This window comes from Nocardioides mangrovi (assembly GCF_020073815.1).
Lineage (GTDB): Bacteria > Actinomycetota > Actinomycetes > Propionibacteriales > Nocardioidaceae > Nocardioides > Nocardioides mangrovi.
In genome coordinates this window covers 55226-111702 of sequence record NZ_JAIQZJ010000013.1, presented here as the reverse complement: position 1 = coordinate 111702, position 56477 = coordinate 55226, and the positions used below count along the sequence as shown (strand labels likewise).

Genomic DNA, 56477 nt, shown 5'->3' with positions numbered 1-56477 from the left:
TGGCGAGCACGGCACACGAACCGGCCACGGTCCTCGCTCGTAAGCGGCCAGCCCTGCACGTCCGTGAAGACGTCGACCCGCGACGAGCTCCACACAACCTGACCCAAGAGCATCTCGAGCGTGCCCATGAACCAGTTGAGCGCTGATTCGACGCCAGCGGCGTGAATGAACGCGGCCGACGGCTGCACGTTCACCGTCGGCAGGTGGGCACTAGCCGTCAGACCGACGACGCCGTTCTCATGATCCAGCCGGTATGGGTATCGATTCAGGGATCGAGCAGCGACCTGGAAGGTCTCCCCTCCGGCGTCGAAGTCCTGCGGCGTGCGCGTCTCCCGGGCGGCGTCGCGCGAACGATCGAGGTCAGCGAGCAGCGCCTCGTTCAGCCGGCCCCGGCCGGACAGGTAGAACGAGTCGACACCGGAGGCCAGCTCCACCAGGTCACCGCTCGTTCGTAGTTGCACATGTCAGACTTCACCACAAATCTTCGATGTTGTCCAACATATCCAACTATTCGTCATCGCTCTCCTGAGCTGTCCGCTGCTCGGTCCACACGCGCTGGATGTCGACGGAGACCCCTTCAAGTTCGAACTCGTCAGGATGGACACCGAAGAACTGTCGGAAGAGCCCGACCTTCCGAAAGATCGACGAGCGAGTCATGCCGATGCTCTGCAGGCCCTCGAAGCCTCCGTAGAGCTTCCACATCACCCAGAAGCCAAGCGCATCCCCCACCCGGTTCGCCGAGTAGCTGCGGATGGCGTCACCCAACGGGGTCTTATCGACGACCGGGTCCACATACTTGCGCGTCGCCGCCTTGTAGGCGTCCCATGCGGCGCGCGCACGCCCGCGACCCTCGACGCTGGGCATCCGCTCCGACCGGTAGTCACTCACGAGCGACACGCTAGCGACTGGCGTCGACACCTCTGGTCACCGCGCCCGATGCAGTTTGAGGGTGCTGTGTTACAGAGCACGCACCCACCCGCGGCAGCCGATAGCATCGCCGCGATCACAAGGAGAGGTTCATGCCGCTAGCGCACATCACAAGGACCACGTTCCGCGTTGCTGACTTTCTGTCTTGGCAGCGCAGTGGTCAGCTACTCCTGAGCCCCGCCTTCCAGCGCCGGTCAGTCTGGAACGCGAGCCAAAAGTCGTACCTGCTCGACACGGTCGTGCGCGGACTCCCCGTGCCGATCGTGTTCATCCGCGACTCCATCGACCTCGACACGCGTTCCAGCGTGCGCGAAATGGTCGACGGACAGCAGCGACTGCGGACCCTTATCTCGTTCATCGATCCGGATGCGCTTCCGGACTTCGATCCCGAGCGCGACGAGTTCACTGTGCGGAGCATCCATAACTCGGAGATCGCTGGCAGGCCGTTCGGACGGCTATCGAAAGACGTGCAAACCACGATCCTCGGATACGAGATCAGCACTCACGTCCTTCCCCTGACATTTGAGGACAGAGACGTCCTTCAGGTCTTTGCGCGCATGAACTCGACCGGTCTCAAGCTCAATCCTCAGGAGCTCCGGAACGCGGCATTTGCCGGCGCCTTCAAGACGTACGCCTACGAACTCGCGACCGAACAACTCGACCGTTGGCGAGACTGGAACCTCTTCTCGGAGGACCAGATCGCCCGCATGCGCGAGGTCGACCTTGTTAGCGATCTCCTCATCAACATGGCCCTTGGCTTGACCGGAAAGTCTCAACCCAAGATCGATTCGTACTACGAGGAGAACGATCTGGAGTGGCCGGGCGGCGAGCAGTACGCGAACCGCTTCCGACACACCCTGGACACGATCGACAAGCTGGCTGGCTCGACCTTCAAGACGAGCGCGTGGCGCAGCGAGGTCAACTTCTTCACCCTATTTGCTGTGATCTACGACCTCGAGTGGGGTCTGGGCTCACCTGGATCAGCCGGCAAGGCGCGAAAGTTGCCAACTGGAGCAACGACTCGGGTCCATGAAGCGAGCGAGGCACTGAAGTCCGAGAACGTGCCGAAGGAAGTGCTCGATGCGATGCAGCGCGCGTCGGCAGACCTCGGCCGCAGGCGGACCCGCTACGAGTACCTGCGCAATGCCATCCAAGCCAGCTAGCGCCGTAGCGGACGCCTGCGCCCGACGCGCGAACTACCTGGTTCACTACACGACGAGGATGTCGGGTCGATGTAACTCCGACGCCGACAGGAACCAGGTCTACGCTGGCGCCTACGTCGCCTACCTCGCCTTCTTCGAGCAGCAACTGGAAGACCTCTTTATCGGCCTGCTCACGCATAAATACGTACACCCGAACACGGGGGTAAAGCCCGTCGTTGCGATGCCGAACGCCAAGGCTGCTAAGTCCCTGATCACCGGTGGCCGGAGCTACGTCGACTGGTTGCCTTACGACCAACACACACGCAAGCGGGCGACGGCCTTCTTGCTCGAAGGCCAGCCCTTCCTAGGTCTTGGCAAGCCGGATCGAGCCGCGCTTGAGCGAGCGTCCGTGCTTCGAAACGCGCTAGCGCATCAGAGTGATCACTCTCAACGCAGGTTCAAGGAAGAGTTCACAGACGGCAAGTCGCTCCGAACTGGCGAATTGAAGCCGGGTGGCTACCTTCGAGGGTCTCACTCCCGCCTGAAGACGCGATTTGAGGTCCAGCTCCAAGAGCTCGTTCGCGTTATCCGCGAGCTCACGAGTTAGGGCGGGTGGGGAGAGCGCCCCTCCACACGCCGCTCCGCGTCGCGCGGAGCCTCTGCGCACCCGAGAACCCCACCCGCCCTGCTTACGGCAGCAGGTGGGCCACGCCGGCCGCGCCGCAGCCGACACACTGCCAGGCGATGCCGCCCGGGCGCGCCGCGGCGTCGGCGACGTGGGGTCCTGACCCCCAAGAGACGTCGGCCGCGCAGTGAGGGCAGCGTCCGTCTGTTGACGGACCAGCCCCCTGCCGCCGGTCATCTCGTCGCTGAGCTCTTGATCGACGTGGTGAAGCCACTCGAGAGCGTTGCGGGGCCTTAGTTCTACGTCTGGCTCCCCGATCCAAAGCAACTGTCCGGCCGCCTCGAGCTCGTCCTCGAAGTCCCGCCGGACGGCCTCGCGATGCTCGACGCAGTAACCACGGACAACGGGCCGAAGCTGAGTAGCCCCGCTGGGGAGTTCAACAAGACCAGCCATCCCCAGTAGTCGGCTGACGGATTTCCCGCAGACCTCGCATGACCAAACACCTGACTCGAACCCCATCGCGGAGCCTTCCCAGACACGCAGAGAACGGCTCGTGTGCGCCCCCGGTGCGCCCGCATCCATGCGGGAGCTGCGTTTCCGCAGGTCAACGCCAGGAGCGACTCGAGCCGACGCTCTACTACGACATCTGAGCCACCCGCTCACGTCGTACCCACGAAGGCCCCCGGAGCGATCCGGGGGCCTTCGCCGTCGATTCGGGAGTTTCGTCGCTCGAGTCCGGACTTCTGGTCGGCCTGGATGCACGGAACTCCCGACTCGACGGTCAGAACTCCCGACTCAACGCGCGGCGTCGCTGATGGAGGTGATCCAGGACTGATGGGTGGTGCTGCTCTTGGTGATCGCGAGCAGCTCGTCCATGTGCGGCTCGAGTCCGGTCACCTTGTCGAGCGGGACGCCGACGATGAGCTGGAAGCCCAGGCCGCGCCACGCCTGGACGGCGCGGCCGGCGAACTCCGAGTCGGCCTTCACGAAGCCCTCGTCGAGGAAGACCGGGGCGAAGCGGGGCCGGGACCGCATCTCGTCGCCGAGGCGGAAGCGGAGCGCGGAACCGACGATGAAGGCGACCAGCTCCTGGCTCTCACCGCCGCTCTTCTCCCCCAGGGTCCGGTACGTCGCGCGCAGCTCGCCGGTGAGGTGGTCGTAGCGCTCGGCGCTGATCTCCACGTGGCGGCGTACGTCGAGCAGGCGGTCGCGATCGGTGAGGGCGACGGCGGCGTCGCCCACCTGGCTCGGCTTGCGGAGCTGCTGCATGAAGCGGCTCAGCTCGGCGAACCGCTTCTCCAGCGCCTCCTCCCCCAGGTCGGTGGACGAGCCAGCAGAGAGGGCGCGCAGGTCCTTCATGAAGGTCTGCACGTGCGCCGGCGAGGGCCGGCGCAGCCGGATCCGGAGCCGGTCACCCGAGGCGCCGAACTCCAGGCGCCGCAGGATCGCGTTGATCGGCTCGAGGCGGTCCTCGATCTCCTCGATCGAGGCGGCCATTGCGCCGACGAGCGGCACCAGGTCCTGGCCGCTCCACTCGGTCAGCCGGCGCCGCCACTCCGCCCGTCGGTCGGCGAGGCCCTTGCCGCGGATGTCGTCGAGGATCCGGGCGTAGTCGGGGTAGGAGTCGGGCGTGAGGCCGAGGTTGGGCGAGTCCCAGTGGAACTTGTAGACCCGGAAGACCTGGACGAGATCCTCGTCGACCCGCTTGATCTCGGCCTCGGCGTCGGCGACCGCGACCCGCAGCCGCTCCGAGAGCCGCTGCGATGACTCGGTGAAGCGGTCGAGGTCGTCGGGGTCGGCCGGGGCGGCGGCCGCGGCGAAGTCGGCCGCGAGGGCGGCGTCCTGCTCGTCGGTCAGCGTCACCCGGCCGCTGGTCTCCATCTCCTGGAGCCGGTCGTTGACGAGGTCCTCGGAGTCGACCAGCTCGGCGTGCGCCGCGTTGAGGTCGCGCTGGCGCTGCTCGGTGCCGTAGCGCGCCCGGCGGGACTCCTCGAGCCGCGCCGTCAGGTCCTCGATCTGCGCCTCGAGCGCCTGGAGCTGGTCGTCGGAGCCGAGGATCTCGGAGCGGCGACGCTCGAGATCGGCGATGCGTCGGTCGCTGCCATCGACGTCGAGGTCGTCGAAACGCGCCGTCGCGACCGCGTCGTATGACGCCTTCTGCCGCTCGAGCACGCGGGAGCGCCGGTCGGCCTCGGTCACCTCGGCGGCGACAGCCTCGAGCTGCTCCTCGAGTCGGGCGAGCTCGGCGTCGATCTCGGCGATCGCGTCGGCGTTGGAGAAGCCGATGATGCTGCGCGCCTCGTTGCGGCCGTGGGCGCCGCGACGGCCGTTGCGGGTCTGGCCGGCCATGGTGACCCGGAGGCCCGGGCCGGCCAGGTCGTCCGCGGAGCCGACGCAGAGCGCGTTGCGGGTCGGCTCGTCGACGTGGGCCTGGACCCAGCCGGCGAAGGGCGAGTCCTGGAAGACCAGCTTGCCGGCGACCCGCTCGGGGTCACCGGGGGCGAGGTCGGGCAGGCCGAGCTCGACACCCTCGAAGGTGAGGCGGCCGCGCAGGCGCAGCCCGTCGATCGCCGCGGAGAAGTCCTCGAGCCGGTCGAGCGGCACCAGCATCAGCCGGGCGCTGGCGCCGAGGACCGTCTCGATCGCGGTCCGCCACGGCGCCTCGTCGGGCGCCACGTCGATCAGCTCGGCCACGAAGGGCAGCTCGTCGACACCGAGTCCGCTGGCGGCGGCGACCTCGGCCCGCAGGTCGTGCATGCGGGCCGGGACGCGGCCGGCGTGCTGCTCCAGGGACGCGCGCTCGCGACGCAGCTCGGCCTGGCGCTCGCTGAGCGGGAACTGGCGGCGCAGCGTCGCGTCGCGGTCGGCCCGGATCCGCTCCTGGTCGCGCTGCCAGCCGGCGAGCCAGTGGCGCGCGTGCAGCTGGAGCACCGCGAAGGACTCGGCCGAGAGCAGGGCGGCCTCGACGTCGGGCGCCTGGGCGTCCGTCGCCTCGATCAGCGGCAGCATCCGCTCCTCGAGGACCGACCGCCGTCCGAGCCGGTCCTCGCGGACGACCTGCTCCTGCTCGAGCGAGAGCGCGAGGGTCTGCAGCGTGGAGCCGCCGGCGGCGCGGTGGGACTCCTTGGCCGCCTCGAGGTCGGTGAGGAGCGCGCGCTCCTCACCGGCCGTCGCGGTGAGCTCGTCGGCGGTCGCCGCCCGGTCGTGGCGGTTGGTCGCGACCGCGGCCTCGATCAGGCGCAGGTGGGTGCGCAGCAGCCACAGCCGGATCGGGGTGTCGCCACCGAGCGTGACGCCGTAGGAGTCGAGCTCGGCGAGCCGCCGGGAGGCCGACTCGCGGCGGTCGTGGAGCCCGCCGATCGGCTCGAGCAGCTCGAGCTTCTGCTCCTCGGTGCGCATCGCCGAGTGGGCGGTGTCGAGGTCGTCGAAGTGCTCGATCGCGCGATCGGCCGCGGCGTACGTCGCCGGCCGCTCCAGGACCATGTCCTTGTAGAGCTCGTCGACGCTGCGGACCTGGTTGCCGGCCTGGATCCGGGCCAGCAGCCGCAGCGCCTTGGCCCCGTCGCCGTTGGCGCCGATGCCGAGGCGGGCGTGCAGGACGGCGGTGAACTCGGCGTACGTGCGGTGGACCCGGATCCCCGGGAAGAGCTTCTTCAGCGTGGTGGCGTGGAACCGCTCGGGCACCGCCACCTCGAGCGCGTCGAGGGCGAGCGCGCCCTCGTGGGTGGCCAGCTGCATCTGGACGTCGCCCGAGCGGGCGGCGCGACGCGGCACGTAGTAGGTGCGGAGGGCGGTGAACCGGCCGCCCTGGTCGTTGACGAAGGTCATCGCGATCGCGCCCCAGGTGTCGGAGCCCTTGCCGCGCAGCAGCTTCTCGACCGGCCGGCCGGTGCGCGGGTCGTCGACCACGTCGACCGCACCGCGAAGGTAGGAGAGCAGGTTGCGCTGGCCGGCCCCGCGGGCCCGGCCGGCGACCGCGTCGTTGGAGGCGCCGTTGAACTTGGTGTCCGACGGCATCATCAGCGCGGTGTAGGCGTCGAGGATGGTGCTCTTGCCGACGCCGGAGGCGCCCGAGATCATCGTCGCGTCGCCCCGCAGCGGCACGGTGGTGAGGCCACCGAAGCCGCCCCAGTTGACCAGCTGCAGCAGCGCGGCGCGCCACTGGACCGTGTCGTCGGTCGGCGTCGCGACGTCCTTGCGCTCGAAGAGCCCGTCGCCGGGCTCGGAGTCCACCTGCTCGATCTCGTCGATCGACATGCTCACTGCTCCCCTGCTGCGTCGTCGCTCGCCGGCTGGTCCTCGTCGAAGAGGTCGGCCGCGTCGTCCGGGACCGGTACGTCGCTGCTGGTGGCTGCCTGCAGCGCCGCGAGGAGCTCCTGGAGCAGCTCGAGCGGGATCAGCGGCTCGACGGCATCGCTGATCTCGAAGCGCTCGTCGGAGCCGACGTCGATGAGCAGCCCGGCCTTGGCGACGCTCGCGACGGCGTTTCGGGCGCGCTTCTCGTCGCCGGCCACGTCGGTGGCGTGCAGCGGGCGGAAGCTGGCGACGTAGGCGACCAGGTCCTCACGGTCGATGAAGACCCGCGCGTCGCCGCCGGCGAGGCCGGCGCGGAGCCGGTCGCGCAGGTGCACGAGCACCAGCGTCTCCTCGCGCGACCACGCGGCGTCGTAGAGGATCGTCGGGAAGCGGCCGCCGGTCTCGGAGCTCGCCTGGCGCTTCCACGCGACCTCACGCACGCGGTCGACCTGGAGGTCGAGGAAGAGGTCGTTGAGCCGGGACCGCAGCACCCGCTCGTGCTCGACCAGCACCCGCCAGTCGCGCGGGTGGGTGCGGGCGCTGATGAAGCGCTGCTTGAGCAGGGTGACGAGGGCGTGCCGCTGGGCGAACGCCAGGCCGCCCTCGTCGCCCTCGAAGAGCGAGACGGACTCCTCGTCGACCCCGACCTCGACCTCGTCGACGTCGGTGGTGCCGGGCTCGGTCTCGACGGTCATGCGCGGGTCTCCCTGGGGCTCAGGTCGGGATCGGGCAACGGGGTGCGGGGCACCGCGAAGGTGCGCCGGCTGCCGTCGGGGCGTACGGCGGCGTAGGACTCGACCTCGTCCTCCGACCGCCAGTCGCGGTCGGCGGCGAGGTGCAGGAGGCCGAAGATCTCGACCGGGCGGCGCAGGGACGGCTCGAGCTCGTCGAAGAGCGCCCCGAGCGAACCGGCCGGGTTGGTCGAGGCGAGGGCGGCGTCGATGCGCTGGCGCAGCGAGGCCAGCTTGGGTCCGCCCTGCGCGACGAGGTCGGCGAGCGAGACGGGCGGCGCCTCGCTCGGGTCGGCGGTGCTGATGCGCTCGGGCAGCACGTCGTCCGCGGGGTCGTAGAAGCGCTCCCGCAGGTGGTCGACGCTCGCCCGCGCCGGCAGCAGCGGCACGTCGTGGGTGGCTCGAGGGCCGGTGGTCGCCATCCAGGTCATCAGCTCGGACTCGACCTGCCGCAGGGTCTGCTCCAGCTCGCGGTCACGCGCGGCGTCGTGGGAGACGATGTACTCCTTGAGCGTCGCAGTCACCCGCGACCGCTGCACCAGGACGCGTTCGAGGCCGTCGCGCACGAGCGACACCGTGCCCCGCAGCTCGCCGCGGTCGGCATCGCTGAGGATGCCGTCGGAGAGGGGGTGCTCGAGCAGCGCCGTCAGGTCGTCACGCAGCTGGGTGACCAGGGCGTCGTCGCGCAGCAGCGCGAAGGCGCCCTCGAAGGCACGGCCCTCGTGGGTCGCGGTCATCAGCGCGTCCGCACGGGCGAGGTAGTCGTCGATGACCTCGCCGGCCGGCCGGTCCTCCGCGCGGAAGGCCGCCAGGATCTCGGTGCGGATCGTGGCGAAGCGCTCCTCCACCCGGGCGAAGTCGCTCGGCAGGGCCGAGATCAGCGAGAGCAGCTCGGTGAAGCCCTCGAGCATGTAGTCCTCGGTCGCGCTCACCATGTCGGCGCCGTCGACCAGCCGATCGCGCTCGACCTCGAGCCGGGCGATCTCCTCGTTGAGGAGCGTCACTCGCGTCGACCGGTCCGGGTTGGCCTCGGAGTTGAAGCGGCGGACCGTGCCGAGGATGGTCGCGATGCGGTGCTCGCTCAGGGCCGCCCGGTCGCGAGCGAGGTTCTTGACCAGCTCCAGCGCCTGCTGGGCGTGCGAGGTGAGCGCGTAGACCTCGTGTCCGCCCTCGTCGAGCGAGCGCACCAGCCACTGCCCGCGCATCCAGCGCTGACAGATCTCCCGGCCGCTGCCGGCCGGGAGGTCGGTCTCCCCGGCGCGCCGGATCTCCGCGAGGTGCTCCTCGACCTGGGTGTGCAGGCGGGCCGTCGGGATCGGCTTGTTGTTGCGACCGAACGCGGCACGGAAGATCGTGATGACGACCGGCGCCTGGCGCTGGTGGAGCAGGGTCAGCGTGGGCTGGCCGAAGGCACCCTTGACCCGGGCGAGCTCGCCCCCGATCCCACTCACTGACATCCCCTCGTCCGCGTCCCCGCCACCTGCCGGTGGGCAAGCATCGCAAAGGCCCCCGACATCTCGACAATCGGACTCGCGGGCACGTGACCTCCGAGGGGTGGAACTCGTTCTATCCACGTGCTGGCTCAACGGTCCCGTGTCCCTGCCGCCCTCGTCGCGGTGCTCTCGCTCGTGCTGCTCGGCCTCGCGGTCGTGGCCGGTCCGCCGTCGGCGGTGGCGGCCGACGACGGGTTCACCGCGCACGGCAGCGCCAAGCAGGTGTACGCCGTCGGACTTCCCGCGGGCGCGACGGCCACGCTGGTCGACGCCCGGGGCGACACCGTCGCACGGGAGAAGGCAACGTCGCTCGGCGGCGTGCTCTTCCGGGACGTGAAGCCCGGCGGCGGCTACCGGGTGCGGTCGGGCGGTGACACCGAGGGGCCAGTGACGGTCCACGGCGGCAACCCGAAGCAGTGGAACACGGACATCTACGACCAGACGATGCCCGAGGACGGCTACGGCTACCTCACCACGCGCGACGGCACCCAGCTCGCCTACACCGTGCACGCGCCGACCAACCCGGCCGGCATCGGCGGCGCGGCGATCCCGATCCCCGCGGGGGTCAGCTACACGCCGCCGTACCCGACGCTCATCGAGTACTCCGGCTACGGCTACGCCGATCCGGACGGGCCGACCAACGGCATCGCGGCGATCGCGAACATCATGGGCTTCGCGGTCGTCGACATCCAGATGCGCGGCACCGGCTGCTCGGGCGGCGCGTTCGACTTCTTCGAGCCGCTGCAGTCGCTCGACGGCTACGACATCGTCGAGACCGTCGCCCGGCAGTCCTGGGTCAAGGGCGGCAAGGTCGGGATGATGGGCATCTCGTACGGCGGCATCAGCCAGCTCTTCACGGCCCAGACCCGGCCGCCGCACCTCGCCGCGATCTCGCCGCTGTCGACCATCGACGCGACCGCGACGACCCTCTACCCCGGCGGCACCCTCAACACCGGCTTCGCGGTCGAGTGGGCCAAGGAGCGCCAGCAGGAGGCCCAGCCGGCCGGCACCGGAGCCACCGGCACCCAGCCGTACGCCGAGCAGCGGGTCGCCGACGGCGACGAGACCTGCGCCGCCAACCAGGCGCTGCACGGGGAGGCCGCGTCGCTGATGGACAAGATCCGCGACAACGCCCACTACAACCCGAAGGTCGCCGACCCGCTCGACCCGGTGTCCTTCGTGCACAAGATCGACGTGCCGACGTTCCTGGCCTGCCAGTTCGAGGACGAGCAGACCGGTGGCCACTGCCCGGCGCTGGTGCGCCACTTCACCGGCACGACGAAGAAGTGGTTCACCTTCACCAACGGCGCCCACATCGACTCGCTCGACCCCGAGACCCTCAACCGCTGGTACGACTTCCTCTCGCTCTACGTCGCCGACCAGCCGCCGGCGCTCAACGCGGCCGTCGTCCGGGCCGCGGCGCCGCTCATCTACCAGGAGGCGATGGGCACCCCGGCCCAGGACCCCCTCACCCTGCCGAACGACCCGGTGCAGCTGGAGCCGACGTACGACGGTGCGCTGGCCGCGTTCGAGGCCGAGAAGCCGGTCCGGGTGCTCTTCGACAACGGCGCCGGGAGCGGCCCCCTCGGCACCAACCAGGCCGGCGACCCCTACCCGGGCTACGAGCACTCCTTCGACACGCTGCCCGCGCCGGGCACCAGGGCCGAGTCGTGGTACCTCGGCGCCGGCAGCGCGCTGCACGCGAAGGCGCCGCGGAAGGAGAACGTCGACCGCTACGTCTCCGACCCCAGCCTGATGTCCGGCACCGACTACACCGAGGACACCGGGACCGGCACCGCGACCGGCGGCCTGTGGGGCAACGCCTCCCAGTGGAGCTGGGACTGGAAGCAAGGAAGGCCGGGAGCGCGGTCTCCTACGTCTCGGCGCCGCTGACGAAGGACACGACCACCGTGGGCGCCGGTGCCGTGCAGGTGTGGGTGCGCTCCTCGGCCCGGGACGTCGACCTCCAGGCCACGGTCAGTGAGGTCCGCGACGGCACGGAGACCTTCGTCCAGAGCGGCTGGATGCGCGGCAGCGAGCGGAGGCTGGCGACCTCGAGCGACAACATCATGAAGCAGCCGTCGACCCTGCTCGAGCCGATCCCGACCCTGCGCGCCGACGACGCGCGCCCGATGCCGAGCGGCCGCTACACGAAGGTCGTCATCCCGCTCTACTTCCAGGGCCACGCCTACCGAGCGGGCTCTCGGATCCGGGTGACGATCTCGGCCCCGGGCGGCGAGCAGCCGATCTGGGCGTTCGCGCACGCCAAGCCCGTGCAGGGGACCTCGACGATCCACGTCGCCTCGTCCCGGCAGCACCCGTCGCGCCTGGTGCTCCCCGTCGTGCCCGGCCTGAGCATCGACTCGGACGCGCCCGCCTGCCCGAGCCTGCGCAACGAGCCCTGCCGCGACTACGTGCCCTACCGCAACCGCTGAGCCCTACTTCACCTGCTTCTTGATCCGCCGCGGCATCGACACCTGGAGGACCTGGGAGTACTGCCCCTCCGAGCTGAGGTAGACGCGCCCCCTCTCGTCGATGGCCAGGCCCTCTCCCTGGGTCTGGCGGGGCAGCCGGAAGGTGCCGAGCAGCTCCATGCTCGGGAAGCGGTAGACCGCCGCCCGGCGGTAGTCGCGGATGATCAGGAAGTGCCCGTCCGGGAAGAACGAGCCGTCCGTGGCGACCGGAATCACCGCCGCCACCCGCTTCAGCGGATTCGGCGACGAGGCCGACAGCGTCTTGGGCGCGCGGTAGAGGGAACCGTTCTCCGTGCGCTCCTTGGTCGCCACGAAGAGGCGGCCCGTGCGCGGGTTGACCATCAGGGTCTCCGCGTCGTGGGCCCCGTCGGGGTAGGCGAGGTCGTACGACGCGGCCGACACCGTCTGCTCCGTGCGCCCCACCGGCACGTCGATCACCTGCACCGTCGAGCGGGCCCGGAGGTTCCCCCCGATGTCCCCGACCCAGACGGAGCCGTCGCCGGCGGGTGCGAGCGCCTCCGGGTCGACGGGGGTGGTGCTCCAGTCCGTCGTACCGACCGTGTCGCCGGTGGCCGGGTCGACGACGAAGACCCGACCCGGGTTGCCCGCGTCGTTGAGGGTGAGGAAGAGCCCTTCGCGGACGACGAGCGCGCTCGACTCGACGACGTCGGGATCGGTGAACGCGAAGACGACGGTGTCGGTCACCTGCGCGTCGGCCGGAGCCGCGCCCAGGACGCCCGCCGCGCTGACGCCCGCCAACAGGCCGACGACTGCCACGACTCCCCGCATCGCGACCGCCTTCTGGAGGTGGAGGTGCTCTCAGCCGGAAGGTAGGGCAGCAGGCACGCGCTCGGCAAGCACCGAGATCACTGCCAGTAGTTCTCGACCACCGATCCGGTCCGGGTCGTGGCGCCGTCCGGGTCCTCCCCCGCTGCCCGCCTGGCCCGGCGCTGTCGGAGCAGGTCCCAGCACTGGTCCAGCTGCACCTCGAGCGCGGCGAGCTCCTGACGCTCCCCCGGTCGCGCTGGTTGCCCCGGCGGTCCGTCCTCGTGCGACTGCCGCAACCGGTGCTCGCGGTCGACCATCTCCGAGATGCTGTGCAGCAGGTCCTGGTCATCCATGGTGCCTCCTGGCGATCGTGCGATGGGTGCGCCCGACGTACCGCTCGCCTCGGCAGGCCGCCGGACGCACGGGCCTGCCGACGGTCTGCTCGAGCACGCGGCGCTGCGCCGCGCGGAGCGCCGGGCCGGGGTCGATCCCGAGGTCGCCGTCGAGCCGGTCGCGGACCCGGGTGTAGACGGCGAGCGCGTCCGCGTGCCGGCCGGCGGCGGCCAGGGCCACCATCAGGCTCGCGTGCACGGGCTCGTGGAAGGGCGCCATCGACGTGGCCAGGTGCAGGGGCGGCAGGACGCGCGCCGCCATCCCGTGCGCGACCGCGAGATCGGCGGCGGAGACGCAGGTGTCGAGGAAGGAGTCGTTGAGGCGTGCGAAGACCGGCGCCATCGCCGGCTCCTGGGACAGACCCGCACCCGCGGGGCCGGCCCAGAGCCCGAGCGCCTCGACCTGGCGGTCCAGGGCGGCCCGCGGCTCGTCCCGGGCGAGGGCCGCGGCGGCGTCCCGCGTCAGCTCGTCGAACCGGGCGACGTCGAGGACCGCACCACCGGCGCGGAACAGGTAGCCGTTGCCGCACGGGCAGAGGTAGGAGCCGGTACGGCGAGGCGGCAGCGAGGGCTCGAGCAGCCGCCGCAGCGACCCGACGTACTTGTGCAGCACGTTGCGGGCGCTCGCGGGTGCGTGCTCCCCCCAGAGCAGGTCGACCAGCTCGTCGACCCCGGTCGGCTGTCCCTGCCGCGCCGCCAGGAGGGTGAGCAGGTGGGCCTGCTGGCGCGGCCCGGCACCGATCTCGTCGTGGCCCCGCCACACCCGCAGCGGGCCGAGGATCTGCAGCCGCAGGGACGGGTCGGAGCGGGTCGGCATGGGTGACTACTCCTCAGGACGAGGTACGGCGGGGCCGAGCACCCGCGACACTAGGAGCGGGAGCTGGAGGAACGCATCAGTCGCGTGACTCGGATGCGGCCGGAGGGACGATGGCACGACAGGACCGGAGCGGTGGCTCCTCGGCGCCGTGGAGCGCCGCGGCCTGCGGTCTCCTCGGCCGCGGCGAGGTGCTCCAGGAGGTCCGGCACCGGCTCGTCGAGGGCAGCCGCGTCATCACGGTGCTCGGTGGTCCCGGCGCGGGCAAGACCGCGGTGGTCACGGCGGCGGCCGACGCGGCGCGGGCCGATGGCTGGCTCGTCCTGCACGCCCACGGACGCACCACGGAGGCGATGCTGGGCTTCTCCGCCCTCCTCGACCTCCTCGACGCGCCCGGGGCCGAGGACCACGGGACCGTCGACCTGGTCGCGTCGATCCGCCGTCGTGTCCTCGGCAGCGAGGGGACCGGACCCACGGATGCCCTCCGTCTGCGCCGCGACGTCCACCAGTGGCTGGTCACGCTCGCCGCCGACCGCGATCTCCTCGTCCTCCTCGACGACGTGCACTGGCTGGACCCCGCCTCGTGGCAGGTGCTCGCCTTCGTCGCCAACCGGCTCGCCCAGTCGGAGGTGTCCTTCCTCCTCGCGTCCCGCGCCGACGCGGCCCCGGCGGGCCTCGAGGACCATCCCGTCCTGCACCTGCCGCCGCTGACCGGGGCCGAGTCTCTCGAGCTCCTCGACGCGACGTGTCCGGGCCTGGATCCGGTGACCCGGGTGTCGATCCTCGAGCGCGCTGCCGGCAACCCGCTGGCGCTGCTCGAGCTGGGCCGCGTCGGCGCCCACGACGCCCTGCCGGCGACCGTCGAGGCGGCGTTCGCGGCCGACCTGCCCGCCCTTCCGGCGGAGACCCGGCGACTCCTGCTGCTGGTCGCCGCGGGCGCCGACGACCTCGCCGTGCTGTCCCGGGCCACCTCCGCGGGCTCGGTCCCCCACCAGCTCGAGCCGGCGGAGCACGCCGGCCTGGTGCGGGTGCACGGCACCCGCGTCGTCTTCCGCCACCCGCTCGTGGAGTCGACCGTCTACGGCCTGGCCAGCGCGGCCGAGCGCCGCGCGGCGCACGGCACCCTGGCGGACGCGTACGCCGCGGACGGCGATCGGAGGATCTGGCACCGCGCCGCCGCTGCCGTGGCCCCGGACGAGGACGTCGCGGCGGAGCTGATGGCCAGCGCCGACCGGATGTGGATGCGCGGCGCTCAGCAGGAGGCGGCCGATGCGGTGGTCCGCGCTGCGGAGCTCACCGTCGACCCGGACCTGCGCGACGAGCGGATCCTGATCGGCGTCGACATGTCGCCCGCCATCGGGCACGTGCACAAGATGGCCTCCGTCGCCGACCGCTTCCGCCGGCACTCCACCCACCCCGCCGTCCGTGCCCGATCGGCCCAGGTGCAGGCCTACGCGCTGACCCAGACGATGCAGCAGGCGGCGGCGCGGGACATGCTGCAGCGGTCGCTGGAGGAGATGATCGGCCTCGACGACCTGGCGGGCTGGGCGTCGCTCACGAGCCTGGCCACGCTGACCTACCGGACCGGCCAGGGCACGGGCGTCCTCGCCCGCTGGTTGCAGCGCTACGAGGAGACCACCCTCCACGACCCCGAGGGCCATCCGCTCCAGGCGGCGGCCTGGGCGTGGATCCGCGCGGCGCTGGACCCCCTCGACCCACCGAGCGAGCTGCTCGAGCTGTTCCGCGCCGCCCCCGACCACCCCACGGGCACCCTCCCGGTCAGCGACATCGTCGTGTACGACGTCCTGCTCGGCGCGACCGGCTGGCTGCTCGACGAGCACGCGGTCGCCGTGCGCCGCCTCACCCGGGCCGTCGAGCTGATGCAGCGCGCGGACGGATCGCGCCATCTCGCCCAGCCGCTCATGGCGCTCGGCCAGGTGCAGTTCGACCTCGGGCGGTACGACGACGCCGACCGCACCGGCCGGATGCTGGTCGACATCAGCGAGGCCGAAGGCCTCTGGTACTACCGCGTGGTGGGTCGGGAGCTGCGCGCCCGCGTGACCGCCGTACGCGGGGATCACCGCGAGGCGCTGCGGACGATCGACGCGCTGCTCGCCGAGACCGAGTCCGGGCAGTCGGCCTCCCTCGAGGCGGTCCTGATGACCGGGCGTGCCTACGCCCTGGCGGGCATGGGCGATCACGAGGGCGCCTACCAGGACCTGCGGAGTCTCTTCGGCGCCGACGGCGACCCGCTCCACCCGCACGTCTCCTTCCTCGCGCTCGCCGACCTCGTCTCCGCGGCCGTGCGGGTCGGGAGGGCCGACGAGGTCGTCGAGGTGGTCCGGCGGGCGCAGGGCCGGGTCGGCACCGAGCCGGGGCCACGGATCCGCCGCCTGCTCGCCCGCGCCCGGGCCCAGCTGTCCGCCGACCCCGCAGACGCCGACCGGCTCTTCGATCGCGCCGTGCGCGAGCCGGGAGCTGCCGACTTCCCGTTCGAGTGGGCGAGCGCCCAGCTCGAGCACGGCGTGTGGCTGCGCCGGCAGCGCCGTGCCGCCGACGCCCGCGGCCTCCTCCGGACCGCCCAGCAGGTCTTCACCCGGATCGGGGCGAGCGCGTGGGCGGCGGCGGCCGAGGCCGAGCTGCGCGCGGCCGGGGTCCGCTCGGACGATCTCGGCCGCGAGCCCGCCCGTTGGCCCGACCTGACCTCCCAGGAGCGGGAGATCGTGCTGCTCGCCGCCACCGGCCTGAGCAACAAGGAGATCGGCCAGGCGCTGTTCCTCTCCCCACGTACGGTCGGCGGGCACCTCTACCACGCGTTCCCGAAGCTCGGCGTCACCTCGCGCAACCAGCTCCGCGACGTGGTCAGCGAGCTGCGCGAGGACTGACCCGGCCCTCGTCAACTGCGCGTCAACTGCTCGTCCACTGCGCCCGCGTAGGTTCCTGCCACCGCCGGCTGTGTCGCCGCCCGGCGGGCCGTCGGGTCCTGTCGAGGAGCAGCGATGTCAGATGCGTGGCCGGCGCTGCCCAGCCGGTGGCGGCACGGCACCCGCGACACGGTGCACCTGTGGTGCCAGCTGCTGGGCCGGACCCGGACCTCCCTCACCCCCGGAGACCGCAACCGGCCCGACCTCCCGCTCTACGTGAACTCGGTGGGCGTCACGACCTCGCTGCTGCCGCTCGGCGTCCGCGGTGGGCTGGAGCTGGTCGCCAACCTCGTCGACCACCGGCTGGAGATGCGCCTCACCGACGGCCGGCAGCGGCGCCTGCAGCTCGGCCCCCGCGACGTGGCCGGGCTGTACGCCGAGTACGTGGCCGCGCTGGCCGAGCTCGACGTCGAGGTCGACGTCGCGCTCCCACCGGGCCGGGCGGACGCGCCGTACGACGCCCAAGCCGCCCGACTCTTCTACGCGACGCTGGTGTCCGCGCACCGGGTGCTGACCCGGGCACGGACCGATGCCGGCCCGACCACCGGCCCGGTGCGTCTCGTGTGGGGGACCCTCGACCTCGCCGTCGCCGGCGAGGTCACCACCTGCGGCTTCCGGTCGACGGGCGGCGACGACGGCGTCTTCCACGCGCATGCCGTCCCGGAGCCGCCGGGCTTCCGCGACCACGTGCCGCGCTCGGCGGCCTACTTCGACGACGTGCTGGAGGAGTTCGTCCTCCCCTACCCCGCCGTCCGCCGTGCCCTCGACCCGGACACCTACGTCGGGGAGTTCCTCCGCGAGATCCATGACCTGGCGACACCCCGAAGGAGAAGACCATGACGTCCGACGACAAGGCCCCGATCGTCCTCATCCACGGCCTCTGGATGACCCCGAAGAGCTGGGACACCTGGGCGGGGCGCTTCCGCGCCGCCGGCCACGAGGTGATCGTCCCCGGCTGGCCCGGGATCGACGCCCGGACGGTCGAGGAGGTACGACGGGACCCCACGCCGCTCAAGGGCATCGGCATCACCCAGATCGCCGACCACTACGACCGGATCATCAGCGCGCTGCCGAGCCCGCCCCTGATCATGGGCCACTCCTTCGGCGGCCTGTTCACCGCGCTGCTCGCCGACCGTGGCCTCGGCCGGGCCTGCGTGGCGCTCGCTCCCGCGGCCACGGCCGGCGTGAACAAGACCCCGTTCAGCACCCTGCGGTCCGCCCTCCCGATCCTGGCCAACCCGCTGGGCAAGAACGGCGCCAAGCCGATCTCGAAACGCCACTTCCACTACACGTTCGGCAACGACCTCTCGCGCAGGGAGTCCGACCGCCTCTGGGAGGAGTACGCCGTGAACTCCTACAACCGGGTCATGTTCGAGGAGGTCGCCTCCGCGAAGGACGTGGAGAAGGGCGTCACCCGCGTCGACTACACCCGCCCGGACCGGGCGCCGCTGCTGGTGATCTGCGGGGGCATCGACCACGTCACTCCCCCGGAGCTCGGCCGGGCGACGGTGGCGACGTACGAGCGCGCCGGCGGGCCGGCCCTCGTCGAGTACCGCGAGTACGCCGGCCGCACGCACCGGCTGGTCAGCCAGGCGGGCTGGGAGGAGATCGCCGACTTCGCCCTGGAGTGGGCGGAGGCCCACGCGACGGACACGACGGCCCCCTGAGTCGGCTCGGCGCGGCTCTGGGCTTGGCCGAGTACGACCACGGGGGGTGGTCGTCCTCGGCCAGGACCCGGTGCACCGACGCGACCGCGCTGGCACCCTCGCCGACGGCCGAGGCGACCCGTTTCATCGAGCCGGCGCGCACGTCGCCCACGCAGAAGAGGTGGCGCACGCTCGTCTGGAACGGCAGCGCGACGTCCTGGCCGGCCGGCACCTCGTCCGCGCCGAGGCGGGTGGCGGTGAGCACGAAGCCGTCCGCGTCACGGGCAATCGGGGCGAGCCACCCGGTGTCGGGTTCGGCGCCGATGAAGCAGAAGACGGTGCGGCTCTCGAGCTCCTCGTCCGGCACGCCCTCGCGGCGTACGACGACGCCGGCCAGGGCGTCCTCGCCGCGCAGCCCGACGACCTGGGCGCCGGTCCACAGCCGCACCATCGGGTGGGCCTCCAACCGCCTCGCCAGGTAGGCCGACATGGTCGCGTCGACCCCGTCGCGGCGGACCACGACGTCGACCCGCGAGCCGCGCGAGGCCAGGAAGAGCGCCGCCTGCCCCGCGGAGTTGGCGCCGCCGACGACGGTGACCGGCCGGGACTGGCAGTCGCGGGCGTCCAGCTCGGTGGCCGAGTACCTGATCTCGCCGCGTCCCTCGTAGTCCTCCCAGCCCGGGATCCCGAGCCGCCGGTAGCGGGCGCCGGTGGCCACGATCACCGCGCGGGACCGCAGTCGGGTGCCGTCGCCCAGGGCGACGCAGGGCCGGCCGGGGTCGGACACGTCGAGGGCGACGACCTCGCACGGCGTGTAGAGCGGAGCGCCGAACCGGAGCGCCTGGACCAGCGCGAGCCGGGTCAGCTCCTCGCCGCTGACCCCGCGGGGGAAGCCGAGGTAGTTCTCGATCCGGGAGCTGGTGGCCGCCTGGCCACCGGGTCCGGCGGAGTCGAGGAGCACCGTCACCAGACCCTCGGAGGCGCCGTACACGGCGGCCGCGAGACCGGCGGGGCCGGCGCCCACCACCACGAGGTCCACGTCGACCCCGTGGTCGGCGTAGGAGAAGCCGATCGCGGCCGCGAGGTCGCGTGGGGTGGCACGCACGAGCAGCCGGTCCGAGACGACGGCGGCCGGCAGGTCCCCGGCCGCGAGCCCGTGGGTCGCGAGCACCGACTGCCCCTCGATGGAGTCGGTGTCGATGGAGACGTGCGGCAGCTGGAGCCGCGCGGCGTAGGTGCGCAGCGCCCGGGTCGCGGCGGACCCGGCCGGTCCCACGATCTCCAGGACGCTGGCGGCCGAGTCCATGATGATCCGGCGGCGGACCCGGAACGCCTCGATCACCACGTCGGCGATGTCCACCTGCTCGCCGAGGACGTCGCGGAACCTCTCCGCGTCGATGCGGACCACGGTGCCCGCCCGCCGGACGCGCGCGGTCAGGAAGACCGTCTGGCCGGTGAGCAGGCTCAGCTCGCCGGTGAACTCGCCGGTCCGGCGCGTGTAGACGACGTGCTCGGGCTCGACGGCCGTCGCGTCCCGGACCACGTCGATCAGCGCCGTCTCGACCAGGAAGAGGTCGTAGCGGCGGTCGCCGGACTTGTAGAGGACCTTCCCCTCCTCGACGAGCTGCCGCTCGCCGTAGCGCGACAGCCGCTCGAACTGCTCCTCGCTCAGCCGCGGTGTCGGCGGCGCGTCGTCGATGGTCATGCGTGCTCCTTCGAGAGGTCGCGCCGTGAGGTCCGGCGCGGCAGGGTCAGGCTGGCCGCCGCGATCGACCCGATCACCGTCGTGGCGAGGACGACGACCAGCCACGACAGCGCCCGCCCGAGCGGGTCGTCGGTGGCCGACAGCCACCGGATCGCGTACGTCGCACTGGCCGCGACCGTGAAGGTGTAGGCCCACCAGCCGAGGCCGAAGGGCAGGGCGGCGTACCGCGGAACGAGCACCAGCTGCACGCCGACGAGGAGCACGAAGGTGCCGAGGATGAGCTGCTGGACGGGGCCGGTGGCGTCGCCCAGCGCGTGCAGTGCGTTGCCGAGGACCGCCGGCGGCGCCGAGAGGATCGCCAGGGTGGGCACGAGGGCGGATGGCAGCGGCGGGCCGAGGGCGAGGCGTCCGAGAAGCACTGCGCCGATCAGGCACCAGCTGAGCAGGCCGAGCCCGAGCGCGGCCATCGCGGCCTCCCGCCAGCCTGCGACGGCGTACGCCTGGCGCCGATCAGCGGGGCGGCCGTCGTCGGCAGCAGGTAGCCCGGGTGCACCGTCACCAGTGGCCGGTCGCCGGCCAGCAGGCCGGTGAGGAACCAGCAGCCGAACACCGCGGCGACGACGGCCCCGGTGAGGACGACGACCTCGCCGGCGGTCCGGTCGACCCGGAGCAGCCGGGCGCCGAGCAGCATCCCGGTGGCGGGCACCAGCGCGGCGAACGGGCCGAGCACCGGGTGGCGGAGGTCGTCGACCGCGGTGCGCACGTCGCCGACACCCTGGACGTAGCGCACGGCGACCAGCCCGAGCGCGGCGGCGGCGGCGACCCAGACGATGTCGGACACCACCCGTGGGACGAGGCCCGCGTCGGCGGCCGCGCCCCACGTGCCGGCCAGCCCGGCTGTGCCGAAGGCGATGCCGAACGCGTTGAGGGGCACCCGTCCGGCCATCGCTGCTCGCCGTGGGACCGGGTCAGCCGAGGAAGGTGGTGAGCGCCGTGGTGACCTGGTCGGCATGGGTCCACGCGATGGCGTGCGGGCCTCCGTCGACCACGACCAGCTCCGCGTCCTTCATCAGGCCCGGCAGCCGGGCCGCGGTCAGCTCGATGGGGAGCACCCGGTCCTGGTTGCCGTGGATCACCAGCACCGGCACGTCCACCCGGGCGACGTCGTCCCGGAAGTCGGTGGTCCAGGCGGTGATGCAGGCGACCCCGGCGATCGAGGAGCTGTCGGCGGCGACGGCGAAGCTGGCGTCGAACACCGCCTCGCTGACGAGCGTCCCGCGGTTGACGTCGTAGTTGTAGAAGTTCTCCAGGAAGCCGCGGAGGTAGGCGAGCCGGTCGCCGGTCGCCTGCTCGACGAAGCCGGCGAAGAGCGACGCAGGGGCACCCTCCTCGCCGTCGTCGCGAACCAGGAGGTACGGCGGGATCGGCGAGATCAGCACGGCCTTGTCGACGCGGTCGGAGCCGTTCACGCCGAGGTAGCGCACCACCTCCCCCGTCCCCATCGAGTGCCCGACGAGGGTGGCCCCGCGGAGGTCCAGCGTCTCCATCAGCGTCCGCAGGTCGGCCGCGAAGGTGTCGTAGTCGTAGCCGTCGGCGGGCCGGCTCGACCTGCCGAACCCGCGGCGGTCGTAGGTGATGACCCGGTGGCCCAGCTCCAGGAGCACCGGGAGCTGCTTCTCCCACGCGGTGCCGCTGAGCGGGTAGCCGTGGATGAGGACGATCGGCGTACCGCTGCCGTGGTCCTCGTAGTAGAGCTCGATGTCGCCGGAGTTCTCCTGGCCGACCTTGATGTAGGGCACAGCACCCTCCCCTGTCCGATCCACGGCCGAAGGACATCGACACGTGCCGGCAGTCAAGCCGCACCCGGTGCACGACGAGTGCACGATCAGTGCACGCGACGTCGCGGCTCAGGCGAACGGCGACCCCGGTCCCGGCCGGGGTCGCCGTCGCCACGGCGGGGTTCAGTCGAGCAGCCCCTGCATGGTGTCGATCTCCCGCTGCTGGGAGGTCGCGATCGAGTCGGCGAGCGCGAGGGCGTCGTCGTACACGCCGTCCTCGCTCTCGGTCCCGGCCATCTCAATGGCGCCCTCGTGGTGCTCGATCATCATCCGCAGCCACATGTCCTGGAAGGCGTCGTCGGAGGCGTCGGAGAGATCCTGCATCTCCTCCGTCGACATCATCCCCGGCATGTCGTCCATCCCGTCCGTGCCGGACATGTCCATGCCGTCCATCCCGTCCGAGCCGTGGCCGGCATGGGCATGGTCCATCGAGGTGGCCGGGACGTCCTCTCCCCAGGCGGTGAGCCAGTCGACCATCGTCTCGATCTCCGGGGTCTGGGCGGCGCGGATGTCCTCGGCGAGCCGGCGTACGGCGGGGTCCAGCGGTCGGCCACGGGTCATCGCGACCATCTGCACCGCCTGAGCGTGGTGCGGGATCATCTCGGTCGCGAAGGCGACGTCGGCGTCGTTGTGGACCTGGCCGTCGGCGTCGGTGTGGGTGGCGGACGGGGACGCGTCGGCGTCCGAGTCGTCGGAGCCGCAGGCGGCAAGGGTGAGCCCGGTCGTCAGGGCGAGGACGAGCGCCGCCGCGCGACGGGTCGTCCGGTGGGTGTGCGTGTGCATGGGTGTGCTTCTCCTCGGTCAGCGGTGGTGGGCGGGCAGCAGCGACCGGACCAGCGCGCAGCGTGCGCGCGGCCGGGTCGCGGGCCCCTCAGCACCGCTGGATGGAGAGCTGGAACAGGTCCGGCGGCGCCGGTCCGCGGGCACGCGCCCAGCAGGCGAACTGACGGACGGCCTCGCGCGGGAGCCGGAGCCGGTCGAGCAGCGTCCGGCGTGGACCGCCGAGCAGCGCGGCCGCGGCGAGCAGGGCACCGGCGAGCACGGCGAGGCACAGCCCGGCCATGCCGTCCATGTCCCCGCTCGGCTGCTTCGACGGTCCCGACCGGCCGGCGTGACCGTCCGCGTGTGCGTCGGTCATCGAGGTCATCGAGGACATCGAGGCCTGCACGGCGTGCCCGGCGGCCCCGTGGTCCGAGAGCCCGTGCATCGCGAAGAGGCCGGCCGCGGCGAGCAGCAGCGCGGCGAGGCGCAGCACCGCCGACGACGTACGTCGTCCGGGAGCGGTGCGCTGCCTCGCGGTCATCGCCCCGAGTCTAGGCGGGGGTCAGCGACGTACGCCGGCGGGCGTGGGCGCGCGGAGGGCGTACCCGACCCCACGGACGGTGCGGATGATCGGCGGGCTGGCGGCCTCGATCTTCCGGCGCAGGTTGCGGATGCCGCTGTCCACGATGTTCGAGCGACCCGTGGCGCCGTCCCAGACGTGGTCGAGGATCTGGGTGCGGGTGAGGACCCGCTCGGCGTTCAGGACCAGGAAGCGCAGCAACGAGAACTCCGTCGCCGACAGCTCGATCGGCCGGCCCGCCCGCCACACCTGGTGCCCGTCCACGTCGAGGACGAGGTCGGCGTACGCGATCCGGCGGTCCACCCTGCTGGTCCGGTGTCCGCGGCGACGCAGCACGGCCTCGACGCGCAGCAGCAGCTCGTCGAGGCTGAACGGCGTGCTGAGGCAGTCGTCCGCGCCTGCGGCCAGGCCGGCCATCCGCTCCTGCGCCGAGCTGCCGGCGAGCAGGATCGTCGCGGTCGCGAGCCCGTCGTCGCGCAGCCGCTCGGGGACGGTCAGGCCGTCGAGGTCCGGCAGCACCGCGTCGACGACCACCAGGTCGTGCCACCGCGCGCGGAGCGCGGCCAGTCCCTCCTCACCGGTGGTGGCGGTCGCCACCTCGTGACCAACGAAGGTCAGTCCGGCGACGATCGGGTCGCGCAGCCGGGCGTCGGCGACCATGACGAGCAGGCCAGTCGGGGACGAGTCGAGCACGTGCTCACCGTCGTCGCCCGGGTTCGGCCGGTGCTGGCAGGAGTCTGTGCGCGAGGTGGGAGATCCGACGCATCGAGAATCGACAACGCCGGATCATGGAGGCGTCATCTTCCGGAGCCAGCCTTCCCGTTGTCATCGAACCGACAACGAAGGAACCGACATGAACCTCAAGCACGCACTGACCACCGGAGCCGTCGCCGTCGCCAGCACGGGAGCCCTCCTCGCGACCAGCACCACCGCCGCCCACGCGGCCGACGCCGACACGGCGTACACGAGCGGCACGGCGAGCGGCACCTCGCAGTACACCTACCGGCTCAGCGACTCCGGCAGCGAGCTCCGCAACCAGACGGTCCGCTTCACGATCAACAGCAGCAAGGGCAAGGGCCGGGTCTGGAAGGTCACCGTGCTCAAGGACGGGGAGGCGGTGACGAGCGCGACCGAGACCACCGACCGGCACGGCAACTTCGTCTACAAGACCACGATCCGCGCCGACGACGACGCCGAGATCAAGGTGCGCGCCGTGGCCGGGTACGGCGAGCACGCGAAGAGCACGCTCTCCCTCGACTGACCGGATGCGGCCGGCCCCGGCCACGACGCCACGACGGCCCCGACCAGCAGGTCGGGGCCGTCGCCCGAACGTCGTCGTCCGGCGTCGGTCAGGCGTCGACCAGCTCCTCGGCCGGGTGCTCCTCGGTCGAGCGGGAGTCGGTCAGGGTGAAGGCGCCGAAGCCGGCGACCAGGCCGACCACGACCGCGAGGATCCCGTAGGTCACCGTCTCGCCGTGGAAGAAGGACTGGACGAGGTCGTTGCTCCAGGCGCCGGCGGGGAGCTGGGTGGTGACCAGGGCCGCGATCAGGGTGCCGACGACGGCGGTGCCGACGCTGGTGCCGACCTCCTGGGCGGTGTCGTTGAGGGCGGTGCCGATGGAGGTGCGGTTGGCGGGCATCGCGTCGACCAGCGCGACGGCGCAGATCGTCATCAGGGTGCGGATGCCGATGGTCAGCAGGACCATGCAGATCGCGATCGCCAGGTAGCCGTGGTGGACGCCCCAGGCCAGCCCGCCGAGCGCGCCGGCGAGGAAGGCGGCGCCGACCAGGCAGGCAATCCGGTGGCCGAATCGGTGCACCAGGCCCTCGGAGATCGGGGTCGCGAGGATCATCGTGGCGATCATCGGCAGGTTGGCGAGGCCGGCGCGCACCGGGCTCCAGCCGTAGGCGTACTGGAAGTGCAGGACCAGGCCGAACATGACGCTGGCCATCGCGATCGCGGTGCCCATCTGCGCGATCGTCGCGCCGCGGACGGTGCCGTTGGAGAAGAGCTTCAGGTCGAGCATCGGCTCGGCGGCGCTGCGCTCGCGCCACACGAAGCCGATCGCGGCGAGCACGGCGCCGACGATCGAGAGGATCGTCGGGGCCGAGAGCCAGCCGTGGTCGACGCCGCTGGTGAGCGAGTAGCAGGCCAGGCCGATGGCGGCGATGCTGAGCGCGGCGCCCGGCAGGTCCATCGCGTCGTCGGTCAGGTCGTCGGGGTGGTCGGCCGGCACGCCGAGGCGGACGCCGACCCAGGCGATCAGCGCGATCGGGGCGTTGACGACCAGCAGCCACTCCCAGCGCACGTGCGCCAGGGCGGTGCCGCCGAGCAGCGGGCCGAGGATGAAGCCGGACATGCCGACGATCATCATCACGGTGATGGCGCGCATCCGGAGCGCCTTGTCGTCGAAGAGCCGGAAGACCAGCGAGTTGGTGATCGGGGCCATCGCGGCGGCGGCGATGCCGAGCGCGGCGCGCAGCGCGATCAGCTCGCTCGAGGTCGTCACGAAGATGACCAGGAGGCTGGTCAGGCCGAAGATCGCGAGGCCGGTCAGGAGCACCCGGCGCCGGCCGAAGCGGTCGGCGATCGAGCCGGCGGTGAGCAGGAGGCCGCCGAAGGTCAGCGCGTAGGCGCTGGTGACCCACTGCAGGGCAGTCGTACTGCTCCCGAGGTCGCGGCCGATGGTCGGCAGCGCGATCGACAGCAGGGTGTTGTCGACCATCTCGACGAAGAAGGCCAGGCAGAGCGCGGCCATCGGGATCCACGCCGCGCGCAGCGACGGGTAGGTGCGGGTGGGTGTGGGAGCGGTGGTGGTGCTCATGGTGACCTCCTGACGTACGGCGCCCCGGTCCGAGGCGCGGCACGACCGTAGGAGCCGCCGCTTTCACCCCGGCTTCACACCGGTTTCAGCGCCACTCCCCCGGGTTTCAGACCCCCGCGACCGGCGGGATCGCCACCACCTGGCCGGCGTAGCTCAGCCCGGCGCCGAAGGCGATGAGCAGGGCGGTGTCACCCTCCTTGGCCTCGCCGGAGCGGACCATCGCCTCGATCGCCAGCGGCACGGAGGCCGCCGAGGTGTTGCCGGACTCCTGGACGTCGCGCGCGATCGCGACCGACTCGGGCAGCTTGAGGTTGCGGGCCAGGGTCTCGGTGATCCGCAGGTTGGCCTGGTGCGGCACGAAGACGTCCAGGTCGTCGAGGGTCAGCCCGGCGCGGGCGACCGCGTCGCGGGCCACGTCCGCCATCGCGAACGGCGCCCACCGGAAGACCTGCGTGCCCTCCATCTGGACGACGAGCGGGTGCTCCGCGTCCAGCTCGTCGCACCGCATCGACTGGGTGATGACGTGCGACTGCGAGCCGTCGGAGCCCCACGCGACCGGGCCGATCCCGGGCTCGTCGGCGCCGCCCACGACGACCGCGCCGGCCCCGTCGGCGAAGATGAAGGCCGTGCCGCGGTCGGTCGGGTCCATGAACGTGCTGAGCCGCTCCACACCGACGACCAGGACGTAGCGGGCGTTGCCGCCACGCACCAGGTCGGAGGCCACCGACAGCGCGTGGCAGAAACCGGCGCACCCGGCCGAGACGTCGAACGCCGCCGCCCGCGAGCCCAGCCGATCGGCGAGGACCGGCGCCGCCGCCGGCGTGTGCTGCACGTGCGTCGAGGTCGCCACGATGACCGTCCCGAGGTCGGCCGCGTCGACACCGGCGACCGCGAGCGCCCGCTGCGCCGCGACCGCCGCCATGTCGAGGAGCGACTCACCGTCGGCGGCGTACCGGCGCGACCGGATGCCGGACCGGGTCTGGATCCACTCGTCGCTGGAGTCCAGCACCTCGCAGATCTCGTCGTTGGTCACGACCCGCTCGGGTCGGTAGACCCCCAGGCCCAGGATGGCGGTGGCGGACGGGCCCGCCTGCTGCATGATCGACGTCACACGCGCAGGCTAGACCCTCCCTCCGTCAGAGGACGTAGAGCATCTCCTGGTAGGTCGGCAGCGACCACAGGTCGTCGGCGACGAGGCCCTCGAGCGTGTCGGCGGCCTCGCGGACCGCCGCCATCGCGGGGAGCACGACGTCGCGGCTGAAGGTGGCCGTGGCGAGCGACTCGTCCTCGTGCTCCTTGGCGATCGCCTCGCCCAGCTCGGCCAGCGCCGCGCGCAGGTCGGCGATCGGCGCGGACACCGTCGTCAGCAGCGAGGTGTCGGCCTCGACGCCGGCGGCGGTGAGTGCGGCGACGTTGGCGGCGAGCTCGGTCTGGTAGCGCATCGCGGCGGGCAGGATGATCGTGGTGCCCATCTCGAGGGTCAGGTTGGCCTCGACGCCGACCGTGAGGATGTACTGCTCCAGCCCGACCTCGTAGCGGCTGTGCATCTCCCGCTCGTTGAAGACGGCGTACGTCGAGAAGAGCTCGATCGCCTCCTCGGAGATCAGCTCCGGGAGCGCGTCGACGGTGGTGCGGAGGTTCTTCAGGCCGCGCTGCTCGGCCTCGACCTGCCACTCGTCGGAGTAGCCGTTGCCGTTGAAGATCACCGCGCCGTGGTCCGCGATGATCGTGGTGAGCAGCGACTGGACGGCCTCGTCGAAGTCGGTGCCGGCGGCGACCGCCTCCTCCAGCGTGGTCGCGCAGAAGTCCAGCGCCTCGGCCATGATCGTGTTGATCACGACCATCGGGGCGGCGACGGTCTGCAGCGAGCCCGGCGCCCGGAACTCGAAGCGGTTGCCGGTGAAGGCGAAGGGGCTGGTCCGGTTGCGGTCGCCCGGGTCCTTGCTGAGGTCCGGGAGCGTGTCGACCCCGATGATCAGCGTGCCCTTCTCCTTCGACCGGGTGGCGCCACCCTTGGCGACCTGGTCGAAGACGTCGGCGAGCTGGTCGCCGAGGAAGATCGAGATGATCGCCGGCGGGGCCTCGTTGGCGCCGAGCCGGTGGTCGTTGGACGCCGACGCGACGGACGCGCGCAGCAGGCCGCCGTACTTGTGGACCGCGCGGATGACGGCGGCGCAGAAGACGAGGAACTGGGCGTTCTCGTGCGGGGTGTCGCCGGGCAGCAGCAGGTTGCCCTGCGGGCCGTTGCCGATCGAGAAGTTGACGTGCTTGCCGGAGCCGTTGACGCCGGCGAAGGGCTTCTCGTGGAAGAGGCACTCCATCCCGTGCTTCTTGGCGATCGAGCGGAAGGTCGTCATCAGCAGCTGCTGGTGGTCCGAGGCGAGGTTGGAGCGCTCGAACATCGGCGCCACCTCGAACTGCCCGGGCGCAACCTCGTTGTGCCGGGTCTTGGCCGGGATGCCGAGCTTGAAGAGCTCCCGCTCGGTGTCCATCATGAAGCCGAGCACCCGCTCGGGGATGGCGCCGAAGTAGTGGTCGTCGAACTCCTGGCCCTTCGGCGGCTTCGCGCCGAAGAGGGTCCGGCCGGCGTTGAGCAGGTCCGGGCGGGCGACGAAGAAGTGCCGGTCGACCAGGAAGTACTCCTGCTCGGGGCCGCAGTAGGACACGACCTTCTCCGGCGTGTGGCCGAAGAGCGTCAGGACGCGCTCGGCGTGCACCGACATCGCCTGCTGCGAGCGCAGCAGCGGCGTCTTGTGGTCGAGCGCCTCACCGGTCATCGAGATGAAGATCGTGGGGATGCAGAGCGTGTTGCCGTTGGGGTTCTCGAGCACGTACGCCGGGCTCTGGATGTCCCAGCCGGTGTAGCCGCGCGCCTCGAACGTCGCGCGCAGGCCGCCGTTGGGGAAGCTCGAGGCGTCGGGCTCGCCCTGGATCAGGGTCTTGCCGGCGAACTCCGCGATCGCCGTACCGTCGCCGACCGGGTCGAGGAAGCTGTCGTGCTTCTCAGCGGTGAGGCCGGTGAGCGGGTAGAAGACGTGCGCGTAGTGGGTCGCGCCCTTCTCCATCGCCCAGTCCTTCATCGCCGAGGCGACGGCGTCGGCGACCAGCGGGTCCAGGGGCGCGGACTTCTCGATCGTCGCGACCACCGACTTGTAGACCGACTTGGGCAGCCGCTTCTGCATGACGGTGAGGCTGAAGACGTTGTCGCCGAAGATCTCCCCCGGCTCCTCGCCCGGGTCGAACGTGACCGCCGGAGGCGTGTAGGCCTCGACGTCGCTCATCGCCTGCAGTCGGACCTTGTTCGCGCTCATCTCATCGGCTCCCTCTGGCACACGGACAGCCGCTCCCCACGGCCGGTGCCCCGCACCGTAGGGAGCGTTCGTGTCCGGGCTGTTTCGGGCCGGTGTCGTACGCCGTCCGGTCTGTACCGGACCGAGGAGGGGTCAGGCCGTGACGAACTTCCCGACCTCGGCGCGCAGCTGCTGCGACATGCGGGCCAGCTCGTCGATCGCGGACCGGGTCTGGTTGACCGCCTGCGTGGTGGAGTCCGCCGCCGTCGCCACCGAGGTGATGTTGGTGGCGATCTCGCCCGAGCCGGTCGAGGCGTCGGCGACGTTGCGCGACATCTCGTTGGTGGTCGCGGTCTGCTCCTCCACCGCTGAGGCGATGGTCAGCTGGTAGTCGTTGATCGAGGTGATGATCGTGGCGATCTGGCCGATGGCGGCGACCGCGCCGGTGGTGTCGTTCTGGATCGCCTCGACGCGGCGGGCGATGTCCTCGGTCGCGCGGGCGGTCTCCCCCGCGAGCTCCTTGACCTCGTTGGCGACGACCGCGAAGCCCTTGCCGGCCTCGCCGGCCCGCGCGGCCTCGATGGTCGCGTTGAGGGCCAGGAGGTTGGTCTGCTCGGCGATCGAGGTGATGGTCTTGACGACCGCGCCGATCTCCTCCGAGGAGGTGCCGAGCTTGCCGACCTGCTCGTTCGTGGTCTCCACCATGGAGACGGCCTCGGAGGCGACGCGGGCGGCGTCGTTGGCGGACTGGGCGATCTCGCGGATCGAGGCGCTCATCTCCTCCGAGCCGGCCGCGACCGTCTGCACGTTGCGGGAGACTTCGTCGGCCGCACCGGAGACGACACCGGCCTGGACCGAGGTCTCCTCGGCACCGGCGGCGATCTGGTGCGAGGACGCGGAGAGCTCCTCCGAGGCCGCGGCGACGGCGTCGGCCGACTCCGCGACGGTGCCCACGATCCCGGCCACCGAGGATCGGGCGAGCTCGTAGTCCTCGGCCATCCGGCCGAGCTCGTCGCGGCTGGTGACGCCCGCCTCCACGGTGAGGTCGCCGTGCGCGAAGGCCTGCAGCGCGCGGCGGATCGCCTCGATGCCGCGCAGGATCCGCCCCGCGAGCAGCAGCGCGATCGCGGCCACGGTCGCGATCGCCAGCAGCAGCGCGATGATCATGAGGGTGCGCGCGGAGTGCGAGTCGCCGACCGCGGCATCCGCCTCGGCGGCCGTGCGGTCGGTGATCGTCTTCACGAGCGTGTCGGTGTCCTCGACGATCTTGTAGTAGACGGCGTAGCTGTCGTTGTTGATCAGGTTCTCCGCCTTGAGGATGCCTGCGCCCGTACCGAGCTGGTAGGCAGCCTGGATCTTGTCGTCCATGGCGAAGAACTGGTCCCACTGGTCGGCGATCTGGGCGAACATCGTGCGCTCACCCGCGGTCATCGCGTTGACGGGGAACGAGGCGAGGAGGCTCTTCAGCTTCTCGGCGTCGGCGAGGAAGCCGCCGCGGTTGACCTCGTTCGGGTCCACGGCCTTGGCCGGCGAGAGACGACGGGCGTCGAGGGCGTAGGCGACCTGCCAGCCGCTGATGTCGGCGTTGTAGAAGGCGACGTCCTTGACGTCCATCGAAAGGGCGTCGAGCGCGCGCAGGTCCTCAGCCGCGCTGCCCGCGTCGGCGGCGTTCTTGATCCCGATGCCACCGACGACGAGGGCGCCGAGGATGCCGGCGAGGCCGACGGCGAGGATCTGGGTGCGCAGCCCGAAGGCGGCGGTACGACGGGACATCGGTGGGACTCCTGGGTCGCGAACAGGTGGGAAGGTGTGGCAGGACCCCGGACGTGGGCTCGGGCCCACGCCCGGGGCCACCTGTCCCATCGGTCGGCCCCCCGGTCTCCTGAGCGGAATCGGGACGGTCGGACCCCGCGGCTACGGTGGCGCCATGAGCGGCGGCCGCACCCAGCACCCTCGGATCGACCCGGTCCGCCTCGACGACCTGGCCGCCGGCGACCCGGCGGAGCTCACCGCACGGGCCGACCTGGAGGCGACCCGCTTCTCCGGCGTACGCCGCGCGTCCCTCGACCTCGGCGGCGCCCGCCTCGACGGCGTGGAGCTCGCCGACCTGGTGGCCGACGAGACCGACCTGCGCGGCGCCCGGCTCACCGAGGTCCGCCTCGACGGGGTCGGTCTGCCCGTCGTGCGCGCCGCCGGCACCGAGTGGCGCGACGTCGAGGTCTCCGGACGACTCGGGTCGGTCGAGGCCTACGAGGCGCGGTGGCGCGGGGTCCACCTCGTCGGCGCGAAGATCAGCTTCCTCAACCTGCGCGCCGCCCAGCTCGTCGACGTCGCCTTCACCGACTGCGTCGTCGAGGAGCTCGACCTGCAGGGCGCCGAGATCACCCGGCTCCGCTTCGTCGACACCACGGTCCGCCGCCTCGAGACCCATGGGGCCCGCCTGACGGACGTCGACCTGCGCGGGGCCACGCTCGAGGTCGTGGACGGCCTCGGCGACCTGCGCGGCGCCACCGTCAGCCCGGAGCAGCTGACGTTGCTCGCGCCCCTGCTCGCCGACCACCTGGGCCTCCTGGTCGAGGAGTGAGCCGCGTCGCGGGTCTCAGAGCCCGGTGTCGTCGGTCGACTCGAAGCCGTGCCGGATCCCCCACGCGACCGCCTGCGAGCGGCTGCCGACGCCGATCTTCCGGTAGGCCGTGCCCAGGTAGGTCTTGACGGTGTTGACGGTCAGGTAGGCCCGCGCCGCGATCTCGTCGTTGGTGAGGCCGCGGACCACCAGCGACAGCATCTCGGCCTCCCGCTGGCTGAGCCCGTGGACCTGGCCCGGCCAGGTCTGCACCGCCTCGCCGTCGGCGCGCGGCTCCGGCGGCGGCTGGCCGCCGTCGTGGATCGCCACGAGCGCGGCGACCAGCTCGGCCGCCGTCAGCCCCTTGCGCAGGAAGCCCGCGGCGCCGGCCCGGAGCGCGGCGTCCTCGGGATAGTCGTCCCAGCTGTAGACGACCACCTTCGCCGCGGGGTTCTCCGCGAGGATCTCCTTGAGCTTCACGTCCACGTCCGGGACCCGGCCGAAGGTGTCGTAGAGGACCACGTCGGCCGCGTGCGGTACCCGCGTCGAGGTGGTGATGTCGACGATCCGCACCTGCCGCGGGTAGCGGGCCAGCATCTCGGCCACGCCCAGCAGCACGATCTCGTAGTCGTTCGACAGCGCCACCCGCACCGGCGGCGGTCCGTCCTGCTCGTACGTCGGGTTCGTCTCCACGCCGGTCGTGTGCCCGCTCGGCACCCGGCGGAATCGTGCCGCCGGACAGCAGGTGCCGTCTCAGGTGGCCATGAAGAGGATCATGTCGCGGTCGTACTCACGACCCTCGTGCTGCTCGGCGAGGTGGGCCTGCGCCTTCGCGACGAGGTCGTCCTCGTCGGTGCCGACCATGGTCTCGCCGCACGGGCAGGTGAGCCGCGTCTTCATCCCCGGATCCCTTCGCTTGACGGTTGACTGGACATGTGTCCAACCTTACTCCCATGCGCTTCGCCGTGGTGTCCGCGTTCCTCCCGACCGAGGAGATCCCCGCGATCGCCAGGGCCGCCGACGAGCTCGGCTACCACAGTCTCACCATCGCCGACCACGTCGTCGACCTGGCCGAGCTGGCGACGCCGTACCCCTACGAGGCCAGCGGGCGCCGCCGCTGGGACGAGACCTGCGAGTGGCCGGACCCGTGGGTGCTGGTCGCGGCACTCGCGGCGGTGACGACCCGACTGCGCTTCTTCACCTCGATCTACGTCGCCGCGCTGCGCAGCCCGTACGTCGTCGCCAACGCGATCGGTACGGCGGCGCTGCTGTCCGGCGGCCGGGTCTCCCTGGGCGTGGGGGTCGGCTGGTGCCGGGAGGAGTTCGAGCTGCTCGGGCAGGCGTTCGCGGGGCGGGGGCGGCGTACCGACGACGACCTCGTCCGGATGACCGAGCTCTGGCAGGACGGGCCGGAGGTGCCGGTCCTGGTCGGCGGGCTCTCCGAGGTCGCGCTGCGGCGGGCCGCCCGGCACGACGGCTGGGTCGGTGACGTCTGCACCGTCGACGAGGCGGTCGCGACCGCCGCCCGGCTCCGCGAGCTGCGCGCCGAGAGCGGGGCGGACGGGCCGTTCGAGGTGATCCCCGCGCTCTCCGACGCGGTCCTGCCCGAGGACTTCGTCCGCGCCCGCGACGGCGGCGTCACCGAGGTGATGACCGCACCGTGGAGGTACTACTTCGGCCGCCGCGCCACCCTCGACCAGAAGCTCGAGGGCATGCAGCGCTTCCGCGACGACGTGCTGGTGCACGTCTCTTGACCGACTTCGAGCACCTCCTCTCCCCCGGCCGGATCGGTGGGCCCGTCGGCGGCATGGAGCTGCGCAACCGGATCGTCATGTCGCCGATGGAGACGATGTACGGCACGCCCGAGGGGCTGCCGTCGGACCGCACGGTCGCCTACTTCGCCGCCCGCGCGCGTGGCGGCGTCGGGCTGGTCACCGTCGGCGCGACCGGCATCGACCCGCTCCACCCGGAGACCCCGGGTGGCCTGCAGATCGGCACCGACGAGTCCGTGGCCGCGCACCGCCGGCTCGTCGACGCCGTCCACGAGCACGGCGCGCGGATCCAGCCCCAGATCGTGCACGCCGGCCCGGACGGGCTCGGCCCCGAGATGCACGGCGTGGTCTCGCTCGGGCCGTCGGTCATCCCGTCGTACCTCACCGGCCGTCCCTCGACCGAGGTGACGAAGGAGCAGATCGCCGAGATCCTCGACCTCTACCGGGCCGCGGTCGGGCGCGTCCGCGATGCGGGGTACGACGGCATCGAGCTGCACGCCGCGCACGGCTACATGTTCCTCGGCTCGTTCCTGGCGCCACAGCGCAACCGGCGCACCGATCGCTACCGCGGCAGCTCGGTCGAGGGCCGGATCCGGGTCGTGCTCGAGGCGCTGGCCGCGATCCGGACGGAGGTCGGCCCGGACTTCCCGATCACGCTGCGGATCTCCGGCTACGAGCGGGTCGCGGCCGGGCGGCCGTCGTACGAGACGGCGCTGGTCGCGCCGCTGCTCGTCGAGGCCGGCGTCGACGCCTTCCACGTCAGCGGCGGCGTGATCGACCGGCTGGTGACGCAGATGGTGACCGGGGCCGTCCACGGCGACGGCCCCAACGTGGGCGCCGCGGCGGCGGTCAAGGAGGTCGTCGACGTCCCGGTGATCGCCGTCGGCCGGCTGCACGACCCGGTGCTCGCCGAGCGGGTGCTGGCCGAGGGGCGTGCGGACTTCGTGGCACTCGGCCGGCCGCTGCTCGCCGATCCGGACCTGCCGCGCAAGCTCGTCGCGGGCGAGGCCGGGCGGGTCCGGCGGTGCATCTCCTGCGAGAACTGCATCGACTCGCTCGAGCAGCGCTTCTCGACCGACTGCGCCGTCAACCCGCTGACCGGCCGCGAGCACGACCTGCTGCTGACGGCCCCACCGGCGCCGGTCCACGTCGTGGTCGCCGGCGGCGGGCCGGCGGGTCTCGAGGCGGCGCGGCTGGCGGCGGCCCAGGGCGACCGGGTCACGCTGCTGGAGCGCGGCGACCGGCTCGGCGGCGACCTGGTCCGCGCCGCGGCCGTCCACCCCGCGAACGCGTCGTACCTCCGCTGGCTGCTGGCCGAGGTCGCGCGCGCCGGGATCGACGTCCGGCTGGGCACCGAGGCGACGGTCGAGACCGTGGCCGCCCTCGCGCCGTACGCCGTCGTGGTGGCCACGGGAGGATTGGTCACCAACCCGACCCTGGCCGGCCACCCGATCCGCGAGGTCTGCGACCGCATCACGGCCGGTGAGCAGGTCGGGCTCGGCCACCGGGTGACCGTCGTGGGCGGCAGCCAGGCCGCCCTCGAGCTCGCCGGCACGCTCGCGGAGCGCGGTCACCGGGTCGCCGTCCTCGAGCCGGGCCCGGCCCTCGCGCCGGAGACCGGCCTCAAGCGGCTCACCGAGCACATGGACGAGCTCGACCGGCTCGGGGTCACCGTCCACGTGGCCGCTCCGGTCGGCGCGGTCGAGCCCGGCGCCGTGGTGTTCACCCCGCAGGGCGGCTCCGAGCGCCGGCTGCCGACCGACGACGTGGTGCTCGCCGGCAGCGTCGAGCCCGACACGCGGCTCCAGGACGCGCTGTCGGCGGCGCTGCCCGACATACTGGTCCAGACCGCCGGGGACTGCACCGGCCTCGGTCTGGTGCGTGGAGCCACGACCGACGCCGCGACGGCCGTCGATCTGATCAACCGGACGCGCCTGTCCGTTTGAGGTCGCCTCGTCATGGAATCATCTGCGCCATGAAAGCTGCGCCCGGACGGGGACGCCGCGCGCTCGTGGTCGAGGACGACCCCGACATCGGCGCGCTCATCGAGGCTGCCCTCGAGGACCTCGGGTTCGCCGTGTCGCGCGTCGACAACGGCCAGGACGCCGTCATCGCGGTCAAGGACGAGTCCCCCGACCTGATCACCCTCGACCTCAGCCTGCCCGGCCTGGACGGCATCGAGGTGTGCCGCCAGATCCGGGAGATGACCGACGCCTACATCATCATGATCACCGCCCGGATCAACGAGATCGACCGGCTCCAGGGCCTCGAGACCGGCGCCGACGACTTCATGCCCAAGCCGTTCAGCCTCCGCGAGCTCCAGGCGCGCGTCAACGCGATGTTCCGGCGCCCGCGGCAGACCGCGACCGGCCCGGCCGACGACCTCCGGTACGGCGTCCTCCACATCGACATGAGCAGCCGCCGCGTCTACCGCGACGACCAGGAGCTGGTGCTCACCCGGATCGAGTACGAGCTGCTCGTCGAGCTGATGCGCGACCCCGAGCGGGTCGCCACCCGCGAGGAACTCATGCAGTCGGTCTGGGGCACGGACTGGACCGGCGACACCCACCTGGTCGAGGTCCACGTCGGCAACCTGCGCCGCAAGCTCCGCCCCGCGGGCTACATCCGCACCGTCCGGGGCGTCGGCTACCGGATGGACCTCGACGCCTGAGGCCGATCGCATGCGGGAGTCACCGGTGCACCGGTGACTCCCGCACTTCTCAGGCGTTGCATCGGCCGAGAAGTGCAGGACTTCCCTGAGCAGTGTGACGGGTGGGGCGGATGAGGTGCCAGCGGCCGCCTCGGGTTTGGTCACCAACCCCCTGTCCGGGCCGCGGCCCGGGGCGACGCGCAGGGTTACGCTGCCGACTGACGAGAGGGGCGCCATGTCGGACAACGGCTTCGGGTCGGGACTGTGGAAGAACCTCCAGCAGGTCCGGCTCGGCGAGGACGGCGGCATCGAGGCGCCCGTCCGCGTCAACGGCGAGGACGGCATCGTCATCGGGGCGGACGCCGTCGCCGCTGCGGAGGCCCGGCAGGCGACCGAGGGCGGCGGGGCCGCACCGAGGCGCGGGCTGCTGCGCCGGCTCCTCCGCCGGGGCTGAGGCCCGACGTCCCGTCCGAACGGCGCAATTGCGCGGTTGGGGACGCGCCACCTCACGCCGCTGGCGCTCAGTCGCCCCAGAAGACCCGGTCGACGACCCCGCGGGCCAGCCGCGTGTAGCGCAGCTGGTCGTTGAGCATCGCGTCGGAGGAGTCCGCCGGGTAGCCGAGGATCGCCGCGACCGCGGCCCGCTCACGGGCGTCGCGGGGCAGCTCGTCGCTGGGCTTGCCGCGCACCAGGGTGACCGCGTTGCGGACCCGGCTGACCCGGCGCCAGCTCTGCTGGAGCATCGCCGCGTCGTCCTCGTCGAGCAGCCCGGCGGCTCGGGCGGCGGCCAGCGCCTCGAGGGTGCGGGAGGTGCGCAGGCCGGGCACCGACCCGGCGTACCGCATCTGCAGCAGCTGCACCGTCCACTCGATGTCGGCCAGTCCCCCGCGCCCGAGCTTGAGGTGGGTGTGCGGGTCGGCGCCGCGCGGCAGCCGCTCGCTGTCGACGCGCGCCTTGATCCGGCGGACCTCGAAGACGTCGTCTTCGGTGATGCCGTCGGCCGGGTAGCGCAGCGGGTCGATCATCGCCTCGAAGCGCTCCCGCACCCCGAGGTCACCGACCACCGCGTCGGCGCGCAGCAGCGCCTGGAACTCCCAGACCTTCGACCACTTCGCGTAGTAGGCGGCGTAGGAGTCCAGTGTGCGCACCAGCGCGCCCTGCCGGCCCTCGGGACGCAGGTCGGCGTCGACCTCGAGCGACGGGTCGGGGCCGGGGAGCGCGAGGAGGCGGCGCACCTCGTTGGCCACGCCCTGGGCGTACGACGACGCCGCCTGCGGGTCGGCCCCCGGCTCGGGGTCGTGCACGAACATCACGTCGGCGTCGCTGCCGTAGGACAGCTCGAAGCCGCCGTAGCGGCCCATCGCGACGATCGCCATCCGGGTCGGCGCCGCCTCGAGGCCGCGCTGGGCGCGCACGCTGCGGCCGGCCACCTCGAGCGTGGCCTCGAGCGTCGCGTCGGTCAGCCGGGACAGCCCGGCCCCGACGTCGGCGACGTCGATCAGCCCGAGCAGGTCGCCGGCGGCGATGCGCAGCAGCTCACGCCGGCGTACGGCGCGGATCGCGCGGCTGGCCGGCTCGGGCTCCTGCTGGCGCCGCGAGCTGGCGAGCATCTCCTCGGTCAGCGCCTCGGCCGAGAGCGGCCGGAGGTCGCCGCCGAGCATCCGGACGCCCTGCGGCTCGCGCTCGAGCAGGTCGGTGGCGTAGCGCGAGGTCGCGAGCAGCCGGGCCAGCCGCTCGGCGACCTGGCCCTCGTCGCGCAGGGTGGAGAGGTACCACGGCGTCTCGCCGAGGGACTCGCTGATCCGGCGGAAGCCGAAGAGGCCCGCGTCCGGGTCGGGCGCGTCGGCGAACCAGCCGAGCAGCACCGGCAGCAGCGTCCGCTGGATCTGCGCGGTCCGGCTGAGGCCCGCGGTGAGCGCCTCGAGGTGCCGCAGCGCCGAGCGGGAGTCGACGAAGCCCAGCGCGGCCAGCCGCTTCTCCGCGGCCTCCGGCGAGAGCCGGGCCTCGCCGCCGGGGATGCGCGCGACGGCGGTGAGCAGCGGACGGTAGAAGAGCTTCTCGTGGAGCCGGCGTACCTCCCGGCGGTGGTGCTGCCAGGTCTTGTCGAGGATCCCGACGGGGTCCTTGAGGTAGTTCATGCTGCGGCCGATCCGGCGCAGCGACGCCTCGTCCTCCGGCACCACGTGGGTACGGCGCAGCCGGTGCAGCTGCAGCCGGTGCTCGAGCGTGCGGAGGAAGGCGTAGGCCTCGTGCAGCGCCTCGCCGTCCTCGCGGCCGACGTACCCGCCGCGGGTGAGCTCGGCGAGCGCGCTGAGCGTCGTCGGCGGGCGGATCCGCTCGTCGGCGCGACCGTGGACGAGCTGGAGCAGCTGGACGGCGAACTCCACGTCGCGCAGCCCGCCGACCCCGAGCTTGAGCTGGCGCTCGGCCTCGCGAGCCGGGATGTGGTCGACGACCCGGCGGCGCATGGCCTGGGTGTCCTCGACGAACCCGTCGCGCTCGGCCGCCGACCACACCATCGGCCGGGTCATCTCGACGAACTCCTCGCCGAGCTCCAGGTCGCCCGCCACGGCGCGCGCCTTGAGCAGCGCCTGGAACTCCCAGGTGCTGGCCCACCGTTCGTAGTAGCCGCGGTGGCTGGCGATCGTGCGCACCAGCGGTCCGGCCTTGCCCTCGGGGCGCAGGTTGGCGTCGACCGGCCAGATCGTGCCCTCGGCCGTGTGGTCGGAGCAGATCCGGATCAGGTGGCTGGCCAGCTGGGTGGCGATCCGCAGCGCGGCGTCCTCGGAGGCGCCCTCCGCGGCGGCGTGCACGAAGATCACGTCGACGTCGGAGACGTAGTTGAGCTCGTGGCCGCCGCACTTGCCCATCGCGATGACCGCGAGCCGCGCCTGGTCGGCGTCGGGGCCGACCCGCTGCCGGGCGACCTCGAGCGCGGCCTCGAGGGTGCCCGCGGCGAGGTCGGAGAGCTCGGCCGCGGCGTCGTCGACGGCGAGGTGGTGGGTGAGGTCGCGGGCCGCCGTACGCAGGAGCTGGCGGCGGTACTCCACCCGCAGCGCGTCGACCGCCTCGGCGTCCGGCTTGCCGGCGACCGCGTCGAGCAGGGCCTCGCGCATCGCCCAGGCCGCGGGCCGGGTGGCGCCGAGGCGGGAGTCGGTCAGCTCGCGCCACTGCTCGGGGTGCCGGACGAGGTGGTCGGCGAGCGCCTCGCTGGCGCCGAGCAGGGAGAGGACCCGCATGGCGGTGCCCTCGTCGTCGACGAGCGCCTGGAGCAGCTCGGCGGGCTCGGGCGCCGCCTCGGCGAGCCGGACCAGGCCCGCGATCGCCGCGTCGGGGTCGGCGGTCCGGCCCAGCAGCGCGAGCAGCGGCTCCGCGGCGTCGCCGAGCAGGCCCAGCGCGGCGGTCGCCGCGTCCGGGTCGAGGAAACCCAGGCGCAGCAGGTTGCCCTTGCTGGTCGCCGGGCGGATCATCGCGCGGCGTGCTCCCGGGCCAGGGCCGCGAAGGACGCCGCCAGCGGGCGCCACGCGTCGTCGAGCTCGGTACGGGCGCTCGCGACGTCGCGCAGCAGCCCGTCGGTGTCGATGCCGCGGGTCTCGTGCGAGCCGCGGTCCTCCTCGGCCCACGGGCGCAGCACGACGTCGTCGACCTCCGGGTGGAGCTGGACGCCCCACATGAGCTCGCCGTAGCGGGCGGCCTGCACCTCCCCACGGTCCGTCTCGGCGAGCAGGACGGCGTCGGCGGGCAGGGCGGTGACGACGTCGTCGTTCCACTGGACGCCGCGGCGCGGCGTCGCGAGCGGCCCGAGCAGCCGGTCACCGGCGGCGGCCGCGGTCCAGCCGACGCCGAGCAGGCCGACCTGCTGGCCGAGCGGGTTGACCTCGACGGTCCCGCCGAGTGCGGCCGCGACGAGCTGGTGGCCGAGGCACACGCCGAGGGTGGGCACGCCGGTGACCCGCGCCTCGCGGACCAGGTCCTTCACCGGGCCGATCCAGGCGTGCTTCTCGTCGTCGTTGGCGCCCATCGGGCCGCCGAGGATCAGGAGCGCGTCGTACGCCGCCAGCCCGGGCAGCTCGTCGCCGTCGTAGGGCCGGCAGACCTCGATCTCGCACCCGGCCTCGGCCAGCCAGCTGCCGAGCCAGGCCGGCGGGCACTCGTGGTCGTGCTCGACGACGAGCACGCGGGGCGCGCTCATGCGTCCTCGCGCTCGGGGGCGAGCAGCACGACCAGGAGGCCGACGCCGACGATGACCGTGAGCAGGCCGACCAGGATCGCGACGAGGAAGATCGACAGCACGATCAGCAGCACCGCGGTGGTGATCACGAGCCGGCGGGCCGACTCGGAGCGGGCCCGGAGCGCCCGCAGCGTGGCCAGGCCGAGCAGGGCGATCACGAGGCCGCAGACGGTCGTGATGGTGCCGCCCCGGTCGTCGTCACCCCACACGAAGAGCAGGCCGACCAGCACGAGGAGGCCGGCGAGCCCGAGCGCGGCGTACAGGAGGCGGTTGAGCACCCGCACCCGGTCGTCGCTGAGGCTCGCGGGGCCGGTCTCGTCGGCCATCAGATGACCGGGAGCATGCGGTCGCGCTCGTAGGCGGAGACCTGACCGCGGTAGTCGTCCCACTCGGCGCGCTTGTTGCGCAGGAAGAAGCTGAAGACCTGCTCGCCCAGGGTGTCGGCCAGCAGCTCGGACCCCTCCGCGATGTTGATCGCGTCGTAGAGGCTCTTGGGCAGCGGGTCGATGCCGAGGTTCTTGCGCTCGCGCTCGGAGAGCGACCAGACATCGTCCTCGGCCTCCCGCGGCAGCTCGTAGCCCTCCTCGATCCCCTTCATGCCGGCCGCGAGCACCACGGCGTAGGCGAGGTAGGGGTTGCAGGCGGCGTCGAGGGAACGCAGCTCGATGCGGGTCGACTGGCCCTTGAGCGGCTTGTACATCGGGACCCGGATCATCGCGGAGCGGTTGTTGTGGCCCCAGCAGATGTACGACGGCGCCTCGGCGCCCCACAGCATCCGCTTGTAGCTGTTGACCCACTGGTTGGTGATGCAGCTGATCTCCGGGGCGTGCTTGAGGATGCCGGCGATGAAGCTGCGGCCGGTCTTCGAGAGCTGGTACTCGGCGCCGGCCTCGAAGAACGCGTTGTTGTCGCCCTCGAAGAGGGAGACGTGGGTGTGCATGCCGGAGCCGGGGTGCTCGGTGTAGGGCTTGGGCATGAACGAGGCCCACATGCCCTGGGTCAGCGCGACCTCACGGACGACGGTGCGGAAGGTCATGATGTTGTCGGCGGTCGACAGGGCGTCGGCGTAGCGGAGGTCGATCTCCTGCTGGCCGGGGCCGCCCTCGTGGTGGCTGAACTCCACCGAGATGCCCATCTGCTCGAGCATTCCGATCGCCTCGCGGCGGAAGTCGGCGCCCATCGACTGCGCGGTGTGGTCGAAGAAGCCGCTGCGGTCGGCCGGGACCGGCGGGGCGCCGTCCTCCGGGACGTCCTTGAAGAGGTAGAACTCGATCTCGGGGTGCGTGTAGAAGGTGAACCCCTGGTCGGCGGCCTTGCTCAGCGTCCGCTTGAGCACGTGGCGCGGGTCGGCGTACGACGGGGAGCCGTCGGGCATCGAGATGTCGCAGAACATCCGGGCCGTCGACGGGCCCTCGCCGCTGCGCCACGGGAGGATCTGGAAGGTCGACGGGTCGGGCTTGGCGAGCATGTCGGACTCGTAGACGCGGGCGAAGCCCTCGATCGACGAGCCGTCGAAGCCGATGCCCTCGGAGAAGGCCTGCTCCAGCTCGGCCGGTGCGACCGCCACGGACTTGAGGAACCCGAGCACGTCGGTGAACCACAGCCGCACGAAGCGGACGTCACGCTCCTCCAGAGCGCGGAGAACGAAGTCTTCCTGCTTGCCCATGGCGTCAGCCTAGGGGTAGCGGTCTCACGGCAGCAGCGTGGCTCGCAGGTCCGAGATGAGGGCGGGTCCGACCCGGCAGCAGCCGCCGACCAGGCGGGCACCCTCGCCGACCCAGCCGGGCGCCAGGGCGGGGTCGTACGCCGGGGTGCCGGCCCAGGCGTGGGCGTCCGCGTCCCAGGCCTCGCCGAGGTTGGGGTAGGCGACGCCGGGGCGTCCGGTCTGGGCGTGCGCCGCGGCCAGCGCGCCGGCGACGTCCTCGGGGGCGGAGCAGTTGACGCCCGTCGCGATGATCGGGGGGCAGTCCCTGAGGACGGCGTACGCGTCGGCGAGCGGCTGGCCGGCGCGGGTGCGGTCGCCGTCGACGGCGTAGGAGAACCAGGCCGGGATCCCGAGCTCCTGGAGGAGACCGACGAGGACCTCGGCCTCGTCGGCGTCCGGGACCGTCTCGACCGCGAACAGGTCGGGCTGCTGCTCGGCGAGGAGCTCCAGCCGGGGCGCGTGGAAGTCCCGCAGGGTGCTCTGCGGGACGCCGTAGCGGCCGCGGTACTCGGACCCATCGGCCAGGTAGGCGCCGTACGGCCCGACGGAGGCGGCCACCCACAGCGGCCTGCCGAGCTCCTCGGCCAGCCGGTCGCGGGTGTCGATGGCGATGGCGACGCTGCTGCGGATCACCGCCTCGGCGCTCGCCCGCTCGAGCCCGGCCGCGACCAGCCCCGGCACCGAGGCCTGGTAGCTCGCCGTCGTCGCGACGTCCGCCCCGGCCCGGTAGTAGGCCTCGTGCACGGCCGCGATCTCGCCCGGCTGCTCCAGCAGCAGCTCGGCGGTCCACAGGTCGGAGGTGAGGTCGTGGCCGCGGTCCTCCAGGGCGTTCGACAGGCCCCCGTCGAGGATCCGGACGTCGTCGCCGTCGGTCAGTGCTGGCATCCGGTCATTCTGGCGGCCAGGCGTGCTGCAGCATTCACCGGTGCACCGGTGACTGCTGCACTTCTCGGCCGATGCAACGCCTGAGAAGTGACGGGGTCGCCTGAGCGGTGTGACGGGTGTGGCAGGTGGGGCGGATGAGGCGCCGCCCGCTCGATCGCGTCAGGACACCGGGACGTTGGCGTCGAGCTCGGCCAGCCACGCCTCCGGGCCGGCGTCCGACGGCATCCGCCAGTCGCCGCGCGGCGACATCGTGCCGCCGGCGCTCACCTTCGGTCCGTTGGGCAGCGCCGATCGCTTGAACTGGCTGGCGAAGAAGCGCTTCGTGAAGACCTCGAGCCAGTGCCGCACGTCGCCCAGGGAGTACGCCGTACGCCGCTCCTCGGGGAAGTTCGGCGGCCAGTCCCCGACCGACGCGTCGCGCCAGGCGTGCCAGGCCAGGAAGGCGATCCGGCTCGGCCGGGCGCCCCGGCGCAGCACGTGGAAGAGCGTGAAGTCCTGCAGGGCGTAGGGGCCGACCGACGCCTCGGTCGACTGCACACTGCCCGGCACCAGCTCGGGCGTGATCTCCTGCTCGACGATCTCGAGCAGCAGCCCGGCCGCGTCCTCGTCGACCTGGCCGCTCGAGGCGACCCAGCGGATGAGGTGCTGGATCAGCGTCTTCGGTACGCCGGCGTTGACGTTGTAGTGGGACATCTGGTCGCCCACGCCGTACGTGCACCACCCCAGCGCGAGCTCGGACAGGTCGCCGGTGCCGAGGACGATGCCGCCGCGGTGGTTGGCGAGCCGGAAGAGGTAGTCGGTGCGCAGACCGGCCTGGACGTTCTCGAAGGTGATGTCGTAGACCTCGGCACCCTCGGCGTACGGGTGGTCGATGTCCGCCAGCATCCGCCGCGCGGCCGCGGTGATGTCGATCTCCTCGAAGGTGACACCGAGCGCCTTGGACAGCCGCGTGGCGTAGGACTTCGTGGTCTCGCCGGTCGCGAAGCCGGGCAGCGTGAACGCGTGGATGTCCGAGCGCGGCCGGCCGAGCCGGTCCATCGCGTTGGCGGCGACGATCAGCGCGTGGGTGGAGTCGAGGCCGCCGCTGACGCCGATGACGACCTTCGGCTGCCCGATCGCGGCGAGGCGGTGCTCGAGCCCGGAGACCTGGATGTTGTAGGCCTCGTAGCAGTCCAGCGCGAGCCGCTCGGCCTCGTCCGGCACAAAGGGGTAGCGGTCGACCTTGCGCCGCAGCCCGATGTCACCGGCCGGCGGGCGCAGCTCGAAGCGGACCGTGCGGAAGCCGCGGACCCGCTCGTCGTGGGTGCGGCGGTTGTCGTCGAAGGTGCCCTGGCGCAGCCGCTCCTGGCGGATCCGGTCGAGGTCGACGTCGACGACGGTCCGGCGCGGGCCGTCCGGGAAGCGCTCGCTCTCCCCCAGCAGGTCGCCGCACTCGTAGACCATCGTCTGGCCGTCCCAGGACAGGTCCGTGGTCGACTCGCCCTGGCCGGCGGCGGCGTAGAGGTACGCCGCGGAGCACCGCGCGCTCGCGCTGCGGACCAGCAGCCGCCGGTCCTCGGCGCGGGCGACGGTGATCGGGCTGCCGGACAGGTTGGCGAGCACGGTCGCGCCGGCCAGCGCGGCCTCGGCGCTCGGCGGGACCGGCACCCACATGTCCTCGCAGACCTCGGCGTGCAGCAGCAGCCCGCGCACGTCGCTGGCCTCGAAGACGAGGTCGGGCCCGAAGGGCACGTCGGCGCCGAGCAGCCGGATCGTCCCGCCCCGGCGGTCGTCGCCGGGCGCGAACCACCGGCGCTCGTAGAACTCCCGGTAGGTCGGCAGGTAGGACTTCGGCGCCACGCCGAGCACCCGCCCGGCATGGATCACGACCGCGCAGTTGACCACCCGCGTGCCGTGCACGAGCGGCGCCCCGACGACGAGCACCGTGCGCAGGTCGGTCGAGCCGGTCACCAGGTCTGCGATCGCCGCGTGCACCGCGTCGAGCAGGGCGTCCTGGAGGAAGAGGTCGTCGATCGAGTAGCCGGTCAGCGACAGCTCCGGGAAGACCGCCACCGCGACCCCGTCGTCGTGGCACGCCCGCGCCTGCTCGAGGACGGCGCGCGCGTTGGCCGCCGGGTCCGCGATGGCGACCGGGAGGGTGCACGCCGCGACCCGCGCGAAGCCCTGGTCGTAGACGGAGTAGAAGTCCACGTTGCGAGTCTAGGGCTCCCCCATCCCCGGGGCCGCCCGATGAGTTCGCCGTACGACGCCGGTCAGCACGGCATGCCCGAGATCAGCACCTGCCTGTGGTTCGACGACAACCTCATGGAGGCCGTGGAGTTCTACACCAACGTCTTCCCCAACTCCGCGATCCGGAAGGTGTCCCACTACGACGACGGGCGCGTGCTCGCGGCCGAGTGGACGCTCGACGGCCGGTCGTTCCGCGGGATCAACGGCGGCCCGGTGCACGCGGGCTTCACCGAGACCATCTCGCTCAGCGTGAGCTGCGCCGACCAGTCCGAGGTCGACTACTACTGGGACACCCTCGTCGACGGCGGCCGGCCCGACGCGTGCGCGTGGCTCCAGGACCGCTTCGGCCTGTCCTGGCAGATCGTCCCGGTCCGCCTCTACGAGCTGCTCTCCGACCCGGACCCGGCCCGGTCCCAGGCCGCCGGCGAGGCGATGATGCAGATGCAGAAGATCGTCATCGCCGACATGGAGGCCGCCGCCGACGCAGCCGTGAGCTAGGCGGACTCGCGCCAGGCCGCGCTGTCGACGAGCCGGACGCCGAGCCAGTCCTCCAGCCCTGCGGCGCCGTCGACGGTGACGTCCAGCCCGCGGGAGACGGGGCGGCGTACCACCCACTGCCGCTCCAGGAATGCCTCCGCCACCGCCGCGCCGAGCCCACCGGACACGTGCGGGCGGCGCTCGGTCCAGTCCTGGCAGGCGCGTACGACGGGCCGCGACGCGAGCTGCAGCGACGTGACCGAGACGCCGAGCGGGTCGAGCACCGCGGCGGCGTCGTCGCCGAGCTCGAGGGTCTCGGGCCGCAGGGCACCGCGGGCGACGAGCCCGTCGGTGACCGCGATGCCGAACACACCGGCGAGGTGGTCGTAGCAGAGCCTGGCCCGGCGCAGCCGACGCCTGCTGTTGGCCCCGCGCAGCGAGGTGACCGGCGCGGCCGGCGCGACCAGCTGCATCGCCTCGAGCATCTCGGCGACCTCCACGGACGCGATCCGGTAGAGGCGCTGGCGACCCGACGACGCCACCTCGACCAGCCCGCCCTCGCGCAGCCGCTTGAGGTGGGCGCTGGTCAGCGACGGCGAGGCGTCGGCCGCCCGCGCGAGGTCCGACGCACTGGTCGCACCGCCCGACTGCAGCGCGAGCAGGATCGCCGCGCGCACCCGGTCGCCGACCAGGGCGCCGATCGCCGCGAGGTCCGTGTCGCCGTTCATGCCTCGACGGTAGCCCCGGGATCCTTCAACCCGGATTGAAACGTCGAGCGCTTACGGTCGAGGGGTGATGAACCGATCCTGGCAGCGCGTCGCCCTGGCCATGTTCGCCGTCGGCTGGGGAGCCAACCAGTTCTCTCCGATGCTGCTCGCCTACCGCGCCGAGCTCGGGATCTCGACCCAGACCCGCGCCCTGCTCTTCGCCCTGTACGCCGTCGGCCTCATCCCGGCGCTGCTCGTCGGCGGGGCCGCCTCGGACCGGTGGGGCCGCCGCGCGGTCGTCGTCCCGTTCGTCGCGATCTCCCCGGTGGCGACCGTGCTGCTGATCGCGTCGGCCCACTGGGTGCCCGGGCTGGCGATCGCCCGCCTCCTCGCGGGCGTGAGCTCCGGCGTGGTCTTCGGCGCCGCCAGCGCGTGGGTGTCCGACCTGTCCGTCGACGACCCCGCGGGCGCCGGCGCCCGCCGCGCCGCGCTCGCCCTGTCGGCCGGCTTCGGGCTCGGCCCGCTGGTCACCGGCCTGGTCGCCGAGGTCGCGACGTACCCGCTCACCGTCCCCTACCTCCCCCACGTGGTGCTCGGCGTCGTGGCGGCGGTGCTCCTGCTGCCCGTCCCGGGTCCGCGACCGGACGACCCGGCGATCCGCCCCCTGGTCAGCCTTCCGGCCGTCACCCGCGGACGCCGGTTCCTGCTCGCGGTCGCACCCGCGGCGCCGTGGGTCTTCGGCTGCGCGTCGATCTCGATCGCGTTCCTGCCGAGCGCCGTCGACGCCCCGACCCACGGCGAGCTCGCGTTCGCCGGCGTCCTGACCGGGGTCACGCTCGGCACCGGCGTCCTCGTCCAGCCGCTCGCCCGCCGCCTCGACGACCGTCGACCGCTCCTCGCCGGCCGGGTCGGCCTGCTCAGCGCCGTCGCCGCGCTGCTCATCGGCCTCGGCGCACTCGAGGCCGACAGCCGCTGGCTGCTGCTCGTCGCCGGCCCGGTCTTCGGCGCGGCGTACGGCTGCGGGCTGGTCTCCGGCCTGCGCGAGGCGGAGCGGCTCGCGCCGCCCGAGGAGCGCGGCGCGGTGGTCGCGGCCTTCTACGGGCTGACCTACCTCGGCTTCTTCGCGCCCTACCTCCTCGGCGCCGTCGGCGGGCTCGGGATCGGCCCGGACGGTGCCCTCCTCGTCGCCGTCGCGGTCGCGCTGGGCAGTCTCGCGGTGGTCTCCGCCGCGGGCCGCAGTGACCAGTCACACAGGACCGAACCGGCGAGTACGGAGCTAGCCTGAACGACGGTCCGTGGACTCCATCAGGGAGCTGCGAGATGACGATCCAGGGAGTACCCATGAGCGAGGAGACCGCGCCGTACGGCACCGGTCCAGCCAAGGCGGCCGAGCAGTCGAAGGGCCAGCAGATCAAGCGGATCCGCACCCACCACCTGCGGGAGATGAAGCAGCGCGGCGAGCGGTTCGCGATGCTCACTGCCTACGAGCAGTACGCCGCGCAGACCTTCGACGAGGCCGGCATCGAGGTCCTGCTGGTCGGCGACAGCGCGTCCAACAACGTCTACGGCAACGAGACCTCGCTGCCGGTGACCGTCGACGAGCTGATCCCGCTCGTCCGCGCCGTCACCCGCTCGGCGCACCGCGCGCTCGTCGTCGCCGACCTGCCGTTCGGCTCCTACCAGGCCTCGCCCGAGCAGGCCTACCTGACCTCCGTGCGCTTCATGAAGGAGGCCAACGCCCACGCCGTGAAGCTCGAGGGCGGCCTGCCGATGGTTCCGCAGGTCCGCAAGCTCACCGAGGGCGGCATCCCGGTGATGGCGCACATCGGCTTCACCCCGCAGTCCGAGCACAACCTCGGCGGCTACCGCGTCCAGGGCCGCGGCGACGCCGCCAAGCTCGTCGTCGAGGAGGCCCAGGCGATGGAGGAGGCCGGCGCCTTCGCCGTCGTCATGGAGATGGTCCCCGGCGAGGTCGCGGCCGAGGTCACCGCCAACGTCGGCATCCCCACCATCGGCATCGGCGCCGGCAACCGCTGCGACGGCCAGGTCCTCGTCTGGCAGGACGCCTTCGGCCTCCGCACCGGCCGGATGCCCCGCTTCGTCAAGCAGTACGCCGACCTCCACGGCGTCCTGCTCCAGGCCGCCCAGGAGTACGCCGCTGACGTGAGGTCCGGCGCCTTCCCGGCGGACGAGCACCCCTTCTAGGCCGGAGCCGCGTAGTCCCGCACGTTTTCGCGGTCCAGGCGTGATCTGACCGCGAAAACGTGCGGGACTACCGCGCCCTGACACTTGTCATGGGGAGGTCATGACGAGCGACGGAAGAGCCGAGCCCTGCCGGGCACGAGGGTGGACCCATGACCTCCACCAGCACCCTCCCCGACGGGTCGGCGACCCGCACGGCCGCGGTCCGGCTGTCGGGCGTGACGAAGAGCTTTGCCATGGGACGAGAGAGCGTGGAAGCCGTCCGCGGCCTCGACCTCGAGATCCAGCCGGGCGAGATCGTCGCGTTCCTCGGGCCCAACGGCGCCGGCAAGACCACGACCATCGACATGATCCTCGGCCTGTCCCGGCCGACCACCGGCACCGCGGAGGTGCTCGGCATGGCGCCCCGTGACGCGATCGCCCGCGGTCTCGTCTCGGCGGTCATGCAGACCGGCGGGCTGCTCAAGGACCTCACCGTCCGCGAGACCGTCGAGTACACGGCGGCCCTCTTCGCCGACACCCGCCCGGTCGACGAGGTCCTCGGCGACGCGGGCATCACCGAGATCGCCGACCGCAAGGTCGCCAAGTGCTCGGGCGGTGAGCAGCAGCGGCTCCGCTTCGCGATGGCGCTGCTCTCCGACCCGGCGCTGCTGCTGCTCGACGAGCCGACCACCGGCATGGACGTCGAGGGCCGCCGCGCCTTCTGGTCCTCGATCCGGCGCGACGCCGAGACCGGCCGCACCGTCCTCTTCGCGACGCACTACCTCGAGGAGGCCGACCAGTACGCCGACCGGATCGTCCTGATCAGCCACGGCAAGGTCGTCGCCGACGGCACCGGCGCCGAGATCAAGTCCCTCGCCAGCGGTCGCACGCTCCGCTTCACGGTGCCCACGCCGGACGCCGACGCCTTCGCCCGGATCCCCGGCGTCGACGGCGTCGAGGTCCGCGGCGAGACCGTCATCCTGCACACCAAGGACAGCGACGCCGTCGCCCGGCACCTGCTCACCAGCACCGACGCCCGCGACCTCGAGATCACCGCCAAGGGACTCGAGGACGCCTTCATCGCCCTGACAGGAGACGCCCGATGAGCACCGTCACGATCGACCCGAACACCCGCCGGGTCCCGCCGCTGGGCGGCTTCAACCTCACCGTGCTCGGCCTCGAGCTCAAGCGGATGCTGCGCAACCGCCGTACGGTCATCTTCACGCTCGTCCTCCCTGCCGCGCTGCTGCTGACCTTCGGCGGCCAGGACGGCTGGGACGACCCGGCCGGCTCGGGCAACGTCGCGGCGTACATCCTCATCTCGATGGCGATGTACGGCGCCGCCCTCACCTCGGCCGCGACCGGCTCCGCCGTCGCGATGGAGCGGGCCCTCGGCTGGTCGCGCCAGCTCCGACTCACCCCGCTCAACCCGGTCGTCTACATCGTCATGAAGACGCTGGTCGCGCTCGTCATGGGCGGCATCGCGATCCTCGTGGTCAACCTCGTCGGCGCCTTCGTCGGCAAGGCCGACATGCCCGTCGACGTCTGGGTCGCCAGCGCCGTCGTCGCGCTCCTCTGCACGCTCACCTTCGCCGCGCTCGGCGTCTTCGTCGGGTACGTCGTCCCCGGCGAGAACGCCATGCAGATCCTCGGCCCCGGCCTGGCCCTGCTGTCCTTCCTCGGCGGCCTCTTCATCCCGCTCGACCAGTACGCCGACTGGGTGCGCGAGATCGCCTACTGGACCCCGATGTACGGCGTCGCCGAGGTCGCCCGATCGCCGCTCACCCACGAGCTGCCGTGGTACGCCGTGATCAACGCCGTCGGCTGGTTCGCCCTCTTCGTGGCCGGCGCCGCGTGGCGGATGAGCAAGGACACGGCCCGGGTGTGAGGTCGGGTGTGACTACCCTCCCGACCATGAGCGAGCAGCGGACCGTGCCCAACCCCGGGCGTCTCGGTCCGCTGTTCGCCGGCATCTGGCTCTTCTTCCTGCTCAACCCGCTCCTCGAGGGCTGGTCGCACCGCGACGAGGCGTCCGGGGTCGTCGGCATCGTCGCGACGCTGGCCTTCGCGGCGGCGTACATGAGCCTGTGGCTCCGAGCCCGCGCCGACCGGCTCCGGCTGATCGAGAGCCCGCCGCTGCGCTTCAGCGTCCCCTACCTCGTGGTCTTGGTGCTCCTCGGCGCGGTGATGGTGGCGTCGCTCGGCGAGTCCGGCACCGCCGCGATCGTCTACGTCGCGGTCTCGGTCGTGATGGTCGCTCCCTTCCGGGTCGCCGCGCCGGTGGTGGTGCTGCTGGTGGTCGGGTCGCTGGCGCTGGGCGCCGTCGAGGACTGGGGCAGCCAGGTCAGCCTGGCGTTCGGCGTGATGGCGGCGTCGGTGGCGGTCTTCGGGATGCGCGCGGTGATGCGGCGCAACATCGCGCTGCTGCAGGCCGAGCAGGAGAACGCCAGCCTCGCCGTCGAGAACGAGCGCACCCGCTTCGCCCGCGACCTGCACGACATCCTCGGCCACTCGCTCACCGTCATCACGGTCAAGGCCGAGCTCGCCCAGCGGCTACTCGACGTCGACCTCGAGCGGGCCCGCGCCGAGCTCGCCGACCTCGAGCGGCTCAGCCGCGACGCGCTGGCCGACGTACGCCGCGCCGTCGAGGGCTACCGCGAGCTGACCCTCCCCGGCGAGCTGGCCCGCGCCCGCGTCGCGCTCGCGGCCGCGGAGATCGACGCGCGGCTGCCCAACTCCACCGACGAGGTGCCCTCCGAGCTGCGCGAGCTCTTCGCCTGGACCGTGCGCGAGGGCGTCACCAACGTCATCCGCCACTCCGGCGCCCGGGTCTGCGAGGTCACCCTCTCCCCCACCACCGCCGAGGTCCGCGACGACGGCCGCGGCCCGTCGTCGTCCGGCTCCGGGTCCGGTCTCAACGGCCTGCGCGAGCGGGCCGGCGCGGTCGGCGCCACCGTCGTCACCCACGCCCTCGAGCCGGGCTTCTCGCTGCAGGTGGTGCGCGCGTGAGCACCATCCGGCTGCTGCTCGCCGACGACCAGGCGCTGGTCCGCGGCGCGCTCTCCGCGCTGCTCAGCCTGGAGCCGGATCTCGAGGTCGTCGTCGAGGTCGGCGCCGGCGACGAGGTCGTCCCTGCGGCGCTCGAGCACCACCCCGACGTGGCGCTCCTCGACGTCGAGATGCCCGGCATGGACGGGATCGCCGCCACCGCCGCGCTCCGGGCTGCGGCACCCGACACCCGCGTGCTGATCGTGACCACCTTCGGCCGGCCCGGCTACCTGCGCCGCGCGCTCCAGGCCGGCGCCTCCGGCTTCGTCGTCAAGGACACTCCCGCCGCCCAGCTCGCCGACGCCGTACGCCGCGTCCACGCCGGCCTCCGCGTCGTCGACCCGGCGCTGGCCACCGACAGCCTGGTCGCCGGCGAGTCCCCGCTGACCGCGCGCGAAACCGACGTGCTCCGCGCCGCCCGCGACGGCTCCTCGGTCGCCACCATCGCCGCCCGCCTCTTCCTCTCCGAGGGCACCGTCCGCAACCACCTGTCCTCGGCCATCGGCAAGACCGGCGCCACCAACCGCGCCGAGGCGGTCATCGCCGCCGACGGCAACGGCTGGCTCTGAGGCGCCGGTCAGTCGAAGGTCAGCAGCCCGGCCCGGTCGATGGCCGGACGCGGCGTCGGGGCCGCCCCGACGGCCGCCGGGGCCATCGTCAGGTTCTTCCTGGTGAGCCCGAAGGCGAGCCGCAGGTCGGCCTGGATCAGGCACGGCACCACGGCGAACGCGAAGGTCACCGGCTCGGGCCCGGTGAAGCTCACCCAGTCGTCGTGCTGGCGCTCCCAGGTCAGCGACGCGTCCGCCGCGCCGACCAGGTCGGCCAGTCCGTCGACGGCGACCGACACCCCCTGTCCTCCCTGGCCGGTGGCGCGGACGGCGAACGACGAGCTCGCGAGGGTCCGGGTGATGAGGACGAGCTCCTGGGTGCGGTCCTCCAGGAAGATCTCCGTGGCCGGGGTCCGCGCCAGCGTGCGCCCGTTGATCGCCTGCCCGAGCGCGGCCAGGTCCACCTGGTGCTCCACCACGTCCCGCACCTCGAAGGTGAACCCCGACGCGCCGTGCCACAGCGTCGCCTCGACGGACGCACCGGGCACGGGGACGCCGAGCGCGGTCAGGAACTTCGCGGACAGCTCGGCACCGAGCTTCGCGCCGACCTCGGCCGACCGGGTGCCGGCGAGCCCGACCGCGGCCGCCGACGTGATCGCCGGCAGGTCGCCCTCGCCGTCCAGCAGGTGTCGCAGGTGACCACGGGGCTCGGTGCGGTCGTCCTGGACCGCCAGCGTCTCGAGCGGCTCGATGCCGGCCCGCGGCGCCGCGACCACGTTGGCACCGTAGGTGTCGCGCACCTTGGTGGTGAACGGATCGTCCTTGCGGGCACACGCGCGGAAGCCCATCGTGGCTCCTCTCCTCAGCTCTCTCCAGCGGTCATCGGGCTGCTCATGTCCACCTCGCCGTCAGGAGCGCGACGTTGAGCATCAGTGAGAGGAGCAGCAGCGCACCGACGACGCCGAACGCCGTACCGAGACGTCGCACCCGTTGCCGGGCCCTCTCGGCGGTGACCCGGGCCGCCTCGGTCGTCTTGACCGCCTGCTTGGAGGCCTTGAGGAAGCTCTTCTCGGTCTCGGTCAGCCGCAGGCTGCGGGAGGCGACCCGGGCATCGTGGTAGGCCGCGGCGTCCAGGAGGTAGAGGGAGCTCTGCCCCGATGCCCACCACTCCTCTGCCTGGACCCGCCAGCGGGGCAGCGCCTTCTTCCGCCACGACCGGTTGTCGTCCAGGACGGGTGCGACGAGGAGGTCGTGCGACAGCTCCCACAGCTCCGTCCCGCCGGGCCGTGGATCCTCCCGCACCAGGTAGGAGGTCTGCAGGCTGGCGAGCACGTCATCGGGGTCGTCCACCGGGGGCTTCGCCCGGCTCTGCGCGCGGAGCCGGCGCTCGCTGACCAGGTCGTGCTCGACCCAGTGCCGGATCAGGTGCTCCACGTCCGGGTCACCGCCGCCGGCGTCCTTCACGACGTCCCGGTAGTAGGCGGCGAGCGCCTTGTCGAAGGGCTTGAACTTCTTCACGTCGCCCGGCGTGATCTTCCGGAACCGGTCGCCGCGGTCCTTCTCCAGCTGCTTGAAGAGGCTGTAGCAGACGACCTGGAGCAGCACCGGCTCGACGTAGGGGTGCTTGACCGTCGGCCGCTTCTCGCCGGCCTGGCCCGAGTGCACGAGCCGGAGCTCGTTGACCAGGAGCTCGACCGCGCGTTCGTCGAAGTCGATGCCCTTCGTCTGCGCCGGCTTCGCCACGGCCGGTACGGCGGACCGCGCGTCGAGCAGATCGAGCCGGAAGGTCGAGCGCAGCTGCCCCGGCAGGGACGGCCGGAAACGGTCGAGCGCGCCGATGTAGTCCTCCCGGATCGCCAGCAGGGCCCAGCGCCGCGGGTTGTCCAGGGCCTCGCCGAGCTGGCGGAAGAACTCCTCCTGCCCCTCGGCGTCCCCCCGCTCGAGGGTGAGTACCTCCTCCATCTGGTCGATGACGAGCAGCTGGGGCCGGTCGGCGGCGCCGTGGTGGGCGGCGTGGGCGTCGAGGGCCTCGCGGATGCTCAGCTGGGCCGTGCGGGCCTCCGCGGTGAAGTCGCCGACGAGTGCGTTCGTCAGGCTGAAGACGTAGCGGTTCACGCCCGTCAGCCGTCGCGGAGGCGGCAGGTTGACGCGCAGCGCGGAGAATCCCGGGTCGAAGCGGGCGGCGATGTGGAACTTGCGACGTCGGAACGCCGGCACGACGGCGATCTGGATGATCGAGGTCTTGCCGGCCCCCGAGGGCGAGTGCAGGAGCATCACCCGGCTGGAGATCAGGCTGTCGACGACCGCAGCGGCGTCCCGCTCGCGACCGAAGAAGAGGTGCTCCTCGTTCGAGCGGAAGGGCCGGGGACCGACGTACGGGTTGCGGGCGTCCGTGATCTCCTCGTGGCCGAGGAGCAGTGCTGGCTCAGTCATCGGGCGGCCTCGTCTCGTCCAGCTCGCGGAGGAACTCGGCGGACCGCCCCCAGTAGGGGTCGAGCTCGTCGGCGTCGAGGTAGCTCTCGAGGTAGTCCTGGGCGGCCTCGGGCTCGACCCGGAGGGTGCCGGGCTCGAACTGAACGCCGATGTGCCGGCTCTCCCCGTGGAGCCGCCCCTCGAAGCTCTTGATCGCCTGGAAGATCATCCGGAACTCCCAGTCGTCGAAGGTGAAGCCCACGAAGAGCAGCGAGTTCTCGGTCAGCGGCGGCTTGACGTAGCCCGGGATCGCGGACCCCTTGTCCACCTGCTTGACCCAGGCGCGGAGCCAGGTGAAGTAGTCGTCCTCGGTGAGGACCAGCGAGATCGACTTCTCGAGGCTCCCGAACAGGTGGTACACGAGCGGACGCTGCGGCTCGAAGCCGACGTTCTCCGGAGGCTCCGACGGCAGGCTCCGGTACCACTCGAAGTGGGTCGACACTGGCTTCTTCCCGGCGTCGACCAGCGCGTCCTCGAGCAGGCTCGTCCAGCTCGAGGTGACGAACACGGGCAGCTGGAGCCGGGCCAGGCGGGAGTAGCAGTCCTCGCCGTTCGCCTGCTGGCGCACCTCGCGTCCGACCGTGCGGATCAGGTCGTGCAGGTCGGGGGTCTGCCAGTCCACTCCTGGGTGCTGTGCCGCGTGCCGGGTCTTCATCCAGTGCCGGAGGAACTGGCTCATCTCGGCGCGGGCGACGCCGCGCTCGCGGGAGTCGACGGCGACGTAGCGGGCGACCGAGGCGAGGTCGGCTCGGGCGTCACCGACCACCGGCACCTGCCGGCGCTCCGCCCAGCCCTCGGCCAGCCCCTCACGCGTCGGGAGGATCCCGTCCTCCGCCGCCAGCCCCGAGCCGACGATCGGGGTGCACCCCTTCTCCGCGATCCGCGAGTGCAGCGCCCTGAAGCGGCCCTCCGTCTCGGTGCCGAAGCGCGGCAGGTACCAGGCGCTCCCACGCTTGAGGCGGGAGTAGAGGACCGGCGCGTACCAGTCGGGCACCTCGCTGATCACCGCGCGCGCCACCGACATCGCGCGCGCGGCGATCCCGTCCTTGTCGAGCTCCTTGAAGAAGCGCGGGAGGAAGCTGGCCGCGGTGTCCACGGCGACGTTCCCCTGCATCGCGACGACCACCGAGCAGCCGGCCCGCGAGAGCAGTGGCCCGAACGCCGTCAGCGCCGTACGGGACTCCACGAGCCCCTCGGGCGCCGTGCCCGCCGCAGGATCCTGGCCTGCCGACTGGCACGAGACCAGCGCGGCCAGGGTGGGAACGCGTTGACCGAGGTCGCGCACCCGCTCCGCGAACGCGGCGCCGTCGACCCTCTCGACGTTGCCCCGGTCGTTCTCGAGGAAGATCACCGGCCCGCCGTCGTCGAGCATGCCGTGGCAGACGAGGTAGAGCGCGTTGGTCTCCTGCTCCCGCATCGCCTCGAGGATGCGGTTGGCCGTCGCCCGGCGTGGCTCCTCGCCCTCCGCCGTGTCCTCGCCCACCAGGACACGGACCGCCATGTTCGCCAGAGCATCCTTCGCCCGCTTCACCTCGTCGTCGACGTCGAGCGGGGTGAGCTGCGCCAGACCGTCGTGGTGTCCCTCGATCCCGGCCGGGTTGGCCACCACCACCAGAGCCGAGAGCTGGTCCCGGAGCTTCAGGGGCGTCGGTGGGGTCCCGTCCGGGTTGCTGACGTAGCGGGAGAACCGGATGTTCTCCACCGTGCACAGGCGGTCGCCCGTGGTCGGGTCGCGCAGCGCCTCCCACCGGATCGCCTGGTAGCCGGGAGGTGC

At 72.3% G+C, this 56477-nt stretch carries 51 protein-coding genes (2 of these 51 running past the window's edge); 20 read left to right on the top strand and 31 right to left on the bottom strand.

Translation table 11 applies throughout. The features are described from left to right. Together K8U61_RS19340 and K8U61_RS19335 are read right to left on the bottom strand one after the other, a co-directional pair. Positions 1-434, bottom strand: the beginning of a protein-coding gene (locus tag K8U61_RS19340) for a hypothetical protein (protein WP_224124695.1). It extends 601 nt beyond the left edge of the window; 434 of the gene's 1035 nt are visible here — the first part of the coding sequence; it begins with the start codon at positions 432-434; its stop codon lies off the left edge, out of view. 73 nt (positions 435-507) lie between these two features. Continuing rightward, the gene (locus K8U61_RS19335; protein WP_224124694.1) at positions 508-888 is read right to left on the bottom strand and encodes a hypothetical protein; all 381 of its coding nucleotides are present in this window, start codon (positions 886-888) and stop codon (positions 508-510) included. Positions 889-1019: 131 nt separating this feature from the next. Between K8U61_RS19335 and K8U61_RS19330 the strand changes: the two genes are divergently transcribed. Further along, complete coding sequence (locus tag K8U61_RS19330; protein WP_224124693.1) at positions 1020-2090, top strand: GmrSD restriction endonuclease domain-containing protein; 1071 nt, start codon at positions 1020-1022, stop codon at positions 2088-2090. Then, positions 2071-2676: a hypothetical protein gene (locus K8U61_RS19325; protein WP_224124692.1), complete on the top strand. Its 606-nt coding sequence runs from the start codon at positions 2071-2073 to the stop codon at positions 2674-2676. Before K8U61_RS19330 ends, K8U61_RS19325 begins: the two co-directional genes overlap by 20 nt. 813 nt (positions 2677-3489) lie before the next feature. On the opposite strand, the gene K8U61_RS19320 is transcribed toward K8U61_RS19325, so the two are convergent. The 3 genes from K8U61_RS19320 to K8U61_RS19310 are packed head-to-tail and all read right to left on the bottom strand — an operon-like array spanning position 3490 to position 9172. After that, positions 3490-6951, bottom strand: coding sequence for an ATP-binding protein (locus tag K8U61_RS19320; protein WP_224124691.1), 3462 nt, complete (start codon positions 6949-6951; stop codon positions 3490-3492). A gap of 2 nt (positions 6952-6953) precedes the next feature. Then, positions 6954-7685, bottom strand: a complete 732-nt coding sequence (locus K8U61_RS19315; RefSeq protein WP_224124690.1) for a DUF4194 domain-containing protein — start codon at positions 7683-7685, stop codon at positions 6954-6956. Further along, positions 7682-9172: a DUF3375 domain-containing protein gene (locus K8U61_RS19310; protein ID WP_224124689.1), complete on the bottom strand. Its 1491-nt coding sequence runs from the start codon at positions 9170-9172 to the stop codon at positions 7682-7684. The genes K8U61_RS19315 and K8U61_RS19310 overlap by 4 nt, the downstream gene beginning before the upstream one ends. Before the next feature lie 165 nt (positions 9173-9337). Here K8U61_RS19310 and K8U61_RS19305 point away from each other — a divergent pair, with 165 nt between their 5' ends. Both K8U61_RS19305 and K8U61_RS19300 read left to right on the top strand, forming a co-directional pair. Further along, entirely contained in the window at positions 9338-11107 is a 1770-nt protein-coding gene (locus tag K8U61_RS19305) for a CocE/NonD family hydrolase (protein ID WP_224124688.1), read from the top strand. After that, entirely contained in the window at positions 11044-11649 is a 606-nt protein-coding gene (locus K8U61_RS19300; protein ID WP_224124687.1) for a CocE/NonD family hydrolase C-terminal non-catalytic domain-containing protein, read from the top strand. The genes K8U61_RS19305 and K8U61_RS19300 overlap by 64 nt, the downstream gene beginning before the upstream one ends. A 3-nt stretch (positions 11650-11652) precedes the next feature. On the opposite strand, the gene K8U61_RS19295 is transcribed toward K8U61_RS19300, so the two are convergent. The 3 genes from K8U61_RS19295 to K8U61_RS19285 form a co-directional block, all read right to left on the bottom strand. Next, positions 11653-12465 (bottom strand): hypothetical protein, encoded by an 813-nt coding sequence (locus K8U61_RS19295; protein ID WP_224124686.1) that lies wholly within the window; start codon positions 12463-12465, stop codon positions 11653-11655. Between the two features lie 89 nt (positions 12466-12554). Then, complete coding sequence (locus K8U61_RS19290) at positions 12555-12809, bottom strand: DUF2630 family protein (RefSeq protein WP_224124685.1); 255 nt, start codon at positions 12807-12809, stop codon at positions 12555-12557. Beyond that, positions 12802-13665 carry an AfsR/SARP family transcriptional regulator gene (locus K8U61_RS19285; protein ID WP_224124684.1) on the bottom strand — a complete coding sequence of 288 codons (864 nt, stop codon included), beginning with the start codon at positions 13663-13665 and terminating at the stop codon, positions 12802-12804. Before K8U61_RS19285 ends, K8U61_RS19290 begins: the two co-directional genes overlap by 8 nt. A 110-nt stretch (positions 13666-13775) precedes the next feature. On the opposite strand from K8U61_RS19285, the gene K8U61_RS19280 reads away from it, so the two are divergent. The 3 genes from K8U61_RS19280 to K8U61_RS19270 all read left to right on the top strand — a co-directional run bounded on the left by K8U61_RS19280 (position 13776) and on the right by K8U61_RS19270 (position 18253). Next, the gene (locus tag K8U61_RS19280) at positions 13776-16547 is read left to right on the top strand and encodes an AAA family ATPase (protein ID WP_224124683.1); all 2772 of its coding nucleotides are present in this window, start codon (positions 13776-13778) and stop codon (positions 16545-16547) included. A gap of 114 nt (positions 16548-16661) precedes the next feature. After that, positions 16662-17426, top strand: a complete 765-nt coding sequence (locus K8U61_RS19275; RefSeq protein ID WP_224124682.1) for a DUF5996 family protein — start codon at positions 16662-16664, stop codon at positions 17424-17426. Continuing rightward, on the top strand, positions 17423-18253 hold the full coding sequence (locus K8U61_RS19270; RefSeq protein ID WP_224124681.1) for an alpha/beta hydrolase: 831 nt from the start codon (positions 17423-17425) through the stop codon (positions 18251-18253). The genes K8U61_RS19275 and K8U61_RS19270 overlap by 4 nt, the downstream gene beginning before the upstream one ends. On the opposite strand, the gene K8U61_RS19265 is transcribed toward K8U61_RS19270, so the two are convergent. The 7 genes from K8U61_RS19265 to K8U61_RS19240 all read right to left on the bottom strand — a co-directional run bounded on the left by K8U61_RS19265 (position 18171) and on the right by K8U61_RS19240 (position 23810). Further along, positions 18171-19937, bottom strand: coding sequence for an FAD-dependent oxidoreductase (locus K8U61_RS19265; RefSeq protein WP_224124680.1), 1767 nt, complete (start codon positions 19935-19937; stop codon positions 18171-18173). The two genes, K8U61_RS19270 and K8U61_RS19265, sit on opposite strands and share 83 nt — an antisense overlap. After that, positions 19934-20404, bottom strand: a complete 471-nt coding sequence (locus tag K8U61_RS25175) for an SLAC1 family transporter (RefSeq protein ID WP_263427434.1) — start codon at positions 20402-20404, stop codon at positions 19934-19936. The genes K8U61_RS19265 and K8U61_RS25175 overlap by 4 nt, the downstream gene beginning before the upstream one ends. Continuing rightward, positions 20365-20883 carry an SLAC1 family transporter gene (locus tag K8U61_RS25170; RefSeq protein WP_263427433.1) on the bottom strand — a complete coding sequence of 173 codons (519 nt, stop codon included), beginning with the start codon at positions 20881-20883 and terminating at the stop codon, positions 20365-20367. Before K8U61_RS25170 ends, K8U61_RS25175 begins: the two co-directional genes overlap by 40 nt. 22 nt (positions 20884-20905) lie before the next feature. Next, the gene (locus K8U61_RS19255; RefSeq protein WP_224124679.1) at positions 20906-21736 is read right to left on the bottom strand and encodes an alpha/beta fold hydrolase; all 831 of its coding nucleotides are present in this window, start codon (positions 21734-21736) and stop codon (positions 20906-20908) included. A gap of 162 nt (positions 21737-21898) precedes the next feature. Further along, positions 21899-22558 (bottom strand): DUF305 domain-containing protein, encoded by a 660-nt coding sequence (locus K8U61_RS19250; RefSeq protein ID WP_224124678.1) that lies wholly within the window; start codon positions 22556-22558, stop codon positions 21899-21901. Positions 22559-22646: 88 nt separating this feature from the next. Continuing rightward, positions 22647-23078: a DUF6153 family protein gene (locus K8U61_RS19245; protein WP_224124677.1), complete on the bottom strand. Its 432-nt coding sequence runs from the start codon at positions 23076-23078 to the stop codon at positions 22647-22649. Positions 23079-23099: 21 nt separating this feature from the next. Then, complete coding sequence (locus K8U61_RS19240) at positions 23100-23810, bottom strand: response regulator transcription factor (protein WP_224124676.1); 711 nt, start codon at positions 23808-23810, stop codon at positions 23100-23102. Between the two features lie 160 nt (positions 23811-23970). Between K8U61_RS19240 and K8U61_RS19235 the strand changes: the two genes are divergently transcribed. After that, the gene (locus tag K8U61_RS19235) at positions 23971-24378 is read left to right on the top strand and encodes a hypothetical protein (protein ID WP_224124675.1); all 408 of its coding nucleotides are present in this window, start codon (positions 23971-23973) and stop codon (positions 24376-24378) included. Positions 24379-24466: 88 nt separating this feature from the next. Here K8U61_RS19235 and K8U61_RS19230 read toward each other — a convergent pair whose 3' ends face one another. From K8U61_RS19230 to K8U61_RS19215, 4 genes are all read right to left on the bottom strand, one after another. Further along, on the bottom strand, positions 24467-25942 hold the full coding sequence (locus K8U61_RS19230) for an MFS transporter (RefSeq protein WP_224124674.1): 1476 nt from the start codon (positions 25940-25942) through the stop codon (positions 24467-24469). A gap of 106 nt (positions 25943-26048) precedes the next feature. Beyond that, a complete protein-coding gene (locus tag K8U61_RS19225; RefSeq protein WP_308043208.1) occupies positions 26049-27053 on the bottom strand; it encodes a beta-ketoacyl-ACP synthase III in 1005 nt (334 codons plus the stop codon). Positions 27054-27078: 25 nt separating this feature from the next. After that, positions 27079-29253: a glutamine synthetase III family protein gene (locus K8U61_RS19220; RefSeq protein ID WP_224124673.1), complete on the bottom strand. Its 2175-nt coding sequence runs from the start codon at positions 29251-29253 to the stop codon at positions 27079-27081. 132 nt (positions 29254-29385) lie between these two features. Continuing rightward, on the bottom strand, positions 29386-31005 hold the full coding sequence (locus K8U61_RS19215; RefSeq protein WP_224124672.1) for a methyl-accepting chemotaxis protein: 1620 nt from the start codon (positions 31003-31005) through the stop codon (positions 29386-29388). A 154-nt stretch (positions 31006-31159) separates the two neighbouring features. On the opposite strand from K8U61_RS19215, the gene K8U61_RS19210 reads away from it, so the two are divergent. Then, complete coding sequence (locus tag K8U61_RS19210; protein ID WP_224124671.1) at positions 31160-31816, top strand: pentapeptide repeat-containing protein; 657 nt, start codon at positions 31160-31162, stop codon at positions 31814-31816. A 15-nt stretch (positions 31817-31831) separates the two neighbouring features. Here K8U61_RS19210 and K8U61_RS19205 read toward each other — a convergent pair whose 3' ends face one another. Together K8U61_RS19205 and K8U61_RS19200 are read right to left on the bottom strand one after the other, a co-directional pair. Further along, a complete protein-coding gene (locus tag K8U61_RS19205) occupies positions 31832-32512 on the bottom strand; it encodes a response regulator transcription factor (RefSeq protein WP_224124670.1) in 681 nt (226 codons plus the stop codon). Between the two features lie 36 nt (positions 32513-32548). Continuing rightward, positions 32549-32695 (bottom strand): DUF1059 domain-containing protein, encoded by a 147-nt coding sequence (locus tag K8U61_RS19200; protein WP_224124669.1) that lies wholly within the window; start codon positions 32693-32695, stop codon positions 32549-32551. Positions 32696-32748: 53 nt separating this feature from the next. Between K8U61_RS19200 and K8U61_RS19195 the strand changes: the two genes are divergently transcribed. From K8U61_RS19195 to K8U61_RS19180, 4 genes are all read left to right on the top strand, one after another. Then, positions 32749-33549 carry an LLM class flavin-dependent oxidoreductase gene (locus K8U61_RS19195; RefSeq protein ID WP_224124668.1) on the top strand — a complete coding sequence of 267 codons (801 nt, stop codon included), beginning with the start codon at positions 32749-32751 and terminating at the stop codon, positions 33547-33549. After that, positions 33546-35513, top strand: a complete 1968-nt coding sequence (locus tag K8U61_RS19190; RefSeq protein ID WP_224124667.1) for an oxidoreductase — start codon at positions 33546-33548, stop codon at positions 35511-35513. Before K8U61_RS19195 ends, K8U61_RS19190 begins: the two co-directional genes overlap by 4 nt. Positions 35514-35542: 29 nt before the next feature. Beyond that, positions 35543-36238: a response regulator transcription factor gene (locus K8U61_RS19185; RefSeq protein ID WP_224124666.1), complete on the top strand. Its 696-nt coding sequence runs from the start codon at positions 35543-35545 to the stop codon at positions 36236-36238. Positions 36239-36452: 214 nt separating this feature from the next. Then, positions 36453-36671, top strand: coding sequence for a hypothetical protein (locus K8U61_RS19180; RefSeq protein ID WP_224124665.1), 219 nt, complete (start codon positions 36453-36455; stop codon positions 36669-36671). A 67-nt stretch (positions 36672-36738) separates the two neighbouring features. On the opposite strand, the gene K8U61_RS19175 is transcribed toward K8U61_RS19180, so the two are convergent. The 6 genes from K8U61_RS19175 to K8U61_RS19150 all read right to left on the bottom strand — a co-directional run bounded on the left by K8U61_RS19175 (position 36739) and on the right by K8U61_RS19150 (position 45228). Further along, positions 36739-39687 carry a bifunctional [glutamine synthetase] adenylyltransferase/[glutamine synthetase]-adenylyl-L-tyrosine phosphorylase gene (locus K8U61_RS19175; RefSeq protein ID WP_224124664.1) on the bottom strand — a complete coding sequence of 983 codons (2949 nt, stop codon included), beginning with the start codon at positions 39685-39687 and terminating at the stop codon, positions 36739-36741. Further along, positions 39684-40409 carry a type 1 glutamine amidotransferase gene (locus K8U61_RS19170; RefSeq protein ID WP_224124663.1) on the bottom strand — a complete coding sequence of 242 codons (726 nt, stop codon included), beginning with the start codon at positions 40407-40409 and terminating at the stop codon, positions 39684-39686. Before K8U61_RS19170 ends, K8U61_RS19175 begins: the two co-directional genes overlap by 4 nt. Beyond that, the gene (locus tag K8U61_RS19165; protein ID WP_224124662.1) at positions 40406-40774 is read right to left on the bottom strand and encodes a hypothetical protein; all 369 of its coding nucleotides are present in this window, start codon (positions 40772-40774) and stop codon (positions 40406-40408) included. Before K8U61_RS19165 ends, K8U61_RS19170 begins: the two co-directional genes overlap by 4 nt. Beyond that, on the bottom strand, positions 40774-42114 hold the full coding sequence (locus tag K8U61_RS19160) for a glutamine synthetase family protein (RefSeq protein ID WP_224124661.1): 1341 nt from the start codon (positions 42112-42114) through the stop codon (positions 40774-40776). Before K8U61_RS19160 ends, K8U61_RS19165 begins: the two co-directional genes overlap by 1 nt. A 24-nt stretch (positions 42115-42138) precedes the next feature. After that, positions 42139-43038, bottom strand: coding sequence for a homocysteine S-methyltransferase (mmuM, locus tag K8U61_RS19155; RefSeq protein ID WP_224124660.1), 900 nt, complete (start codon positions 43036-43038; stop codon positions 42139-42141). 159 nt (positions 43039-43197) lie between these two features. Next, a complete protein-coding gene (locus tag K8U61_RS19150) occupies positions 43198-45228 on the bottom strand; it encodes an NAD(+) synthase (protein WP_224124659.1) in 2031 nt (676 codons plus the stop codon). A gap of 39 nt (positions 45229-45267) precedes the next feature. Here K8U61_RS19150 and K8U61_RS19145 point away from each other — a divergent pair, with 39 nt between their 5' ends. Then, positions 45268-45765 (top strand): VOC family protein, encoded by a 498-nt coding sequence (locus K8U61_RS19145; RefSeq protein WP_224124658.1) that lies wholly within the window; start codon positions 45268-45270, stop codon positions 45763-45765. Here K8U61_RS19145 and K8U61_RS19140 read toward each other — a convergent pair. Continuing rightward, entirely contained in the window at positions 45762-46472 is a 711-nt protein-coding gene (locus K8U61_RS19140) for an ArsR/SmtB family transcription factor (protein WP_224124657.1), read from the bottom strand. The two genes, K8U61_RS19145 and K8U61_RS19140, sit on opposite strands and share 4 nt — an antisense overlap. 67 nt (positions 46473-46539) lie before the next feature. Between K8U61_RS19140 and K8U61_RS19135 the strand changes: the two genes are divergently transcribed. The 6 genes from K8U61_RS19135 (at position 46540) to K8U61_RS19110 (ending at position 52252) form a co-directional block, all read left to right on the top strand. Further along, entirely contained in the window at positions 46540-47736 is a 1197-nt protein-coding gene (locus K8U61_RS19135) for an MFS transporter (protein WP_224124656.1), read from the top strand. Between the two features lie 56 nt (positions 47737-47792). Continuing rightward, the gene (gene panB / locus K8U61_RS19130; protein WP_224124655.1) at positions 47793-48656 is read left to right on the top strand and encodes a 3-methyl-2-oxobutanoate hydroxymethyltransferase; all 864 of its coding nucleotides are present in this window, start codon (positions 47793-47795) and stop codon (positions 48654-48656) included. Between the two features lie 149 nt (positions 48657-48805). Continuing rightward, positions 48806-49741, top strand: coding sequence for an ABC transporter ATP-binding protein (locus tag K8U61_RS19125; RefSeq protein ID WP_224124654.1), 936 nt, complete (start codon positions 48806-48808; stop codon positions 49739-49741). Continuing rightward, on the top strand, positions 49738-50523 hold the full coding sequence (locus tag K8U61_RS19120) for an ABC transporter permease (protein WP_224124653.1): 786 nt from the start codon (positions 49738-49740) through the stop codon (positions 50521-50523). Before K8U61_RS19125 ends, K8U61_RS19120 begins: the two co-directional genes overlap by 4 nt. A 26-nt stretch (positions 50524-50549) precedes the next feature. Next, positions 50550-51644, top strand: coding sequence for a sensor histidine kinase (locus K8U61_RS19115; protein WP_224124652.1), 1095 nt, complete (start codon positions 50550-50552; stop codon positions 51642-51644). After that, positions 51641-52252, top strand: a complete 612-nt coding sequence (locus K8U61_RS19110; RefSeq protein ID WP_224124651.1) for a response regulator transcription factor — start codon at positions 51641-51643, stop codon at positions 52250-52252. The genes K8U61_RS19115 and K8U61_RS19110 overlap by 4 nt, the downstream gene beginning before the upstream one ends. Before the next feature lie 8 nt (positions 52253-52260). Here K8U61_RS19110 and K8U61_RS19105 read toward each other — a convergent pair whose 3' ends face one another. The 3 genes in view from K8U61_RS19105 to K8U61_RS19095 are tightly spaced (at most 43 nt apart) and all read right to left on the bottom strand, a layout consistent with a single transcriptional unit that may run on beyond the window. After that, positions 52261-53079 (bottom strand): gasdermin, encoded by an 819-nt coding sequence (locus K8U61_RS19105; protein WP_224124650.1) that lies wholly within the window; start codon positions 53077-53079, stop codon positions 52261-52263. 43 nt (positions 53080-53122) lie between these two features. After that, complete coding sequence (locus K8U61_RS19100) at positions 53123-54664, bottom strand: nSTAND1 domain-containing NTPase (RefSeq protein WP_224124649.1); 1542 nt, start codon at positions 54662-54664, stop codon at positions 53123-53125. After that, positions 54657-56477, bottom strand: partial view of an SIR2 family protein gene (locus tag K8U61_RS19095; RefSeq protein WP_224124648.1) — the 3' portion only. It continues 306 nt past the right edge of the window; only the last 1821 of its 2127 coding nucleotides appear in the window; its start codon lies off the right edge, out of view; the stop codon is at positions 54657-54659. The genes K8U61_RS19100 and K8U61_RS19095 overlap by 8 nt, the downstream gene beginning before the upstream one ends.

Excerpts from the sequence above, each read along its gene's own strand:
- K8U61_RS19330 (WP_224124693.1), top strand. The coding sequence starts at position 1,020 with ATGCCGCTAGCGCACATCACAAGGACCACGTTCCGCGTTGCTGACTTT.
- K8U61_RS19325 (WP_224124692.1), top strand. The coding sequence starts at position 2,071 with ATGCCATCCAAGCCAGCTAGCGCCGTAGCGGACGCCTGCGCCCGACGC.
- K8U61_RS19320 (WP_224124691.1), bottom strand. The coding sequence starts at position 6,951 with ATGTCGATCGACGAGATCGAGCAGGTGGACTCCGAGCCCGGCGACGGG.
- K8U61_RS19315 (WP_224124690.1), bottom strand. The coding sequence starts at position 7,685 with ATGACCGTCGAGACCGAGCCCGGCACCACCGACGTCGACGAGGTCGAG.
- K8U61_RS19290 (WP_224124685.1), bottom strand. The coding sequence starts at position 12,809 with ATGGATGACCAGGACCTGCTGCACAGCATCTCGGAGATGGTCGACCGC.
- K8U61_RS19285 (WP_224124684.1), bottom strand. The coding sequence starts at position 13,665 with ATGCCGACCCGCTCCGACCCGTCCCTGCGGCTGCAGATCCTCGGCCCG.
- K8U61_RS19280 (WP_224124683.1), top strand. The coding sequence starts at position 13,776 with ATGGCACGACAGGACCGGAGCGGTGGCTCCTCGGCGCCGTGGAGCGCC.
- K8U61_RS19275 (WP_224124682.1), top strand. The coding sequence starts at position 16,662 with ATGTCAGATGCGTGGCCGGCGCTGCCCAGCCGGTGGCGGCACGGCACC.
- K8U61_RS19270 (WP_224124681.1), top strand. The coding sequence starts at position 17,423 with ATGACGTCCGACGACAAGGCCCCGATCGTCCTCATCCACGGCCTCTGG.
- K8U61_RS19265 (WP_224124680.1), bottom strand. The coding sequence starts at position 19,937 with ATGACCATCGACGACGCGCCGCCGACACCGCGGCTGAGCGAGGAGCAG.
- K8U61_RS25175 (WP_263427434.1), bottom strand. The coding sequence starts at position 20,404 with ATGGCCGCGCTCGGGCTCGGCCTGCTCAGCTGGTGCCTGATCGGCGCA.
- K8U61_RS25170 (WP_263427433.1), bottom strand. The coding sequence starts at position 20,883 with ATGGCCGGACGGGTGCCCCTCAACGCGTTCGGCATCGCCTTCGGCACA.
- K8U61_RS19250 (WP_224124678.1), bottom strand. The coding sequence starts at position 22,558 with ATGCACACGCACACCCACCGGACGACCCGTCGCGCGGCGGCGCTCGTC.
- K8U61_RS19245 (WP_224124677.1), bottom strand. The coding sequence starts at position 23,078 with ATGACCGCGAGGCAGCGCACCGCTCCCGGACGACGTACGTCGTCGGCG.
- K8U61_RS19235 (WP_224124675.1), top strand. The coding sequence starts at position 23,971 with ATGAACCTCAAGCACGCACTGACCACCGGAGCCGTCGCCGTCGCCAGC.
- K8U61_RS19230 (WP_224124674.1), bottom strand. The coding sequence starts at position 25,942 with ATGAGCACCACCACCGCTCCCACACCCACCCGCACCTACCCGTCGCTG.
- K8U61_RS19220 (WP_224124673.1), bottom strand. The coding sequence starts at position 29,253 with ATGAGCGCGAACAAGGTCCGACTGCAGGCGATGAGCGACGTCGAGGCC.
- K8U61_RS19215 (WP_224124672.1), bottom strand. The coding sequence starts at position 31,005 with ATGTCCCGTCGTACCGCCGCCTTCGGGCTGCGCACCCAGATCCTCGCC.
- K8U61_RS19210 (WP_224124671.1), top strand. The coding sequence starts at position 31,160 with ATGAGCGGCGGCCGCACCCAGCACCCTCGGATCGACCCGGTCCGCCTC.
- K8U61_RS19200 (WP_224124669.1), bottom strand. The coding sequence starts at position 32,695 with ATGAAGACGCGGCTCACCTGCCCGTGCGGCGAGACCATGGTCGGCACC.
- K8U61_RS19195 (WP_224124668.1), top strand. The coding sequence starts at position 32,749 with ATGCGCTTCGCCGTGGTGTCCGCGTTCCTCCCGACCGAGGAGATCCCC.
- K8U61_RS19185 (WP_224124666.1), top strand. The coding sequence starts at position 35,543 with ATGAAAGCTGCGCCCGGACGGGGACGCCGCGCGCTCGTGGTCGAGGAC.
- K8U61_RS19180 (WP_224124665.1), top strand. The coding sequence starts at position 36,453 with ATGTCGGACAACGGCTTCGGGTCGGGACTGTGGAAGAACCTCCAGCAG.
- K8U61_RS19175 (WP_224124664.1), bottom strand. The coding sequence starts at position 39,687 with ATGATCCGCCCGGCGACCAGCAAGGGCAACCTGCTGCGCCTGGGTTTC.
- K8U61_RS19170 (WP_224124663.1), bottom strand. The coding sequence starts at position 40,409 with ATGAGCGCGCCCCGCGTGCTCGTCGTCGAGCACGACCACGAGTGCCCG.
- K8U61_RS19165 (WP_224124662.1), bottom strand. The coding sequence starts at position 40,774 with ATGGCCGACGAGACCGGCCCCGCGAGCCTCAGCGACGACCGGGTGCGG.
- K8U61_RS19160 (WP_224124661.1), bottom strand. The coding sequence starts at position 42,114 with ATGGGCAAGCAGGAAGACTTCGTTCTCCGCGCTCTGGAGGAGCGTGAC.
- mmuM (WP_224124660.1), bottom strand. The coding sequence starts at position 43,038 with ATGCCAGCACTGACCGACGGCGACGACGTCCGGATCCTCGACGGGGGC.
- K8U61_RS19145 (WP_224124658.1), top strand. The coding sequence starts at position 45,268 with ATGAGTTCGCCGTACGACGCCGGTCAGCACGGCATGCCCGAGATCAGC.
- K8U61_RS19140 (WP_224124657.1), bottom strand. The coding sequence starts at position 46,472 with ATGAACGGCGACACGGACCTCGCGGCGATCGGCGCCCTGGTCGGCGAC.
- K8U61_RS19135 (WP_224124656.1), top strand. The coding sequence starts at position 46,540 with ATGAACCGATCCTGGCAGCGCGTCGCCCTGGCCATGTTCGCCGTCGGC.
- panB (WP_224124655.1), top strand. The coding sequence starts at position 47,793 with ATGAGCGAGGAGACCGCGCCGTACGGCACCGGTCCAGCCAAGGCGGCC.
- K8U61_RS19125 (WP_224124654.1), top strand. The coding sequence starts at position 48,806 with ATGACCTCCACCAGCACCCTCCCCGACGGGTCGGCGACCCGCACGGCC.
- K8U61_RS19120 (WP_224124653.1), top strand. The coding sequence starts at position 49,738 with ATGAGCACCGTCACGATCGACCCGAACACCCGCCGGGTCCCGCCGCTG.
- K8U61_RS19115 (WP_224124652.1), top strand. The coding sequence starts at position 50,550 with ATGAGCGAGCAGCGGACCGTGCCCAACCCCGGGCGTCTCGGTCCGCTG.
- K8U61_RS19105 (WP_224124650.1), bottom strand. The coding sequence starts at position 53,079 with ATGGGCTTCCGCGCGTGTGCCCGCAAGGACGATCCGTTCACCACCAAG.
- K8U61_RS19100 (WP_224124649.1), bottom strand. The coding sequence starts at position 54,664 with ATGACTGAGCCAGCACTGCTCCTCGGCCACGAGGAGATCACGGACGCC.